Source organism: Micromonospora hortensis, assembly GCF_022230935.1.
In the GTDB taxonomy this organism is placed as follows: Bacteria; Actinomycetota; Actinomycetes; order Mycobacteriales; family Micromonosporaceae; genus Micromonospora; species Micromonospora hortensis.
On sequence record NZ_JAKKFE010000040.1, the window covers coordinates 57672 to 115342 of the forward strand.

Consider the following 57671-nt stretch of genomic DNA (forward strand, 5'->3'; position numbering starts at 1 on the left):
GCGCACCCGGCACCTCGTCCTTGGTGGCGTCCGGGACCGGCCCGAGGCCGGCCTCGGCGCGGGCCCTGGCGATCTGCCGGGCGGTGTGGGTGGCCGTGCCGCTCGGGGCGTCCAGCTTGCGCGGGTGGTGCTGCTCGATGATCTCGACGGACTCGAAGTGTCGGGCGGCCCGCGCGGCGAACTGCATCATCAGCACCGCGCCGATACCGAAGTTCGGGGCGATGACCACACCCACCTCGGGCTTGTCGGCCAGCCAGCCGCGCACCTGCTCCAGCCGCTGCTCGGTGAAGCCGGTAGTGCCGACCACCGCGCTGATGCCCTGCTCGACGCACCACTGGAGGTTGTCCATGACGACGTCCGGCGTGGTGAAGTCGACGACCACGTCGGCAGCGGAGACGGAGGATCGGCTGTCGCCCTGGTCGATCGCCCCGGTCAGGGCGAGATCGTCGGCGGCGTCGACCGCCTTGCAGACCTCGATGCCCATTCGCCCACGCGCACCAAAGACGCCGACCCGCAGCTGCTGGGCCGGAGTCCTTCCCCGCTCGTCAGTCACGGGGCACAACCTATCCCAATCGGGACGGGCCCTTCCGGCCGGATCGCTGTGCTCCACCGGCCGGGACACCCGACCGGGCCGCCTCGACCGGGCCGGGCGGCAGACCTCAGACCGCGAAGTCGCCGGCGCCGAACGGGCCCACCACGGCCAGCGACATCGGCCGGCTGAGCAGTTCGGCGGCGAGGACGTTCACGTCCTCCACTGTGACCTCGTCGACCCGGCGGAGCAGCTCGTCGACCGGCATCAGGTCGCCGTAGAGCAGCTCACCCTTGGCCAGCCGGCTCATCCGGGAACCGGTGTCCTCCAGGCCGAGCACGAACGAGCCCTTGCTCATCCCCTTGCCCCGGGCCACCTCGGCCTCGGTCAGCCCGTCGGCGGCCACCCGGGCCAGCTCGGCGCGGGTCAGGGCCAGCACCTCGTCCACCTTGCCCGGCGCGCAGCCGGCGTAGACGGCGAACAGGCCGGTGTCGGCGTACTGGCTCGCGTAGGAGTAGACCGAGTACGCGAGGCCGCGCTGCTCGCGGATCTCCTGGAACAGGCGGCTGGACATGCCGCCACCGAGCACGTTGTTGAGCACCCCGAGGGCGAACCGCCGATCGTCGAGCCGGTCGATGCCGGGGCAGCCGAGGATGACGTGTGCCTGCTCGGTCTCCTTCGGCTCCACCAGTGTGGTCGCCGGCTTGGTGCGTACCGCCGGGGTCGCCGCGCGGTGCGGCGCCGGGCCGGCCGGGTCGCTGTCCAGCGGGGTGCCCCGCACTGCCTGACGGACCAGCTTGACCACCGCGGAGTGGTCGAGGTTGCCGGCGGCGGCGATGACGATCTGCGGCGCGGTGTAGCGACCCCGGTAGAAGCTCTGGATCTGCCGCCGGGTCATCGGGGTGACGGTCTCCGCGGTGCCGGAGATCAGCCGGCCCAGCGGGTGATCGCCGTAGACCGCCTCGACGAAGAGGTCGTGCACCTCGTCACCGGGCTCGTCGTCGTGCATGGCGATCTCCTCCAGGATCACGCCACGCTCGGTCTCGACGTCGGCCGGCTCCAACAGCGAGTCCGCGACCAGGTCGCACATCACGTCGATCGCCAGCGGCAGGTCCTCGTCCAGCACGCGGGCGTAGTAGCAGGTGTATTCCTTCGTGGTGAAGGCGTTCGTCTCGCCACCCACCGCCTCGATCTGCGAGGAGATCTCCAGTGCGGTGCGCTTGTGGGTGCCCTTGAAGAGCAGGTGCTCGAGGAAGTGCGCGGCACCGGCCTGCGGGCCGGTCTCGTCACGCGAGCCGACCGCCACCCAGATGCCGAACGAGACGCTGCGCATCGCCGGAATCGCCTCGGTGAGGACGCGCAGACCGCTGGGCAGCACGGTACGACGTACCGTGCCGCCCAGCGGGTCGTCGCTGAGCGTCCGGGTCACCGCCCGGGCGGTGCCGCCGGAGCGGCCCGCCCCGGTGTCCCGAGACGGGGCCACCCCCCGTCGATCCGGTGGAAACGGCGCGCTGATGGCCCGACTCACGACGTGCTCCCGGTTCGACGAGGGGTGGGTGATGCGTTGTACGACGATCAGCTGTGCCGGGTCCGACGGCGCGGACGCTCGCCGCCCTCGCCACCCTCGCCGCCGCCGCCGTTGCCGCCCTCGCCGCCGCGCTCCGGGCCACGACCGCCACGGTCGCCGCCACGCTCACGGTCGCCGCGGTCACGCGGAGCCCGGTCGCCCCGGTCCCGACCAGCCGGCCGGTCGCCAGCGGCGGCCTCACCGGCGGCCGGAGCCTCGGTGCCCTCCGGGCGGACCTTGTCGAGGTAGATCTTGCCGCGGGCGTCGATGTCCGCGATCTCGACCTCGACCCGGTCACCGACGTTGAGGAAGTCCTCGACGCGCTCGACCCGCTTGCCGTCGCCCACCTTGGAGATGTGCAGCAGGCCGTCACGGCCCGGCAGGAGCGAGACGAACGCGCCGAACGCGGCGGTCTTGACCACCGTGCCGAGGAACCGCTCGCCCTGCTTCGGCAGCGTCGGGTTGGCGATGCCGTTGATCCGGTCGACGGCCGCCTGGGCCGACGGCCCGTTGGTGGCGCCGACGTAGATCGTGCCGTCGTCCTCGATGGAGATCTCGGCGCCGGTCTCGTCCTGGATCGCGTTGATGGTCTGCCCCTTCGGGCCGATCACCATGCCGATCTTGTCCACCGGGATCTTGACGGTGGTGACCCGCGGCGCGTAGTCGGACATCTCGGCCGGAGCCTCGATCGCCGCCTTCATGACCCCGAGGATGACCTGCCGGGCCTCGTTCGCCTGCTGCAACGCGGCGGCCAGCACGTCCGACGGGATGCCGTTGAGCTTGGTGTCGAGCTGGAGCGCGGTGACGAACTCCGGCGTGCCGGCGACCTTGAAGTCCATGTCACCGAACGCGTCCTCGGCACCGAGGATGTCGGTCAGCGTCACGTACTGGGTCTTGCCGTCCACCTCGTCGGAGATGAGCCCCATCGCGATGCCGGCGACCGGCGCCTTCAGCGGGACACCCGCGGAGAGCAGGCCCAGCGTCGACGCGCAGACCGAACCCATCGAGGTGGAGCCGTTGGAGCCGAGCGCCTCCGACACCTGCCGGATGGCGTACGGGAACTCCTCGCGCGACGGCAGCACCGGGATCAGCGCGCGCTCGGCGAGGGCGCCGTGGCCGATCTCGCGACGCTTCGGCGAGCCGACCCGACCGGTCTCACCGGTCGAGTACGGCGGGAAGTTGTAGTTGTGCATGTAGCGCTTGCGGTTCTCGGGGGACAGCGTGTCCACCATCTGCTCCATGCGGAGCATGTTCAGCGTGGTGACGCCCAGGATCTGGGTCTCGCCCCGCTCGAACAGCGCCGAACCGTGCACCCGGGGCAGCACGCCGACCTCGGCGGTCAGCGCCCGGATGTCGCGCGGGCCACGCCCGTCCATCCGGACCTGCTCGCGCAGCACGCGGTTGCGCACCTCGGACTTGGTCAGCGACCGGAAGGCAGCGCTGAGCTCCTTCTCGCGACCCTCGAACCGGGCGCCCAGCTCCTCGGCGACCCGGGCCTTGACCCGGTCCAGGGCCTCCTCGCGGTCGGCCTTGCCGGCGATGGTGATCGCCTCGGCCACCTCGCCACGGGCCAGCTCGGAGACGGCGTCGTACACGTCGTCCTGGTAGTCCAGGAAGACCGGGAACTCGGTGACCGGCTTGGCGGCGACCTCGGCCAGCTCGCTCTGCGCGCGGCACAGCTCACGGATCGCCGGCTTGGCGGCCTCCAGGCCGCTGGCGACGACCTCCTCGGTCGGGGCGGTGGCACCGGCCGAGATGAGGGCGACGGCGTTCGGGGTGGCCTCGGCCTCGACCATCATGATCGCGACGTCGCCGTCTTCGAGCGTGCGGCCGGCCACGACCATGTCGAAGGTGGCGCGAGCCAGCTCCTCCAGGGTCGGGAAGGCCACCCACTGGCCGTCGATGTGGGCGACGCGGGTCGCACCGATCGGGCCGGAGAACGGCAGGCCGGAGAGCTTGGTCGACATCGAGGCGGCGTTGATCGCCACGACGTCGTACGGGTGCTGCGGGTCGAGCGCGAGGATGGTCTCGACGACCTGGACCTCGTTGCGCAGGCCCTTGACGAACGACGGGCGCAGCGGCCGGTCGATCAGCCGGCAGGTGAGGATCGCGTCCTCACTGGGCCGACCCTCACGGCGGAAGAACGAGCCGGGGATGCGGCCCGCGGCGTACATCCGCTCCTCGACGTCGACGGTCAGCGGGAAGAAGTCGAACTGCTCCTTCGGGTGCTTACCGGCGGTCGTGGCGGAGAGAACCACCGTCTCGCCCAGCTGGGCGATGACGGAACCGGCGGCCTGGCGAGCCAGCCGACCGGTGGAGAAGGTGATCTCGCGGGTGCCGAAGGACCCGTTGTCGATCACGGCGGTGCGGGATTCGGTGCCGAGTTTGGTCTCGGTCATGTGCTGTCGTGCTCCTTCGCGTCGTGGGCCCACGACATCGGGGAGCTGCTCAGCCGGCCGGTCTTCGATCGAAGCGCCCGGGTGGCCGGCATGATGCCGGGGTTCCCGGGGGCCACTACCGGAGACCGGTACGCTGACCGGCTCCCTCTCGGGTGGTCGCGCGGCCCGTGTTTCCTCAGGTGGGACGCGGTACGGGGGAGCGGCCGTCCGGCCACTCCCCCGTCACGTCACCGGCGCAGACCGAGCCGCTCGATGAGCGACCGGTAGCGGGCAATGTCCTTCTTCTGGACGTAGTTGAGCAACCGACGGCGCCGGCCGACCAGCAGCAGCAGCCCACGGCGGCTGTGGTGGTCGTGCTTGTGCACCTTCAGGTGCTCGGTCAGCTCGGCGATCCGCTTGGTGAGGACCGCTACCTGGACCTCCGGCGAACCGGTGTCGCCCTCGGCGGTCGCGTACTCCGCGCGGATGCTGGCCTTGGCTTCCTGATCGAGCGCCATGTTCTCCCTGTTTCGATGGGTTGATCAAGTGGGTGTCCGTCGTCCCGGTGGACCGGGAACGGACCGGTTCCTCGCACCCGCGGCGTCGAGCAGGCACGCGAGGCCCCACGCCGGTCACCCGACGTCCCGGCAAGACTACCAGCACTCGCCGGTAACACCCGGCGAAGGGCCTCGGTGGCGGCCCGTCACCCCGCCACGATCAGGCCAGTACGCGCCGGGTGCGCTCGACGTCCTGATTCATCTGGGCGATCAACGGCTCGATCGAGTCGTACCGGATCTGACCACGCAGGTGCGCCACGAAGTCCAGGGCCAGCCGCTCGCCGTACAGGTCTCCGGAGAAGTCCAGCGCGTACGCCTCGACCCGCCGCTCCCGGCCGGAGAAGGTCGGGTTGGTGCCCACTGACACCGCCGCCAGCAACGGCTCGTGCTGGCCGCGGCGGATCAGCCGGGCCGCGTACACACCGTCGGCGGGCACCGCCGCGTAGCGGTGGCAGAGCAGGTTGGCGGTGGGGAAGCCCAACTCCCGGCCCCGCTGGTCGCCGCGGACCACGACGCCCTCCACCCGGTGCGGGCGGCCCAGCGCGGCGGCCGCCGCGCCCACGTCACCCGCGTCGACGCAGGACCGGATGTACGTGGAGGAGAAGACGGTGCCGGCCTCGGCGACCAGCGGGGCGCCCTCCACACCGAAGCCGAACGTCTGGCCCAGCCGTTCCAACAACGCCACGTCGCCGGCGGCCCGGTGCCCGAAGCGGAAGTTGCCGCCGACCACCACCAACGCCGCGTGCAGGTGCTCGACCAGGACGTCGTGCACGAACTGCTCGGCCGGCACCCGGGAGAACTCCGGGGTGAACGGCACCACGCAGAGCACGTCCACGCCGAGCGCCTCGATCAGCTCGGCCTTACGGGCCGGCTCGGTGAGCACCGCCGGGTGCGAACCGGGGCGGACCACCTCGGCCGGGTGCGGGTCGAAGGTGACCACCACCGACTGCACGCCCAACTCGCGGGCCCGGGCCACGGCGTGCCCGATCGTCGCCTGGTGCCCCTTGTGTACGCCGTCGAAGACGCCGATGGTGACCACCGAGCGTCCCCACCCGCCGGGCGCCGCGTCGTAGCCCCGCCACCGCTGCATGCCGTTCCTCTCTGCTGTCCCGCCGGCACGGCGGGTCGACACCGCCGGCTGCGGGCCGACGGACCTGCGCTGCACTGTCAGGCCGGTGCGAGCACGATCTCCGCGCGGGCGCGCCCGTCCCGCTCGCTGACGATAGCGATCAGGCCGCCGGCCGGCCCGAAGACGGCGTACGGTCCGGTGAGGCCGGCCGGGTCCAGTGGCCCACCGTGGGCGAGCACCCGGGCCTCGTCCGGCGTGGCCTCCCGGCGCGCGAAGAACCGGTCGGCCGCCGCGTCCAGTGGCAGGTTCACCACGTCCGGGGCGCGCTGCTCCAGCTCGTCGAGCGTCGCCGCCTCGGCGAGGGTGAAGCCACCCACCGCGGTACGCCGCAGCGCCGTGAGGTGCCCGCCGACGCCGAGCGCCAGGCCGGCGTCCCGGGCGATGGCCCGGATGTACGTGCCGGAGGAGCAGGTCACGTCCACGTCCACGTCCACCACGTCCGGCTCGGTGCGACGGATCGCCAGCACCTCCAACCGGGAGATGGTGACCCGCCGCGCCGGCAGCTCGACGCTCTCCCCGTCGCGAACCCGCTTGTACGCCCGCTGCCCGTCGATCTTGATAGCGCTGACCGCGCTCGGCACCTGGTCGACCTCGCCGCTGAGCCCGGCCAGCGCCGACCGGATCGCGTCGTCGGTGACCTGCGCGGCAGGCACGGTGGCGGTCACGTCGCCCTCGGCGTCGTCGGTGACTGTGGTCTGGCCGAGCCGGATGGTGCCGGTGTAGCTCTTGCCGGCGCCGATCACGTAGGTCAGCAGCCGGGTGGCCCGGCCGACACCGATCACCAGCACGCCGGTCGCCATCGGGTCGAGGGTGCCGCCGTGCCCGACCCGTCGGGTCTTCGCCAGTCGGCGGATGCGCGCCACCACGTCGTGCGACGTCATGCCGCCGGGTTTGTCGACAACGATCAGACCATCGGTGCTCACGTCGGCCAAGCCTGCCAGACGACCGGTACCGGAGAGTGCGTGGGCAGGCCCCTGCGTGACCCGGACGACCGGCAGCGCCAGCAAGGGCTCTCAGCGGACCGCGCCGGTCACCGCCCACCTGCCGTCGCGCAGTCGCAGCAGCAGGGCGACCAGCCGGATCACCACGAACACCGTGAGCCCGGCCCAGATGCCGCCCAGCCCGAGGTTGAGCGCGTACGCCAGCCAGATGGCCGGCAGGAAGCCGCCGAGCGCCGCCACGATGGTGAGGTTGCGCAGGTAACGCACGTCGCCGGCGCCGATCAGCACGCCGTCGAGGGCGAACACCACCCCGGCCAGCGGCAGCATGACGACGAACCACGGCCAGGCCACCATCGCCTGCTCGCGTACCCCCGCATCGGAGCTGAACCACGACGGCACCACGCCCGCGCCGGCGGCGACGAGTAGCGCGAAGCCCACGCCGCAGACGCCGCCGAGCAGCCCGACCCGGCGGGCGAGCGCCCGCGCACCCGCGTCGTCGCCGGCGCCGAGCGCGGCACCGACCAGGGACTGCGCGGCGATCGCGAGGGCGTCGAGCACCAGCGCGGTGAAGAACCAGAGTTGCAGGGCGATCTGGTGGGCGCCGACGGCGGCGGCGCCGAAGCGGGCGGCGACGGCGGTCGCGGACAGGAAGCTGGCCTGGAACGCCAGCCCACGGATCAGCAGGTCCCGGCTGAGCACCAGTTGTTGGCGGATCACGCGAGGCTGGGGGCGCAGCGACACCCGCTCGCCGACCAGGGCTGCGGCGAAGAGCACCCCGCAGAGCGTCTGCGCGACGACGTTCGCCACCGCCGAGCCGACCAGACCCAGCCCGCCGGGGTAGACCAGCAGGGGGCAGAGCAGCGCGGAGAGCAGGTTGGGGCCGAGCACGAAGTACAGGGGGCGGCGAGTGTCCTGCACGCCGCGCAGCCAGCCGTTGCCGGCGGCGGCGAGGAGCAGGCCGGGAGCGCCGAGGGCCGCGATCCGCAACCACTGGGCGGCGGCGTCGGCGACCTCGCCACCACCACCGGCGAGGGTACGCGCGAGCGCGCCGCCGCCGACCTGCATGCCGATCGCGATCAGCAGGCCGACACCGAACGCCAGCCAGGACGACTGGACGCCCTCGGCGACCGCGGCGGCCCGGTCACCCGCGCCGAAGCGGCGGGCCGCGCGGCCGGTGGTGCCGTAGGCGACCACTGTGCCCACCCAGGCGGTGAGCGTCATGACCGTGCCGCCGACGGCGAGCGCGGCGAGTGGCACCCGGCCGAGGTGACCGACCACTGCGGTGTCGACCAGCACGTAGAGCGGCTCGGCGGCGAGCACCACGAGGGCCGGCAGGGCGAGCGCGGCGATCCGCCGGGGTGAGGCGGGTCGGTGAGCGGTGGTGGCGTGGTTCATCGCCGCCGATCCTGGCACGGCTGCGGTAAGGAGCACAAGGCCAGCGGTGACTTACGGACCCACCTCTCGACCAGCTCGGCGGACTCACCGAGGATCGAGGCCCTGATACGCCCCCCTGTCGCCGGCATCCCGGTTTGCGGCGCTCACTACCCTGTCCGAGGCTCCCACGCGGGGGGCACCACGACAGCGATAGGCCTTATGACAGTGAGCGACAGTTACCCTCCGCCCGACCCGAACGTCACCCCCTGGAGCGGCCCGCCGGCCCCGCAGCAGGGCGGCTACCCGCCATACGGACAGCCACCACCCCAGCCGTACTACGGCGCACCACTGCCGGCGCCGGACAAGTCGAACAAGGGCCTGATCATCGGGCTGGTCGCCGGCGCGGTGGTCGTCATACTCGCCATCTGCGGCGCGGGAATCGGCATCCTGCTCGCCTACGACGACGACGAGCCCGCACGGGGGACGTCCTCCACCCCCACGCTGGGCACCGGCAGCACGCCGGGCACCGGGACCGTCCCCACGCCGGGGCCGGCGGATCCACCGAACAACAACGCGATGACCGCCCGCTACTCCAGCGACATGGCGAACGTCTGCGAGGGCAGCCCGATCCTGAACGCGGCACCCTACGGCGGCCCGGCCGGCGCCAAGGCGTACACGTTCTCGAACAACCCCGACCGGCCGACGTCCTGGTCGTCGACGTACGTCCCGTCGGACAAGTCCTACTACGCCAAGGGCGCGGACTACCAGAAGGTGTCGGTGGTCGGCTGCCTGAAGTTCGACCAGGGCAGCCAGGGCGCCCCGAAGAAGTGTCAGTACAAGGACAAGGCGGAGAAGGCGGTCACCATCGACTACGTCTCGTCGCGCTACACCCTGACCTTCTACGCGGCCAGGACCGCCGAGAAGATCGGCGACGGCGGCACCGTGACCGCCCCGACGAACAGGTGCCCGAGTTTCATCTCGTACGACAAGACCACCATGAGGGCGTACGCGACGCCGGACTCCGGCACCATCGAGGCGGCCCTGGACACGTTCCTGTCCTGAACGACTCGACCCCCACTGGTGACCGGACGGTGATGCCGTCGGCGCGGCGCGGCGGCGGCGTCACCACCGGTCGAGACGAGTCACTGACGGGTGTCCATCGACGTCTGCAGCGCGCGGCGGGCCTGCTCGCGGGCGTCGTCGGTGGTGGTCTCGGTCTTGGGCTTGTTCGGCATGGTGGCGCTCCTCTTCCCAGGGCGTGAGCCGCCGACACGCGGCGGCCCTCACGGGCGGTCCTGCTGAGCGCCCCACGGCGGTCCGGGGTTACCGGAGCAGCCGACTGGGCAGCGTGAGCCCGGGTCGATCCGACCCTGGAGGGAGGCGGCACGGGGTGTGGCACCACCGCCCATGACCTGCACCGCCAGGCGGCACCGGCCTTCTCCCAAGTTATCGTTCAGGTCCACATACTGCTTACGGTTCCCGCCATTTGGACGGTCGGCAACCCGGCTCAGCGAGCCAGGAAGTGCCAGCCCAGCCACCACCAGAACCCGAACAGACCGATCCGGCCCACCGGCACCGGACCGACCTCGTAGCGCATCACGTAGGCACAGACCTCGCCGAGGGTGGGGATCCGCGACCCCTCCCGCCGGGCCATCCACTCGACCACCGCGAAGAGGACCAACGCGGCGAGGAAGCCGCCGATCGCGAGCGCGCGCATCATCGCCGCACCAGCCCCCAGAAGGCGGCCAACCAGGCGAACCAGGCTGCCGACCGGGTCAGTTGATCCTCCAGGAGAGGATCGGCCAGCCGGGAGAAGGTGGGGAAGTCATCGCCGGCGGCCAGCACGAACGTCACGCCCTCGAAGACCCCGAAGACCACCACCGGCACCGCCCACCAGGCCGCTCCCGTGCCCAGCCGGCGCGGCGCCGGCCGGCGAGGGACCCGGTTGCTCAGACCGAGCCAGATCAGCACCCCACCCGTCCCGAGGGTGAACAGATTCGCCTCGGTGGAGAAGGACGCGAACCGGCCACCGACGAGCGACAGGCAGACGAGGACGGGAACGGAGACGGCGGGCCGGTCCCAGGCGCGGGGGGCCTCAACGGTGAGGTCGTGCGGCTGCTCCATCCCGCAATTCTTCCCGGTATCACGGAACGCGGGAAGACCAACACTCCCCGGAGCTGACCCTGATCTTCCGGACCGACGGATCGATGGCGGCCGAAGCGCGTCAGTCGATCAGCGCCGCGTCCAACTGACCGCGGATCGACTCGACCACCTGCTCGACCGTGCCCCGACCGGTGAACCCGGCCGCGAACGTGTGCCCACCACCGCCCAGCGCCACCGCGACCCGACTGACGTCCACAGCGCCCTTGCTGCGCATCGACACCGCCCACTCGGCGGGCCTGGTCTGCTTCACCACACAGCTCACGTCAGCCTCAGCGGTGCAGCGCACGGAGTCGATCAGCGCCTCCAGCACGTACGGCCGCTGCTCGTGCCGGGCCAGGTCGTCGAGGGTGGCGAAGGTCCAGACCAGGCCCCGACCTCCGGCGGCGGCCGGCTCCAGTCGAGCGCGGCCGAGCACCTCACCGAAGAGGCGGACCGCGCCGAAGGGCCGGGTGTCGAAGACCCGCCGGGAGATGTCACCCGGTGAGATGCCGGTCGCCAACAACCGGGCGGCCATCTGATGCACCGCCGGAGTGGTCGCCTCGAACCGGAACGAGCCGGTGTCAGTGGTCAGCGCCACGTAGAGGCACTCGGCGATGGCCGGATCCACCACCACCCCGAGCCGGGCCAGCAGTTGCTCGGCCACTACCGACGTGGCCGCCGCACCCGGGTCGACCAGGTTGACGGTGCCGAACCCGGGGTTGGAGGCATGGTGGTCGAGCACCAGCGCCGCACCCGCCGACGACAACCGCCCGGCCAACTCGCCGAGACGCGACTCGCTCGCCGCGTCGAAGCAGATCACCAGATCGGGCGCCGGGTCGGCGGCGTCCGCCGGGACCAGCAGGTCCAGCCCGGGCAGTCCCCGGAACGGCTCCGGCAGCTCCGGCGGCCCGGGAAAGGTCGCCTGCACATCGCGTACGCCGAACTGCCGCAGACCCAGACCGAAGCCGAGCATGCTGCCCAGCGCGTCGCCGTCCGGGTTGATGTGGCAGATCAGCAGCACCCGGGCGGTCGGCGGGAGAGCCCGCACCAACGCCTCGGCCGCGGCCCAGTCCGCCTCGGCGGGGCCGAGCCCGGCTGCCCCGGCGAACGGGGCGCTGGCGGTGCTGGTCACCGCGTTTCCCCACCCCGCGGGGTTTCCTTGACGTCGGTGGCCTCGTCGGCCTCGTCCGTCTCGTCGGCCTCATCGGTCTCGTCGTCCACCCGGTACGGCTGGGCCTCGCCCGCGTACTTCGCCTGGGCGGCGAGCCGCTGCACCTCGGCATCGGCGTTGCGAGCGGCGGCGAGCAGGTCGTCGATGTGCTTGACCTGGTCCTGCACGTCGTCGAGGACGAACGTGAGCGTCGGCGAGTGGCGCAGCCCGAGGGCCTTGCCGACAGTGCTGCGCAGCAGCCCCTTGGCGCTCTCCAGCGCCGCCGCGGTGTCCGCCTGGGCCACCGAGTCACCGAGCACTGTGTAGAAGACCGTCGCGTCACGCAGGTCAGCGGTAATCCGGGCGTCGGTGATGGTGATCATCCCGAGCCGCGGGTCCTTGATCTGGCTCCGCACCACCGACGCGACCAGCTCACGCACCCGTTCCGCGTGCCGGCGTACCTTGGCCGGATCAGACATCTCGCCACCTCCACGGCGTCCTGCTTCCGGTCGACCCGGCGGCCCGGAGGCCGCCGGCCGACCGGCCAACATCTCGAACATTACCTTCGGGGCCGCTCCGGTCGCCCGGCACAGCCGGGCACCGTGGTCAGTCGTCGTCCACGCCGTAGAGCCGGCGTCGAACCGACAGCAACTCGACCTCGGGGCGATTGGCCACCAGGCGCTCACAGGAGTCGAGCACCTCGCGGACGTGCGCCGTCTCGGCGGCCACCACGGCCACCGCCAGTTGCGCTCGACCATGCAGGTCGAGCGCACCCACCTCGGCGGCCGACACCTCGAAGCGGCGCAGCGCCGCCACGATCGGCCGTACATATGATCTCTTGGCTTTGAGCGACCTGGAGTCGCCCGGCAGCAGCAGGTCGAAGACCGCGGTTCCGGTGAACATCGCCCCGGACGATACCGCCAACCCGCCCCGCATGATCAAGGGGTTTACGCCGGGTGGCGTAAACCCCTTGATCAGCGTGTCACTGCCGGATCAGGCGCGAACCTTCTCCCGCATCTCGAAGGTCTCGATGACGTCGCCGACCTGGACGTTGTTGTAACCACCCAGGGTCAGACCACACTCGAAGCCCTCGCGGACCTCGGTGGCGTCGTCCTTGAACCGCTTGAGCGAGGTGATCGTGAGGTTGTCCGCCACGACCGCCCCGTCCCGAAGCAGGCGAGCCTTCGCGTTGCGTCGGATGATGCCCGACCGGACGATGCAACCGGAGATGTTGCCGATCTTGGACGAGCGGAAGACGTCGCGGATCTCCGCGCTGCCCAGCTCGGCCTCCTCGTACTCCGGCTTGAGCAGGCCCTTGAGCGCTGCCTCGATCTCCTCGATGGCCTGGTAGATGACGGTGTAGTACCGGATCTCCACGCCCTCGCGGTCGGCCATCTCGCGGACCTTGTTGGAGGCCCGCACGTTGAAGCCGATGATCGTGACCGGCTCGGACGAGGCACTCGCGAGCATGACGTTGCTCTCGGTGATCGCGCCCACGCCTCGGTCGAGGACCTTGAGCTGAACCTCCTCGGGGATGTCGAGGTTGAACAGCGCGTCCTCCAGGGCCTCCACCGAACCGGAGACATCGCCCTTGAGGATGAGGTTGAGCGAGGTCTTCTCGCCCTCCTTGAGCTGCTCCATGAGCGTCTCGAGGGTGGCCCGACCACGGGAGTTGGCGAAGGACGCCGCCCGTCGCCGTGCCTGTCGCTGCTCGGCGATCTGCCGCACCGTGCGGTCGTCCGCCGCGGCGAGGAACGTGTCGCCCGCACCGGGAGGCGCGGTCAGACCCAGCACCATGACCGGACGCGCCGGCCCAGCCTCGGTGAGCTGGTTGCCGTTCTCGTCGAGCATGGCCCGGACCCGGCCGTGCGCCCCACCGGCGACGATCGAGTCGCCTGCCCGCAGGGTGCCCTTCTGCACCAGCACCGTCGCCACCGCACCGCGGCCCTTGTCCAGGTGCGCCTCGATGGCCACACCCTGCGCCGGCCCGTCGATCGGAGCGGTCAGCTCCAGCGACGCGTCGGCGGTCAGCAGGACAGCCTCGAGCAGTTCCTCGATGCCGATGCCCGGCTTGGCTGCCACGTTGACGAACATGGTCTCGCCGCCGTACTCCTCGGCGACCAGGCCGTACTCGGTCAGCTGCTGGCGGACCTTGTCCGGGTTGGCGTCCGGCTTGTCGACCTTGTTGACCGCGACCACGATCGGCACGTCGGCCGCCTTGGCGTGGTTCAACGCCTCGATCGTCTGCGGCATCACACCGTCGTCGGCCGCGACGACCAGGATCACGATGTCCGTGACCTGGGCACCACGAGCACGCATGGCGGTGAACGCCTCGTGACCCGGGGTGTCGATGAAGGTGACCGCCCGGTCCTCGCCCTCGTGCGGGACGTGGACCTGGTAGGCACCGATGTGCTGGGTGATGCCACCCGCCTCACCGGCCACCACGTTCGCCTTACGGATGGCGTCGAGCAGCTTGGTCTTACCGTGGTCGACGTGACCCATGACGGTCACCACCGGCGCACGGCTGACCAGACGCTCCTCGGCCACCTCCGCGTCGAGGTCGATGTTGAACTGCGCGAGCAGCTCGCGGTCCTCGTCCTCCGGGCTGACGATCTGGATGTCGAAGCCCAGGTGCTCACCCAGCAGGTGCAGGGTGTCGTCAGAACAGGACTGGGTCGCGGTCACCATCTCGCCCAGGTTGAACATCTCCTGGACCAGCGAACCCGGGTTGGCGTTGATCTTGTCGGCGAAGTCCGACAGCGAGGCGCCACGGGAGAGCCTGACGATCTGACCCTGACCCCGGGGAGCACCCGAGCTCATGGTCGGAGCCGACAGGTTGTCGAACTCCTGTCTGCGCTGCTTCTTGGACTTGCGACCGCGCGTCGGCCGACCACCCGGACGCCCGAAGGCACCCGCGGCGCCGCCGCCACGGCCACGACCGCCCGCACCCGGACGACCGCCGCCACCGGCCGGACCACCCGGACGGAAACCGCCACCGGGAGCACCCGCACCGCCGCCGGGACCGCCACGGTAGCCACCGCCACCGCCGGCACCCGCGCCGCCACCGGGGCCGCCGCGGTAACCGCCACCGCCACCGGCGCCACCGCCGGGACCGCCACGGAAACCGCCGCCACCGCCACCGGGACGACCTGCGCCGCCACCGGGACGACCGGCGCCACCGGGACCGGGGCGACCGGCAGCCGGCCGCTGGCTCGGCATGGACGCCGGGCTGGGCCGCGGCGGCATGGAGTTCGGGCTCGGCCGCGGCGGCATGCCCGCCGGGGTGTTGGGCCGAGGACCACCCGCACCGGCGGCCGGGGGCCGCTGCTGCTGGCCACCCTGGATGCCGAACGGGTTGTTACCGGCACCGCGCGCCGGCGGACGACCGCCCGGCCGGGCACCCGGACCGGGAGCCGGCGTGCTCGGTCGAGCTGCCGGCGAACCGGGACGGGGCGGCATCGCCGCCGGACCCGGCCGAGGGCCGGGGCGGTTACCGCCGTCTGCCGGAGGCTCCCGGCGAACGGGGTTGTCCCGCTGCTGCTGGCGGGCGGCCTGCGCGGCCTTGACCGCGGCCTCCTGCTCAGCCTTCAGCGCGGCGGCACGCGCCTCCGCGGCCGCCACCTCGATGTCGTGGGCACTCGCCGGCTTGGCGACCGGGGTCGCCGTCTGCGGCGCGCCGGGAACCGGACCCTTGGGCTTCGGACCGGGTGCCGGCGCGGCCGGCCGCCGAGGCGGCATCGGCTTGGCCGAGACCCGGGGCGCGCCCGGGGCCGGGGTTGGCGTCGGGGTCGGGTTTGAAGCCGGCGTCGACGCGGGCGCCGACGGGGCGGCCGGAGCCGGGGCTCCGGCGGACGCGACGAATGCGTTACGCAGCCGCCGGGCGACGGGCGCCTCGACGGTGCTGGACGCGGACTTCACGAACTCGCCCATTTCCTTCAGCTTGGCGAGAACGGTCTTACTCTCGACCCCGAGCTCTTTTGCAAGCTCGTGTACGCGGGCCTTGCCTGCCACTGCACTCCTCACTCCGAGGTCGTGCGGGCAGCACCCGCAGCGACCTCACTCGTGCACTTGAAGCCTGGTCATTTCAGGGACTTCATCGTGTGCTCATGTCGGTCGTCCTACCCTGCTAGCGACCCTCGCCCGGTCGGGCTGACCGGACGTAGTGGTTGGCGCATCGACGTGCTCCGCCAGCGCACCGTGGTCGAGGACCTCGGTGCTGCGCAGCGCACGCCCGAAGGCGCGGCGCCGCACCGCCAGCGCGAAGCAGGCCGGATCCGGGTGCATGTTCGCTCCCCGACCCGGCAGCCTGCGGCGCGGATCAGGCCGGAGGCTGTGACCAGCCTCGTCCCTGACCGCGACGATTCGCAGCAATTCGCTGGCCGGCGCACGTTGCCGGCAACCCACACAGGTGCGCTCCGGCTGCGCGCGTCGTACCACTGGAGGAAGTCTACCCCTAGCTCCCCGAGATCGCGCCGCCCGGCTCCCGCACGTGATCAGTTACCCCACGCGCCGCCGGCGCGGTCTGCTCCGCATCGGAACGAATGTCGATCCGCCAACCGGTCAAACGGGCCGCGAGTCGGGCATTCTGCCCCTCCCGACCGATGGCGAGCGAGAGCTGGAAGTCGGGAACTGTTACCCGGGCGGCCCGGTTGGCCAGGTCGACCACCTCGACCCGCAGCGCCTTGGCCGGCGACAACGCGTTGCCGACGAAGGTGCCCGGGTCGTCCGACCAGTCGATGATGTCGATCTTCTCACCGTGCAGCTCGCTCATCACGGCACGCACCCGCTGACCCATCGGGCCGATGCAGGCGCCCTTGGCGTTCACCCCGGGGGTGGTGGAGCGGACGGCGATCTTCGTGCGATGGCCCGCCTCACGGGCGATCGCGCCGATCTCGACGGTGCCGTCGGCGATCTCCGGCACCTCCAGCGCGAAGAGCTTCTTGACCAGAGCCGGATGCGACCGGGACAGGGTGATCTGCGGCCCGCGCATGCCCTTGGCCACATGCACCACGACGCAGCGGACCCGCTCGCCGTGCGCGTACCGCTCGCCGGGCACCTGCTCGGACTGCGGCAGAACGCCCTCCAGCTTGCCCAGGTCGACGCTGACGATGCCCTTCTCGGTACGCGTCTCGTGCGCCTGCACCACGCCGGTGACCAGGTCACCCTCGCGGCCGACGTACTCACCGAAGTGCACCTCGTCGGTGGCCTCCCGCAACCGCTGGAGGATCACCTGCTTGGCGGTCATGGCGGCGATCCGGCCGAAGTCGTGCGGGGTGTCGTCCCACTCCCGCACCAGGCTGCCGTCGGCATCCATCTCCTGCGCGTACACCAGGGCGGCGCCCGACCTACGGTCGATCTCCACCCGGGCGTGCGGCTCGGCCCCGTCGGTGTGCCGGTAGGCGGTCAGCAACGCGGTCTCGATCGCCGCGAGAATCGTGTCGAACGGGATCTCCCGCTCGCGCTCGAGTGCGCGCAGCGCCGCGAGGTCGATGTTCACCTCTCCTCGTCCTCCACATCATCTTCGTCGTCGATGTCGTCTGAATCGTCGATCTCGTCGGAATCATCCGCGTCGTCGAACTCGTCGTCCGGCTCACCGAGCTCGGCGAGCCGGGTGAACTCGATCTGCACACGGCCCGGGCCCAACTGGGCGTACGCCCAGGTGGCGCGGCCGTCGTCGGTCTCCAGGTGCACGCCCTCGTCGTCGGCCGCGACCACCCGGCCGGTCAGCTGACGGTCACCGGCGGGCTGCTCGCCCCGCTGGCCGGGCAGCGCGGCCGCGCCCCGGGCGGTGACCTTGACCAGTCGACCCACGTTGCGCCGCCAGTGGCGGGGCAGGGTGAGCGGCCGGTCGACGCCGGGTGAGCTGACTTCCAGCTGGTACTCGCCGGCGACGATGTCGCCACCGGTCTCCTCCGCGGCGTCCAGCGCGGCCGAGACCGCGCGGGAGACGACCGCGACGGCGTCCAGGTCGATCCCGCCGTCGGTGTCCACCATCACCCGCACCACGTGCCGGCGGCCGGCCCGGGAAACCGACAGGTCCTCCAGGTCGTAGCCGGCGTCGTTGACCACCGGCTCGATCACGGCCCGCAGTCGGTCCCGCCGTGCGGCGAGGTCACCGCCGCGGGGGCCCGCAGCACCGCGGGGTCGACCCGTCGGCCTGGTGGCACGGCCACGCTGCGTCATCTCCGCACCCTCTCCCTGGTCGACGGGGACCGGTAGTCCCGCCATGCCGGCACGCCACCGGAGTGGACACGCCGGTGGTTGCGCAGAGCGTAACGCGCCTGCCCGGCGGCGGACCGGGCGGCGCACCGACGCCGGTGACCCCCGGAGCGGCACGGATGGTGTTGACTTGGCCGGTGGGGAACGGCAGAACGACACAGCGCGACCAAGCATCCGGACATTCCCGGCGAAAGCTCCTGAGTGCCGGCGCGCTGCTGGTGCTCGGCGGCGCCGTGACGCCGCTGACCGGCTGTGATCTTTTCGACCGCGACGACCAACCAGCCCCGCCACCCGACCCGCTGCGGCCGATGGTGGACGAGTCACTCGCGCTGGCCGCCGCGTACCGGGCGAGCGCGACCGCCCATCCCGACCTCGCCGACCGGCTCAACCCGATCGCCGAGACGCACACCGCGCACGCCACCGAGCTGGCCCGGGTGATCGGCGTGACGGTCCCGTCGGCGGCCTCCGCCGCCCCGACCACGGCCCCGGCCGCCGATCCGAACGGCGCGCGCGCCGCCCTGCGGGCGCTGGAGAAGACCGCCCAGCAGTCCGCCACCGCCGCCTGCACCGCGGCGCCCGCGGAGCGGGCGGCACTGCTCGGGTCGATCGTCGCCGCTCGGGCGACTCACCAGGAGGCACTGAAGTGAGGCAGCCGTCCGCCGAGGAGGCACTCGCCTCCGCCCTGTCCGCCGAGTACGCGGCCATCTACGCCTACGGACGGATCGGTGTCCGGCTCAGCGGAGCGGCGCGGGACGCGGCACGTCAGGCTGAGGCCGCGCATCGACGTCGACGCGACGCGCTGGTGGTGCAGCTCACCACGGCCGGCGGCGTGGTCCCGCCGGACCGCGCCGGGTACGCCCTGCCGTTCCCGGTCACCGACCGGGCCAGCGCCCTGCGGCTCGCCGCCGAGGTGGAGGAGCGCACTGCCGCCCACTGGCGGGCGGCCCTGGCGTCCACCACGGGCGCCGACCGGGACCAGGCGCTGGCCGCCCTTGTCGAGTACGCCGTGCGGGCCACCCGGTGGCGGAAGACTGCCGGGTCGACCCCGCTGACTGTCCCGTTTCCCGGTCGACCGGCCTGAGCCGGTCCACTCCGGTTGCGGTACGCATACCAGGTATGCATACTCCGTTGCCATGTCCATCCGTCACGGGTTGCTCGCCCTGCTCGAACGCGGCCAGATGTACGGCTACCAGCTGCGCGCCGCGTTCGAGGAGTCGACCGGCTCGACCTGGCCACTGAACATCGGTCAGGTCTACACCACGTTGTCCCGGCTGGAACGGGACGGTTTGGTGCGCCCGCTGCCGGAGAGCGAGGCCGGGCAGCGCCCGTACGAGATCACCGACGCCGGCCGGGCGGACCTGGCGCTGTGGTTCGCCACCCCGATCAGCCGTACCGACCGCCCCCGCGACGAACTGGCGATCAAGCTGGCACTGGCGCTCACCACCCCCGGGGTCGACGTCCGGTCGGTGGTGCAGGCCCAACGCAGCGCGACGATGCGGGCCCTTCAGGAGTTGACCCGGTTGAAGTACGGCAGCAACCGGCCGGAGGACCTTCCCTGGCGACTCGTGCTGGACTCGATGGTGTTCCAGGCCGAGGCAGAGGTCCGCTGGCTGGACCACTGCGAGACCAGTCTGGTCCGGCACCAACCCAGCGGCCCGGCGCCTCCCCCGTCCCGACCCGATGACGCCGACGCGCGGGACGCGGCTCGCTGGGCCGGCGAGGAGGCAAGACGGTGAGCGGATCGGACGACGCGGTGCTGGAGCTACGCGCCGTCCACCGCACCCACGGCGCCGGGCCGGCGGCGGTGCACGCGCTGCGCGGCGTCAGCCTGGTCGTCCGGCCCGGCGAGCTGGTCGCCGTGATGGGGCCGTCCGGCTCCGGAAAATCGACCCTGCTGGCTCTCGCCGGTGGGTTGGACCGTCCGACCGGCGGCGAGGTCCGGGTCGAGGGGCAGCCGCTGGGGGCCCTGGACCGCCGCGGGCTGGCCCAGCTGCGCCGCCGTCGGATCGGCTACATCTTCCAGCAGCTCAACCTGCTGGGCAGTCTGAGCGCACTGGAGAACGTGGCGCTCCCGTTGGAACTCGACGGGACCAGCGGGCGTCGGGCCCGCGCACTGGCCATGGCCGCGCTCACCGAGGTGGGGCTACCCGCGTTGGGCGACCGTTTCCCGGACCAGCTCTCCGGAGGGCAGCAGCAGCGGGTGGCCATCGCCCGCGCGCTGGTGGGCGACCGCCGGCTGGTCCTCGCCGACGAACCCACCGGGGCATTGGACTCCCAGACCGGTGAGGCGGTGCTGCACCTGCTGCGCCGCCGGATCGACGCGGGAGCCGCCGGCGTGCTGGTCACCCACGAGGCACGGCACGCCGGCTGGGCCGACCGGGTGGTGTTCCTCCGCGACGGCGTCCTGGTCGACACGACTGCACCGCTGGGCAGTGTCGAGCAACTGCTGTCCGGCAGCGACCGGTGACCGTTCGCCGTCCGACGCGGGCCCCCGGTCGGGCCGATCCCGCGACGCAGCGGCCGGTCGCGCCACCTGCCCCGGTCGGCCGACGGCGGTTCGCCGAGCTGACCGGCTCCTGGCGGGCGGCGCTGCGGATCGCCCGGCGGGAGTCACGCCGGTCACGGCGTCGGACCGCCCTGGTGCTCGCGATGATCGCCATGCCGGTGGCGGCGCTGGCCTTCCTGGCGGCGAGCTACGACATGGCCGAGCTGACCCCACAGGAACGCGTCGACCGCCGGCTCGGCGTGGCCGACGCGCAGCTGCAGTGGATCGCCAACGGCCCGGTGGGGCAGGACGAGTGGGGCGAGGGTTGGTACACCCGCGACGGCGCTCCCCCCGGGAAGGTCACAGCGGACCGGCTGACGGCGCTGCTCGGGCCGGGCAGCAGGGTCACCGAGGTGCGTCAGAACGTCCCGCTGACCCTGCGCGGCCCGCACCGCGACGAGGTCGTGAACGGTCGGGTGCTGGACCTCACCGACCCGCTGGCCCGCGGGCTGGTGCGGTTCCGGGCCGGCCGGGCGCCGCAGCAACCCGGTGAGGTCGCTGTCAGTCCGAGGGCGTTGCGTCGCCTGGACCTTCGCCTCGGCCACGCCGTGGCCGCCGCCGACGGCAGCAGGGCGTACACAGTGGTGGGCGTGGTCGAGTTCCCGGACGACCTCGGACCGGTGGTCGCGCTGCACCCGGGGGCCGTGCCGTCGACCGGCCCGGAGCCGGACGGAGTCTGGCTGGCGGACGTGCCGGGCACCGTCGACGAGGCGCTGGTGTCCCGGCTCAACGCCAGTGGGGTGGTGGTCACGGCGCGGTACCAGATCGGCTCGGCGACCGGGGCGGACCGGACCTGGCTCGGGTCGGTCTTGGGGGACAACCCGAACGACCTGAGCACCGGCGTCCTGATCGCCGGCCTCGGGCTGCTGGAGGTCGTCCTGCTGGTCGGGCCGGCCTTCGCCGTCGGAGTCCGTCGCCGTCGACGGGATCTGGCGCTGGTGGCGGTGGCGGGCGGGGACGCCGCCCAGCTTCGCCGGGTCGTGCTGGCCGACGGTGTGGTGCTGGGTGTGCTGGGGGCCGCCGCCGGCCTGTTGGTCGGCGTCGGAGCGGCGTTCGCGGGTCGCCCGCTGATGGAGCAGTACGTCTTCAGCGCCCGTTTTGGCGGCTACCGCTGCTGGCCGAGCGCGCTGGTCCTGCTCGGTGGCGTCGCGGTGCTGGCCGGGGTGCTCGCCGCGCTGGCACCGGCCTGGACAGCCGCCCGGCAGGACGTCAGCGCCGGGCTCGCCGGACGACGTACCCCGGCGAAGTCTCCGGGCCGGTGGTTGGCTCTCGGACTGGCGCTGGTGGTCGGCGGGGCGGGGCTGGCGGCGTTCGGGGCCACCCGGACTTCCCCGGCGGTGGTTCTCACCGGGCTGATCCTCGGCGAGTTGGGCCTGGTCTGCTGCACGCCCACGCTGCTCGGGGTGCTCGCCCGCCTCGGCCGGGTGTTGCCGCTGGCACCACGGATCGCTCTGCGCGATGCCAGCCGCAACCGGGCCGCCGCGGCACCGGCCATCTGCGCCGTGATGGCCGCCGTGGCCAGCAGCGTCGCCCTCGGCGGATACCTGGCCAGCGAGGGCGCCCGCGAGGCGCGCGCATACCGGCCGGCGCTGCCGACCGGCCATGTCATGGTCAACCCGGTCGGATCGGCCGGGCAGCCCACGCTGGCCCAGATCACCGACGCGGCCCGCAGTCAGTTCGGGGTCGGCGCTGTTGCCCCGGTGCAGACACCGAGCTGCGGGGCGGGGCGCACCGGCTACTGCGACATCGCACCGGTGCTCCCGCTGACCCGGGCCTGCCCCTGGCAGCCCGGCGTTCACCTTCCCGCGGAGCAGCGCCAGCAGGCCCGCGCCGATCCCCGCTGCCAGATCAGCGAGGCGGACTACTTCGGCGGCTACGTGGAACCCGGAGTCGACGACGGGACCGCACTCCCCCTGCTCACCGGCGTGGACCCGGCGACGACAGCCGCCGCCACGGCCGTGCTGCGCGCCGGAGGCGTGCTGGTGACCGACCCGCGCTACCTGCACGACGGCCTCGTCACCGTCCGGGTCAGCGAGGTGGAGGCCGGGCCGGACCGGCCGGTCACCGTCCACGACCTTCCGGGGTACGCGCTGCCCCGGGCGACCGGCCAGTCCCGTCTGCTGCTGTCCGCCGCCGCCGCGCGGCAACTCGACCTGAGCTGGTCTCAGACCGGTTGGGTGATCGGCACCACGACCCCGCCCGACGAGGAGCAACAGGCACGGTTCGCCGCCGTCCTGCGGCCGTTCGGGACGCTCGCGCTGAGCGTGGAGAACGGTGGTGCCCCACGCGACGTCTCACCGTTGCTCCTGCTGCTCGCGGCGGCGGCCGGGCTGATCACCGTGGGGGCGGCCGGGATCGCCACCGCGCTCGCCGCCGCCGAGGGACGCGCCGAGCTGACCACCCTCGCGGCCGTCGGCGCGGCCCCAGCGGTACGCCGGCTGCTGGCGATCTGCCAGGCCGGGGTCATCGCCGGCCTCGGGTCGGTGCTCGGCATCGTGGCCGGCCTCGGCACCGCCGCGATCGTGCTGGTCTCGGTCAACCGGCAGTACGCCAGTGACTGGCCGGTATCCGATCCGTACCCCTTTCTGGTGCCGTGGCCCGCGCTCGGGGTCCTGGTGCTGGTGCCGGTGGTGGCGATGCTCGGGGCGGGCCTGTTCACCAGGGCCCGACTGCCTATCGAACGGCGGCTGGACTGACCGATGCGCCGGGCCACCGAAAGGGACCGCGCGGGGGTGCCGCCGGGGCCGGGCAGCCGGCAGACTGACCGGCGTGTCAGTGCTCAGGAATGTCGTCCGTCGCGCCGGTCATCATCGCTGGTTCGGCGCCACCGCGCGCCTGCTGGTTCCGGCCGATCGGATGGTTGGTCGACTCACCCGGGGCCGGGTGGTCGCGCTCGGCCTGCTCCCCTCCCTGCTGATCACCACGACGGGCCGCCGCTCCGGCAGGCCCCGCAGTAATCCGCTGCTGTACGTGCCGGACGGCGACGCGTACGTGGTGATCGGCTCCAACTGGGGGCAGACCCACCACCCCGGCTGGGCGATGAATCTGCTCGCCGATCCCGCCGCCGAGGTGGACGTGAAGGGCCGGCGGGTCGCGGTGCGGGCCGAACGGGCCTCCGGCGCCGAACGGGACCGGTTGTGGCGGCTGCTGGTCACCGCGTGGCCGGCGTACCACACGTACGTGCAGCGTGCCGGCGGCCGGGAAATCCACATCTTCCGGCTGGCCCCGACCGGGCGCGGCGCGCCCGACGCTCCACCGTCGGCTGGCTAGGCTGACGCTCGGTAGCCAAGGCGAGGTGGTCCCGTGAGCGCGAGGAGTGAGCCGGGGTTGCGAGCCCCGCAGCCGCGAACAAAGGCGGTCCCGTGAGCGCGAGGAGTGAGCCGGGGTTGCGAGCCCCGCAGCCGCGAACAAAGGCAGTCCCGTGAGCGCGAGGAGTGAGCAGACCGGTGTCGACCGGGGCCTCGAGGATCGACGGTGGACGGTCGCGGAGCGGGTCGCCGAGGCGGTTCGACGTCGGTTCCCGGCCGATGCGCTCGCGATCGCTGTGCATGGGCCTCTGGCGCATGGGGACGACGACGGCGGTGGGGACCGGGAGGCGGGAATGCTGGTGGTCACCTATCGACCCGGGACCGGCCCACCGCCGGCGACCCGCCGGGTGGACGGGGTGCTCGTCGATCTGACAGTGGCCGCCGCCGAGGACTACCTGGCCCAGGCCCGGGTACTCTCCCCGCTCTGGCCGCTGACCGCCGACCGGTACGTCACCACGCAGGCGTTGCACGATCCGACGGGCTGGTTGCGGACGCTGCGCGACGAGCACCTCGGCCGGCTGGCTCGGGCCCGGCCGGCGGAGTTCAGCACCGCGGCCCGCCAGGCCTGGTACAGGGGCAGCGCGGCGCACTCCCGGGCGGCCCGGCTGGCCGAGTGGTACGAGACCGATCAGGCTCTGCTGATGCTCGGTGAGGCCCGGCTGGCGGCGGCCACGGTGACCGGTCTGCTGAGTCGCACCTACTTCCGTGACCCGGGGGACGCGGTGCGGCGCACCGGGTTGGCCGGCGCGGACATGACCGAGGTGGGTGTGGTGCTGGCCCGGCAGGCCGAGGAGTTGGCGGCCCGTGGTCGCGCTGTCGACGGCACGATCGACGAGCTGCTCAGCACCTGAGGCGCGTCACAGCCCGCCCGGTACGCCGATCAGCGAGCCGATCAGGTAGGTGGCGCCGGCCGCAGCGGCGCCCAGCAGCAGCTGGCGTAGCCCACTGGTCCACCAGGGACGGCGGGTGAACCTGGCCACCACGGCACCGGCGGCGAACAGCCCGAGCCCACCGACGGCGAGCGCCAGCCACAGTTCGGTGGCGCCGAGCAGGTACGGCAGCAGCGGGACCAGCGCGCCGACCGAGAAGAACAGGAACGACGAGATCGCCGCCGCCCACGGGCTGGGCTGATCGTCGGGGTCGACGCCCAGCTCCTCGCGGACGTGCACCCGCAGCGCCTCCTCCGGGTCGCGCCGCACCGCCTCGGCGACCTGGGTGGCGAGGTCCCGGGGCAGGCCCCGGGCCACCCACGCGTCGGCCAGCTCCCGGGCCTCCGCCTCGGGGTGCCGTTCCAGTTCCCGTCGCTCCTTTGCCACCTCGGCGGCGACCTGCTCGTTGGCGGAACGCACGCTGGTGTACTCGCCGAGGCCCATGGAGATGGCACCGGCGACGAGGCCGGCGCTGCCGGTGAGCACGATGCTGCGGGGCGACACCCCGCCGCCGCCGACACCGGCGATCAGGGCGATGTTGGTGACCAGGCCGTCCATCGCGCCGAAGACGGCCGGGCGCAGCCAGCCGCCGGAGACGTCCGCGTGGTGCGCCTCGCGTAGCGCCGCCGGGGTGTCGGTCACGGCGCCTGCCCTTCGTTCGCGACTGCGGGACTCCGCTTCGCTGCGTTCCTCGCGCTCACGGCAGGGTCAGGATCTCGTGGCCGTCGTCGGTCACCACGATCGTGTGCTCGAACTGCGCCGTCCACTTCCGGTCCTTGGTGACCACTGTCCACCCGTCGTCCCACATGTCGTACTGGTAGGTGCCGAGGGTGATCATCGGCTCGATGGTGAACGTCATGCCGGGCTCCATGATGTCCGTGGGGCGCGGGCTGTCGTAGTGCGGCACGTAGAGGCCGCTGTGGAAGGCCTCGCCGATGCCGTGGCCGGTGAAGTCGCGGACCACGCCGTAGCCGAACCGCTTGGCGTACGACTCGATGACGCGGCCCACCACGTTGATCTGGCGTCCCGGGGCGACGGCGCGGATGCCGCGCATCATCGCCTCGTGGGTCCGCTCGACCAGCAGCCGGGCCTCTTCGCTGACCTCGCCGACGCAGAAGGTGGCGTCGGTGTCACCGTGCACCCCACCGATGTACGCGGTCACGTCGACGTTGATGATGTCGCCGTCGGTCAGGACCGTGGTGTCCGGGATGCCATGGCAGATGACCTCGTTGAGGCTGGTGCAGCAGGACTTCGGGAAGCCCTTGTAGCCCAGCGTCGACGGGTACGCGCCGTGGTCGCACAGGAACTCGTGCACCACCTTGTCGATCTCGTCGGTGGTCACGCCGGGCTTGCAGTGCTCGCCGGCGAGCTGGGTCGCCTGGGCGGCGAGCCGGCTGGCGAGCCGCATCTTCTCGATGGTCTCCGGCGTCTGCACGTGCGAGCCACGCCACTCCCGCGGACGCGCCTTGCCCACGTACTCCGGTCGGGCGATCTGGGGTGGCACCGGTCGCATCGGGGAGAGCGTGCCTGGTGTCAGCGGCGGACGGACGGTCATGCCGCAAGCCTATCGCCGGGGCCGCCGGTGACCCGCGCCACGGCCACCCGGTGGAGGTTGTTGCCCTGCCAGGGTGGCTGTGCCATGGTGTCAGCGTGGATCAAGGGGGAGCACCGCCCGTCTTCTCCGCCAGCGCCGAGATCGACGGTGACCACCTCCACGTCGTGGTGGCCGGCGAGGTCGACATGGCGACAGCGGACACGATGCTCCAGACGGCGCTGCGCGAGCCCGCCGGGAAGATCACTCTCGACCTGAGCGCTGTCACCTTCTTCGACTCGGCCGCCATCCACGCCCTGGTCCGGCTCGCCCAGGAGTTTCCGGGGCGACTCACCGTCCGCCCGTCCCGGCAGGTCCGTCGGGTGCTGGAGATCTCCGGCCTCGGCGAGCAGGGCTGGCTCGACCCGGCCTAGGCGCCGGCCGCCGCCGGGCGCGCGGTCAGTCCTGCAACTGCCGGCGCAGCGTCACCTCGGTGCCCTCAGCGGTACGCCGCACCGACAGTTCGCCCAGCGCCCTGATCAGGTCCAGGCCGCGACCCCGGAAGCCGGAGCCGGTCGACTCCCGCCACTGCCCGCTGTCGCGCACTGTGGCCGTCACCGTCCGATCCTCGATGGCCACCTCCACACTGATCATGGCCTCGGCCGGGTGGACCGGGTGTTCGATGGCGTTGGCGGCGGCCTCGGAGACGGCGACCGTCAGGTCGAACAGGTCGGTCTCGCCGACGGAGTGCGCGACCAGGAAGTCCTCCAGCCGCTTCCGGAGCACGCTGAGCCGGGTCGGGTCCGCCGGTAGCCGCAGCGCGAAGCGGTTCAGTTCTGCCGCCTCCAGGGCGAGCACCGCCACGTCGTCGCGGCGCGGCCGTCCGGTGACCCGCTCCACGACGGCGTCGATCAGGTCCACCACGTGCTCACTCGGGGTGGCCGCGTCGATGCGCAGCTGGGCCAGTGAGGCATCGATGCCGATCTGACGGTCCTCGATCAGCCCGTCGGTGTAGAGCAGCAGTCGAGTGCCGGCCGGCAACTCGCCCACGACCGACTCGTACGTCGCGTTGGGGAGGGCGCCGACCGGTGGACCGAGCGCCCGGTCGTGCAGGAACGCCACGTCGCCTCCCGTGATCAACAGTGGGGACGGGTGACCGGCGCTCGCGTACCGCAGCCGACCGGTGCGGGGGTTGAACAGCAGACAGACCACTGTCGCGAAGGAGCGGCCCTCGGTGGAGCCGACCAGCCGGTTGAGCCGGGTCAGCGATTCACCCGGATCGAAGCCCTCCAGCACGTACGCCCGCAGCGCGTTGCGCAGCTGCCCCATCGCCGCGGCGGCCCGGACGCCCTTACCGACCACGTCGCCGATGACCAGCACCAGCTCATCGCCGTTCAACGCGATGGCGTCGTACCAGTCGCCGCCGACCTCGACGTCGGCGCTGCCGGGCAGGTAACGGCTGGCCACCACCGCGCCGGGCAGTTGGGGCAGCGACCGGGGCAGCAGGCTGTGCTGCAGCGTGGTGGCGATGCGGTGTTCGGCTTCGTAGAGCTGGGCGTTCTCCAGTCGCACCCCGACGAGCCGGGCCAACTGGGTCAACGCGGCGTCGTCGGCCTGCGCCTCGTCGCCGGCCGCCCGCCAGACCTGCAGCTCACCGAGCTGCTTCCCGGTCGTGCCGGTCAGCTCGGCCACGAAGGACGGGTCGGCGGCGGTGGTGCCGCCGCCATCCGCCTCGAAGCGCGTCTCGGCCGCGGTGACCACCACCCGAGCGGCCTCGGCGAGAGTCAACGCGTGCCGGGCGGCGACCTGGAGCACGTCGGCGGTGGATCGGGCGGTGTTCACCGCCACCGCCGCGTCGGCCAGCGCCCGGAGCCGGCGGATGATCTGCCCGCGCAGCTGGCCCAGCTCGACGTTGGCCCGGACCCGGGCGATCAACTCCTGCGCGGAGAACGGCTTGGTGAGGTAGTCGTCGGCGCCGACGGCGAGCCCGGCAACGGCCTCCGCGGAGCCGGCGCGGGCGGAGAGCAGCACGATCGGCACATGCCGGGTACGCGAGTCCGCGCGCAGCGCGCTCACCAGCCCGAACCCGTCCAGCCGCGGCATCATCACGTCGGTGAGCACCAGGTCGAATCCGCCCTCGCGGGCCAGCGGCAGGGCATCGAGCCCGTCGTTCGCGGTGACCACGTCCCAGGTCGGGGAGAGCAGCCGACTGACGTGCTCCTGCAGGTCGGCGTTGTCGTCGACGACCAGGATCCGGCCAGCCGAGGTGCCCTTCACCGGCTGCCGGTCCAGCTCGGGTGTCGACGCGACGCCGGCCCACAGCGCGGTCTCCGCAACGAAGAGCCGGGCCTGCTCGGGCTCACCCACGGGCAGCGGGTCGAACGCCGCCACCCGGTCCGCCGGCAGGTGCGCCGAGCCGAACGGGACGGTCACAGTGAAGGTGCTGCCCACGTCGACAGTGCTGGTCACCCCGACCCCACCGCCGTGCATCTCGACAAGTTCCCGGACCAGCGCGAGGCCGATGCCGGTGCCCTCGTGGGTGCGTGCCCGCACCCCGGGCACCCGGTGGAACCGTTCGAAGACGTGCGGCAGCTCGTCCGGCACGATGCCGACGCCGGTGTCCGTTACCTCCAGCCGGGCCGCGCCCTCGACGGCCCGGATCCGCACCCGGATCTCGCCGTCGAAGGTGAACTTGACCGCGTTCGACACCAGGTTGAGGACGATCTTCTCCCACATGTCCCGGTCGACGAAGACCGGCGTCGGCAGCGGTGGGCAGTCCACCACCAGTCGCAAGCCGGCCCGGTCGGTGGCCGAGCGGAAGGTGCTGGCCAGGCGGGCGGTGTAACCGGCGAGGTCGGTGGGCTGGTATCGGGCGGCGAGCCGACCGGACTCCAGTCGGGAGAAGTCCAGGACGGTGTTGACCAGCTTGAGCAGGCGCAGCGCGTTGCGGTGCATCATGGTGAGCCGGTCGGTTTCGGTGGCGGGCAGCTCCGGGTCGGCCAGCATGTCCTCCAGCGGGCCGAGCACCAGGGTCAGCGGGGTACGGAACTCGTGGCTGACGTTGGCGAAGAAGTTGGTCTTCGCCCGGTCCAGCGCGGCCAACTCGGCGGCGCGGGCCCGTTCCTGCTCGTACGCCCGCTGGGTGCCGACCGCCCGGGAGATCTGGGCGGCGACCAGGCCGAGGAAGTCGCGGTAGTCGTCGCTGAGCGGCAGCTGACGGGCCACGCCGACGACCAGCGCGCCGACCGTCTGGTTGCTCGCCGTGAGCGGCAGCACGAGGGCGTGGTCGGCGGCGTCGACAGGCGACGCGTCGAGCAGAGCGGCCACCTCGATCGTGGCGGGCGCGTCATCGTCGGTCAGCCGGGCCACCAGCCGTGCTGTGACATCGGCGGCGGGCGGGGTGGTACCGGTGCAGCCGGCCAGGGTGAGCTGGTCGTTGTCGTCAGCCAGATAGATCAGGGCGAACGGCACGTCGGGCCGGTGCCGGCCGAGCACCCCGGCGGCGGTCCGACCCAGTTCCGTGGCGCTGCCGATGTCGCTCAGCTCGGCACCCAGCTCGGACAACGCTCGCAGCCGACGCTCGCCGAGCACCCGCCCGGTGGTCTCGCTGACGATGCAGTAGACGCCACTGACCGCGCCGTCGTCCCCCCGGATCGGGTCGTACGAGACGTTGAAGTACGTCTGCTCGACGAAGCCGTAACGGTCCAGCAGAAAGGGATGGTCCTCGCCCCGATAGGAGCGGCCGGTGCTCCGGACGCTGTCGAGCAGCGGGCCGAGCACCGCCCAGGTCTCGGCCCAGTTCGTGGGGGCCGGTTGGCCGATCACGTCCGGGTGTTTGCCGCCGATGGTCGGCCGGTAGGCGTCGTTGTAGAAGGCCAACTGCTCGTCGCCCCAGAACATGACGATCGGCGCGCTGGAAGCGAGCATCATGCCGACCGCGTTGGAGAGCGCCGGGGGCCATTGATGGGGCTCACCCAGCGGGCCGGAGGACCAGTCGAAGGAGGCCAGTCGCTCGCCCATCTCACCGCCGGCCGCGAACGCGGCCGCCAGCATCGGCGGGGTCTCGCGACCGGACAGGGCGGGATGCCCGATGTCCGCGCCCCCCTGGGCCGAGCTCATGCAGCCTCCCGCTCCGGCCGTACCCCTCGACCGTTGATCTTCACCCGCCGTGCTCCGACTTGTACCCCAGCGGACCAGCAACGTAACGCATCACGACAGATGGACGCTGGTTACGTACGCGTGAGCGGTCGGGCACCGGACAGTGCGGGTGGACGGAGGCGTCGAACGGCGGTGGCCGGAACGCTCTGACGAGTCAGAAGACCGGCAGCCCGTCAATGCTTGCCGCGTTCTTGGTGGCCCGGTAGGTGACCAGATCATCGGCGCTGCGGCGGGAGTGTGAGGTGAGTAACAGATCACGTTCGGCCCGGAAGTCCATCAGTGGCACCGCGTATCCGCAGGAGTCACTGACCCGCTCCACCTCGACAGTGATGACCGCCCGCACGGCGTGCACGTCCGGAGGCGCGGGAAACTCGGCGAGCCGATCGGCGAAGGCGTCCTCGGTGACCGCGACGCTGCTGCCCCGACCGTGCAACCGGACGATCTTCGGCGGGCCGTCGAAGGCGCAGAACATCAGCGTGATCCGGCCGTTGTCCCGCAGGTGGGCGATGGTCTCCGCCCCACTGCCGTGATAGTCGAGGTAGGCCACCCGGTGCGGGCCAAGGATCACGAAGGTGCCCCGCATGCCCTTCGGTGACACGTTGACGTGCCCCTCGACCCCGGACGGGGCGGTCGCCACGAAGAAGAGTGGCTGGGCCACTATGAAGTCACGCAGTCGAGCATCGACCTCCGGATAAACCTTGCCCATGCGCCGATCCTCCCACCGGTGCCGTCGACGGGCGGGGGCGATCCCCGTCACACCCGCCGGCCGGCGGCCTGCACCAACGCCGTGATCGGGGCGGGATCCGACTCGTTCTCCGGATGCCACTGCACCCCGAGCACGAACGGCAGGGCCGGATCCTCCACCGCCTCGACCACGCCGTCCCCCGCCCAACCGGTCACCGTGAGCCGGCCCGGATCGGCGACCGCCTGGTGGTGGTACGAGTTGACCTGGTCGACCCCGGCCAGCACCGTGGCGGCCAGGCTGCCCGGTGTGAACCGCACAGCGTGCGCCCCGTACACCCCGGGCGCGGGGCGGTGCGCCTCGTGACCCACCACGTCGGGCAGGTGCTGGTGCAACGTGCCGCCGTACGCGACAGCCAGCAACTGCATGCCCCGACACACGCCCAGCACCGGCACCTCGGCGGCGAGCGCGGCGGCCAACAACGTCAACTCGCCGGCGTCCCGGTCCGGCCGGTCCTCGGTACGGGGGTCGGGTGGCTGGCCGTACCGCTCCGGGCCGACGTCCGCGCCACCTGCCAACAGCAACCCGTCGAGGACGGCCACCACGTCCGCGTCCACGTCGTCCGGAGGCAGGACCACCGCCCGGCCACCCGCTGCCGTCACCGCCCGCGAGTACGCCTCCGGCACCAGCACCGCCCGCACACCCCGCCAGACCGCCCAGTCGGCGGGTTCGACGTACGCGCTGACCCCGATCAGCGGCCTCCTCCTCATAGAGGAGTGACGTAGGCGCCAGTGATGCCGCCGTCGACCACGAACTGCGCGGCGGTCATGAACGAGGCGTCGTCGCTGGCCAGGAACGCCACCGCGGCGGCGATCTCCTCCGGTTGCCCGAAGCGACCCATCGGCACGTGCACCAGCCGACGGGCGGCCCGCTCCGGGTCGGCGGCGAAGAGCTCCAGCAGCAACGGGGTGGCCACCGGGCCGGGGCAGAGGGCGTTGACCCGGATGCCCTCACGGGCGAACTGCACACCCAACTCCCTTGTCATCGCCAGCACCCCGCCCTTGCTCGCGGTGTACGCGATCTGCGACGTGGCCGCACCCATCAACGCCACGAACGAGGCGGTGTTGATGATCGAGCCCTTGCCCTGCCGACGCATGTGCGGAATCGCGTACTTGCAGCACAGGTAGACGCTCGTGGTGTTGACCCGCAACACCCGCTCCCACGCGTCCAGGCCGGTGTCGAGGATGGAGTCGTCGTCCGGTGGTGAGATGCCGGCGTTGTTGAACGCGACGTCCACCCGGCCGTGCCGGTCGGCAACCCCGTCGAACAGGTCGCGTACCGCCGACTCGTCGGCCACGTCGGTGGCCACGAACTCGCCGCCGCACTCCTCGGCGGCCTTCGTGCCGGCCGCCGCGTCGATGTCCACGCAGACCACCCGGGCCCCCTCGGCGGCGAACCGCCGCACGGTGGCCAACCCGATGCCACTGCCCGCTCCGGTGACCACTGCCACCCGGTCCTGCAACCGACCCTGCACTGGCGTCACTCCTCCGTCGCGATGAACACGTTCTTGACGTCCGTGAAGGAGTGCAACGCGTCCGGGCCCAGCTCGCGGCCGAGCCCGGAGCGCTTCATCCCGCCGAACGGGGTCCAGTAGCGCACCGAGGAGTGCGAGTTGACGCTGAGGTTGCCCGAGTCGACGGCGCGGGCCAGGCGCAGGGCCCGACCCACGTCCCGGGTCCAGATCGAGCCGGAGAGGCCGTACTCGGTGTCGTTGGCGAGCCGGACCGCGTCCGCCTCGTCGTCGAACGGCAGCACCGAGACCACCGGGCCGAAGATCTCCTCCCGCCAGTGCCGGTCGGCCGGCGATTCGGCCAGCAGCACGGTGGGCGCGTGCCAGAACCCGGGGCCGTCGGGGCAGGAGCCGGTGAAGGCGACGGTCGCCCCGGCGAGGTAGCCGGCTACCCGCTCCCGTTGGGCGGCGGAGATCAGCGGGCCCATCTCGGCGGTGTCGCGGGACGGGTCCTCGACGCGCACCGCGCGTACCGCCGGTTCGAGCAGTTCCAGGAACCGGTCGTACACCGGACGCTGGACCAGGATCCGCGACCGTGCGCAGCAGTCCTGGCCGGCGTTGTCGAAGACCGCGCCCGGCGCGGTCGCGGCGGCGCGCTCCAGGTCGGCGTCGGCGAACACGATGTTCGCGCTCTTGCCACCCAACTCCAGGGTGAGTCGCTTCACCTGCACGGCGCAGCCGGCCATGATCCGGGTGCCGACCTCGGTGGAGCCGGTGAAGCAGATCTTGCGGACCGCCGGGTGGGTGACGAACCGCTCCCCCACCACCGAGCCCTCGCCCGGGATGACGGTGAAGACGCCGTCCGGCAGGCCGGCCTCGCGGGCCAACTCGGCAAGGCGCAGGGCGGTGAGTGGGGTCAGTTCGGCGGGCTTGAGCACCACCGTGTTGCCGGCGGCGAGCGCCGGGACGAAGCCCCAGGCGGCGATCGGCATCGGGAAGTTCCAGGGCACGATCACGCCAACCACACCGAGTGGCTCGTGGAAGGTGACGTCCAGGCCGCCGGGCACCGGGATCTGCCGCCCGGTCAACCGCTCGGGCGCGCCGGCGTAGTAGTCCAGGACGTCGCGGACGTTGCCCGCCTCCCACCGGGCGTTGCCGACGGTGTGCCCCGAGTTGCGCACCTCCAGCGCTGCCAACTCGTCCAGATGCGCGTCGACCACCGCGGCGAACCGCCGCAGCAACCGAGCCCGGTCCCCCGCCCCCACGAGACGCCAGGTCTCGAATGTGGCAGCCGCCCGCGAGATGGCCGCGTCAACCTCGTCCACCGAGGCCGCGGCAACCTCCCGAAACCCGACCCCGCGAGCCGGGTCCACCAATACCGTCACACCGCCACCCCCATCCTCACCTGGTCAGAGGCGTTCGAAGCCACGGGTCAGCTCCCAGTCCGTCACCGCGGCGTCGAAAGCGGCCAGCTCGACCCTCGCCTGGTTGGCGTAGTGGGCCACCACCTCAGGGCCGAACGCCTCCCGGGCCACAGTGGAGTCCTCCCAGAGGGCCAGGGCGTCGCGCAGGGTGCCGGGGACCCGCTCGGCCTCCGGGTCGTCGTACGCGTTACCGGTGCACTCCGCGCCCAACTCCAGCTCGCCGTCGATGCCGTGCAGCGCCCCGGCGACCAGCCCGGCGATCGCCAGGTACGGGTTGACGTCAGCGCCGGGGACCCGGTTCTCCACGCGCATGCCCTGCCCGTGCCCGACCACCCGCAGCGCGCAGGTGCGGTTGTCGACACCCCAGCGCAGCGCCGTCGGGGCGAACGACCCCGGCTGGTAGCGCTTGTAGGAGTTGATGTTCGGGGCGAAGAGCAGGCTGAACTCCCGCATGGTGGCCAGCAGCCCGGCGAGCACCCGCTGCCCGGTCTGCGACAGGTGCGCCGGTCCGTCACCGAGCATCGCCGACGAGCCGGAGGAGTCCCGAAGCGAAAAGTGGATGTGGCAGGAGTTGCCCTCCCGCTCGTTCGGCTTGGCCATGAAGGTGATCGCCATCCCCTCCTGGGCGGCGATCTCCTTGGCGCCGTTCTTGTAGATCACGTGGTGGTCGGCGCAGGCCACCGCCTCGTCGTACCGGAACGCGATCTCGTGCTGCCCGAGGTTGCACTCGCCCTTGGCGCTCTCCGGGGTGAGCCCCGCGGCGGCCATCTCGACGCGGATGCGGCGCAGCAGCGGCTCCACCCGGGCGGTGCCGAGCAGCGAGTAGTCGACGTTGTACTGGTTGGCCGGGGTGAGGTCGCGGTAGCCACGCTGCCAGGCGTCCTCGTACGAGTCGCGGAACAGCACGAACTCCAACTCGGTGCCGGCGTACGCGGTCAGCCCGTGCTCGGCCAGCCGGTCCAGCTGCCGGCGCAGGATCTGCCGGGGCGAGGCGACCACGTCACCGGACCCGTCGAGCCAGGTCAGGTCGGCCAGCAGCAGGGCTGACCCGGGCTGCCAGGGCACCCGGCGCAACGTGGCGAAGTCCGGCACCATCGCGAAGTCGCCGTAGCCGCGTTCCCAACTCGACATCGCGTATCCGTCGACGGTGTTCATGTCGACGTCCACGGCGAGCAGGTAGTTGCAGCCCTCGCTGCCGTTTGTCACCACCTGGTCGAGGAAGAAGGGCGCGTGGAACCGCTTGCCCTGCAACCGGCCCTGCATGTCGACGAGGGCCAGCACCACGGTGTCGATCTCGCCCTCGGTCACGGCGACCCGCAGTTGTTCCAGCGTGAGCGGAGCTTTCCTCATTCGCGGGCCTCCATCACCAAGGTCTACTGGCAAACCGGATCACCGTCAATGCCCCCGGCGGCACGTGCGGCAAACCCGACCGTCGGCCGGCGGGACGGCAGCACCGCCCGTCCCGCCGGGTGCCGATCAGGTCGGGCCGTCGGCCGGCGCCGGGTCGGCCGCCACAGCGGGTTCCTCGACGGTACGAACCGGGCCGGTGAACCACGTGCGGGCCGAGGCGTACCACCAGACGGCGACCACCAGGAGCACCCCGCCGACGGCGAGCGGCGCGTAGTTCACCGCCGACCAGGTGAACCCTTCGTTGCCGGGCACCCCGGCGGGCACGATGGGCAGCACGAAGTAGACGGCGATGATCGCGATCTCGATCACCGCGATCCAGCCGAGCAGCTTGTACTTGCGGCCCAGCGTCCATGGCCCGGGGACGAACCGGTCGCCCATCCGCAGCCGGAGCGCGATCGGGATGAGGAACGACAGGTAGAGCCCGAGCACCGCGACGGAGACGACAGCGTAGAACGCGATCGGGATGCCGGCGGAGCTCTCGTACAGCGCCGGCAGGGTCAGCACCAGGCCAGCCAGTGTGGCGCCGATGATCGCGTTGACCGGGGTGCCGTTGCGGTCGACAGTCGACCACAGGCGCCATCCCGGTACGGCACGGTCCCGGCTGAACGCGTACGCCATCCGGCTCATCGAGGTCACGCAGCTCATGCCGCAGAAGAACTGGCCGATGGTCGAGATGATGATGACGATCTTGAAGAAGACCGGGGTCAGCGCCGACTCGAAGATGGCACCGGAGAAGCCGCCCGCGGCGTTGACCGCCTCGACGTCGGTGGCCGCGAAGAGGAACGCCAGCAGCAGGATCCAGCCACCGACCGCCGAGTAGAAGATCGACTGCCAGAGTCCGCGGGCGGCGGCCTGCGAGGCGCCCCGGGTCTCCTCGGAGACGTGCGCGCAGGCGTCGAAGCCGGTGATCGTGTACTGCGTCAGCAGGAAGCCCAGCGGCAGCACGTAGAACCAGAACGTGAGCCCGCCGACGTCCCCGTCGCCGAAGCCGGAGTTGTTGAACCGCTCGGTGAACACGAACTGGAAGCTCTGGTGGTTGTCGGGCACGAAGACCAGGATGGCCACCACGACGGCCGCGCCGGCCACGTGCCACCAGACCGAGACGTTCTGGAGTACATCGATGATCCGGTGCCCGAAGATGTTGATCAGCCCGTGCAGCACCAGGATGATCACGAAGAGGACGAACGCCTGACGCAGCGTCCCGGCCCAGCCGTCGAAGAGCGCCGACAGGGTGAGGTTGAGGAACGTCGCACAGCCGTAGTCCACCGAGGCGGTGACCGCCACCAGGCCGATCAGGTTCAGCCAGCCGGTGAACCAGCCGTGCACCGGGCGGCCCATGGTGGCCGCCCACCAGTAGATCCCACCCGCTGTCGGGTACGCCGACACCAACTCCGCCATGCAGAAGCCGATGATCAGGATGAACAGCGAGATCAGCGGCCAGCCCCAGGAGATGGCGACCGGCCCGCCGTTGTTCCACGCCTGACCGAACGTGGTGAAACAGCCGGCCAGGATCGAGATGATCGAGAAGGAGATGGCGAAGTTGGAGAAGCCGCTCCACTTACGGCGCAACTCCTGTTTGTAGCCGAGTTCGGCGAGCCGCCGGGCGTCGTCGTCCATCGGTTGCTCGGCGGTCGGCACGGGCGTCGTGGCCACTGCACACCTCCCTGAGGTGGTTCCGCGTGCGAGTGGGCAAAGTGTCGACCCGGCCGATCAAGGCGGTCAATACGTAGTCGGTGGGAACCTCACCGCCGTCGGGCTAATTGCGTTGCCGACCGGCTGCCCCGGCCGGCATCCTGGACCAGTGACCAGGCCCGACAAGGGCCCACCCCGGGCGCTCGGACCGCCCGACCCGGTGGCGCGGGGCACGCCTCTCTCTCACGTACGGCCACTCCGCCGTACCCGAAAAGTGCCCCGCGCCCCACAAACCCACCCCACCCCACCCCGCCCCACCCCGCCCCGCCCCGCCCCGCCGATCTTGCACTTTCGGTTGTCGAGATCGGCGTTGATGCCCCTTATGTCGGGACAGCAAGTGCAAGATCGCGGAGCAAGGACGGACCGGGACGGGCCGGGCCGGTCAGGTCAGGAGGAGCCCGGCTACCCAGAGGGCGGCGACGAGCAGACCGGCCAGGAACTCCACAAGCATCGACAGGCCGGCGGCCTTCAGGGCCTGCACCGTGGACGGCCAGGCGAGCTGGTTACTGCCCAGCCGCAGCCGTTCGGCCGCCCACACCCCGGCGACGAAGCCGAGCACCAGGCCGACGACCGGCACCACGAAGAACCCGATGATGCCCAGCACCCCACCGGCGAGCAGCGTGGACGTCGGCACACCGGTGCGCTTCAGGTTCCGGCCCGGCCACGCGTACTTGATTACGGCGCCACCCCCGGCGACCAGCGTGGCGGCGGCGAACACCGCCCAACCACCCAGGCCGGCGCCACCGAAGACCGCCCACAGCAGCACGCCACCCCAGCACAGCGGCAGCGCCGGCAGACCGGGCACCACCACACCGGCCAACCCGGCCAGGATGGCCAGCCCGGCCACCACTGTCACCGCCGTCTGCGAGTCCGTCAGATCCACGCCGCCATCCTCCGTCGCCACCCTCCGGACCGGACCGGCCCCCGCTCACGCCGGCACTCCGCTTCGCCGCGTGCCGTAGCCTCGCGCCACGCCGCCGTGCCTGGTGATTCGCTCGCTGCGCTCGCTCACGCCAGCACTCCGCCGCGCAGCCGGGCGGTGATCACGTCGGCCGGGGCGGGCGCACCGAAGTATCGGCCCTGCCCGGTGTCGCAGCGCAGCGCCCGCAGCCGTTCCGCCTGCACGCCGGTCTCCACCGCCTCGGCCGTTACCCACAACTCCAGGGCGTGCGCCAACCGGACCAACGCGTCGACGATCCGTTCGTCGCGGTGGTCGGCCGCCACGTCGGTCCCGTCCGCGCGGATGCCCTCGACGAACGGACCGGCGAGCTTCAGGCAGTGGATCGGCAGCCGGCGCAGGTACGCCAGGTTGGAGTACCCGGTGCCGAAATCGTCCACAGCCAGCCGGACGCCGAGCGCGGCGAGCCGGTGCAGGCTGCGCAGGGGTTCACCGGCACTGCCCATCACGGCGCTCTCGGTCAGCTCCAGTTGAAGCAACTCCGCCGGCAGCCCGCTGGTCTGCAACGCGTCAGCGACGGTGTCCACGATGGCCGGTTCGTCGGCCTGCCGGGCGGCCAGGTTGACGCTGACCACCAGCCTGGCGTCCGGGAACTCCCGCCACCACCGCTCGGCGTCCTCGCAGGCCTGCCGCAGCACCCACTCGCCGAGCCGGACGATCAGACCGGTCTCCTCGGCCAGGCCGATGAACCGGTCGGGCCCGATCAACCCCAGCTCCGGATGCTCCCAACGGACCAGCGCCTCCACCGCGAGCATGGTGCCCTCCAGCAGCGACACGATCGGTTGGTAGTGCAGCACGAACTCGCCCCGCTCCAGTGCTGCGGGCAGCCCGGCGACCAGCGCCGAGCGGGCGATGTCCCGGGCGCCGCGTTCCGGGTCGTAGACCGCCCACCGGCCCCGGCCCGCCGCCTTGGCCCAGTAGAGCGTGGTGTCCGCGGCCTTCATCAGCTCCGACGCGGTGGTCTCCGAGGCCGGACACTGCACGATGCCCACACTGGCCGAGACGGCCAACTGGTGCTCACCGACGTGGACCGGAGCCGCGACGGCGGCCAGCGCGGCCTGCGCGACAGCGACCGGGTCGTCGGTGTCGTCCCCTCCGTCGACGAGGATCACGAACTCGTCGCCCCCCATCCGGGCGACCAGGTGGCCGTGGTCGGCCACGCACGCGGCCAGCCGCCGGCCGATCATCACGAGCAGCCGGTCACCGAGGTCGTGGCCGAGACTGTCGTTGATCGCCTTGAAGCCGTCCAGGTCGAGGAAGCACACCCCGACGCGTTGCCCGGCGTCAGCGGTGTCGAGCACCCGTCCCAACGTCTCGAAGAACAGCGTCCGGTTGGGTAGCCCGGTCAGCGGGTCGTGCAGCGCCTGGAAGCGCAGCCGCTGCTGGAGTTCGTACCGCTCGGTGATGTCCTCGATCATCGCGACGGTGAATCGCGGCCGGCCATCGTGTCGGATCAGCGAGACGGCGAGATCCGTCCAGACCACTGTGCCGTCCTTGCGGTGGTAGCGCTTCTCCACCCGGGCGGCGTCGTGCTTTCCCTCGATCAGCTCCTGGTAGAGCTCCCACATCCCGGCGGCGTCGTCGGCGTGGAACAGCGCCGACACGTTGATCTCGCGCAACTCCTCGATCGAGTAGCCGAGCATGTCGGCGAACGCCTGGTTGACGTCGATGATCCGGCCGTCCACGCCGGCGATCCCGATCCCGATCGCGGCGCCGGTGAACACCGCCCGGAACCGTGCCTCGCTCTCGCGCAGCGCCTGCTCGACCTCGTCGCGCGCCTGCCAGGCCGACCGGGCGATCCGCTCCTGCTGGCTGAAGGTGCGGTCGCGCAGCGCCCGGGCGAACCCGGCGGCCAGCCCGCCCTGCACCGCCGCGATCCGGTCGGCGAGGTCGGCCGGCCGGTCACCGTCGCACAGCACCCGACGCCCGAAGGTCGCGCCGAGCGCGTGCAGCGTCCACTCCAGGGCCTGCGGCTCGGTGAGGTGCGCCTCCACCAGAGCCCGCCCGACCTCCTCGGCCGGGTGGGCGCTGAACGGCTCCGCCCGTACCGCCTGGGCCAGCCGGATCGTCTGCGCCAGCAGCAGCCGCTCGGTCTCGGCCACGCTGAGCGGCACGAAACCGAGCCGACGCACCGCGCGGGCCCAGTCGGCGGCGTACCCCTGGGCGTCCGCCCGACCGTTGACGACCCCGGTGGGGTCCCGGCCGGCGACGACCGCGGCGGGGCCCCGACCGGAATCGACCCCGGCGGGGTCCGGGACGGCGGCCACGGGATCAGCCGGCGGGCTGGTCGTACCGGGCGACGCCCCCGAAGGCGCCGAACCGCTCCGGGTGCTCGTCCACGTCGGACGGTGAGTCCGGGCGCCAGAGCGGCATGTGCACCACGCCCGGTTCCAGTACGGTCCAGTCGCCGAAGAAGCCGGTGACCTGAGCGCGGGAGCGCAGGGTGATCTCGGTGGCGGTGCGGGCGGAGAGGCGCTGGGCGTCCAGCATCTCCTGCGGCTGGTCCTCGAAGGTGGAGTGGGAGACGACCAGGAAGCTGGCCGGCGCGGCAGCGGCCCGCAGCGTGGCCAGGATCGCCTCGGGCCGGTCGGCGTCCGGGATGAAGTGCACCACCCCGGCCAGCAGGATCCCCATCGGACGACCGAAGTCGATCAGCCCGAGCTGTCGGGTCTCGGCGAGGATCCGCTCCGGCTCACGCAGGTCGGCGTGGATGACACCGGTCAGCTCGTTGCCAGCCAGCAACTCCCGGCTGTGCGCGACAGCCACCGGGTCGATGTCGACGTACACCACGCGGGCCTTGGGGTTCACCGCCTGCGCCACCTCGTGCACGTTGCCCACCGTGGGAATTCCGGAGCCGATGTCGAGGAACTGGTCGATGCCGGCGTCGAGCAGCACCCGGACGGCCCGGCGCAGGAACTCCCGACCGGAGCGCATGGTGGCGGCGAGATTCGGGGTCATGCTGGCGATCTGCTCCGCCAACTGCCTGTCGATCTCGAAGTTGTGTGCCCCACCCAGAAAGTAGTCGTACACCCGGGCCGCGCTCGGCCTGGTCAGATCGATCTCGGTCGGCAGTCCGTCCGGCATCAGCGTGCTCCCCAGTTCATCGCCGCGGCGCGGGACGGCACCGGCGTCGGGGCGCGCAGCGGGCACGCGTGGGCACCGGTCGACCCGCGGGTCGTGTGGTGTGGACCACTCTAGGCGGCTGACTCCAGCAACAGCGAGATGCCTTGACCAACGCCGATGCACATGGTGGCCAGAGCCCGACGGCCGCCGCGACGGCGTAGCTCCAGGGCGGCGGTCAACGCCAGCCGCGCGCCGCTGGCACCGAGCGGGTGCCCCAGCGCGATGGCCCCACCGTTCGGGTTGACGTGGTCGGCGTCCACCGGCAGCCCCAGCTCACGCAACACCGCCACGGACTGCGCGGCGAACGCCTCGTTCAACTCCACCACGTCCACAGCGCCCATCTCGACGCCGACGCGGTCGAGCAGCTTGCGGGTGGCCGGCACCGGGCCGATCCCCATGATCCGGGGTGGCACACCGGCCGCCGCCGCGCCGACGATCCGGGCCAGCGGGGTCAGGCCGTACCGGGCGACCGCCGCCTCGCTGGCCACCAGCAACGCGACAGCGCCGTCGTTGACACCCGAGGAGTTGCCGGCGGTCACAGTGCCGCCGTCGCGGAACGGGGTGGGCAGCGCGGCCAACTTCGCGAGCGTGGTCTCCCGGGGGTGCTCGTCGACCTCGACCAGCCGGGTCTCCCGACGACCGGCCGGCACCGACACCGCCACGATCTCCTCGGCGAACCGGCCGTCGGCCTGCGCCTTGGCCGCACGCTGCTGCGACCGGTACGCGAAGGCGTCCTGCTCGGCGCGGCTCACGCCGTACTCGGCGGCCACGTTCTCCGCCGTCTCCGGCATCGAGTCGACCCCCCACCCGTCACGCATCAACGGGTTCACCAGCCGCCAGCCCAGTGTGGTGTCGTACACCTCGGCCGAGCGGGAGTACGCCGACGTGGCCTTCGGCATGACGAACGGCGCCCGGCTCATGCTCTCCACCCCGCCGGCGATCACCAGTTCCGCGTCCCCGGCGACGATGGACCGGGCGGCGGTGGCGAGCGCGTCCAGGCCGGAACCGCAGAGCCGGTTGACGGTGCTGCCCGGCACCTCCTCGGGCAGGCCGGCCAGCAGCGCCGCCATCCGGGCCACGTTGCGGTTGTCCTCGCCGGCCTGGTTGGCGCAGCCAAGCACGACGTCGTCGACTCGTGCCCAGTCCACCGAGGGGTGGCGGGCGACCAGTTCCCGGATCACGTGCGCGGCCAGGTCGTCGGGGCGGACGCCGGCCAGCGCGCCCGCGTACCGGCCGATCGGGGTGCGGACACCGGCCACCAGGTATGCCACGGTCATCGCGAGTCCTTAGGGGGTGCAGACGGCGGGGGTGGGGCACGCCCACCGGGTCACGAGGGCTGCCGGCCGCCAGGATATCCGCGCGGGCAGCGGATAGGTTGACGGCATGGCCCGGGCCCAGTTCAGCGCAGAGACCAGCGGCGGTGGCGCGTTCGTCCGCCAGCCGAACCGGTTCACCGGTCGGGTCACCGCCGACTCCACCTCGCCGCCCGGCGGCGGCCCGGACGAGCAGGACCGCTGGCCGCTGGAGGCCGGCCGGTACCGGCTGGTCTGGTGCCGGGCCTGCCCCTGGGCGCACCGGGCGAGGATCGTGCGTGGCCTGCTCGGGCTGGACGACGCGATCTCGCTGGGCACCGTCGACCCGATCCGGGACGAGCGGGGCTGGGCGTTCGCCCTCGACCCGGACGGCTTCGACCCGGTGCTCGGCGTGAGCTTCCTCTCCGAGGCGTATCTGGCCACCGACCCGGACTACACCGGCCGGGTGACAGTGCCGGCGCTCGTCGACACAGTGACCGGCCGGGTGGTCACCAACGACTATCCGCAGCTCACCCTCGACTTCTCCACGCAGTGGCGGTCGCTACACCGTGCGGGCGCGCCGGACCTCTACCCGGAGGCGCTGCGCCCGGAGATGGACGCGCTGATGGCCGAGATCCACATCGACGTGAACAACGGCGTCTACCGGTGCGGGTTCGCCACCTCCCAGCAGGCGTACGACGAGGCGTTCCGGGCGCTCTTCGCCCGGCTGGACGCGCTCTCCGAGCGGCTGTCCGGGCAGCGCTACCTGATGGGCGACGCGATCACCGAGGCGGACGTGCGGCTGTTCACCACGCTGGTCCGCTTCGACGCCGCGTACCACGGGCACTTCAGGTGCAACCGCGACAAGCTGACCGAGATGCCCGTGCTCTGGGCGTACGCGCGGGACCTGTTCCAGACGCCGGGCTTCGGCGAGACGGTGGACTTCGACCACATCAAGCGGCACTACTACGGCACGCACCGGGAGATCAATCCCAGCGGCATCGTGCCACTCGGGCCGGACGAGTCCGGCTGGAGCACGCCGCACGGGCGTGGCTGAACCGGGTCGGCCGGCCGCCCCGACGGTGCCGAGGGCCCGCGGCGAGGTCGCCCGCCGGGTCGCCGGGTCCGCGGCGGCCGGCTGCACGCTGGCCGGTGCGGTGGCGGTGACGCTCGCCGTGGTCGCCGGTCCCGGTTCAGGGCTCACCGGGTACGTCAGCGAGGCGGGCATCGCCGGCAGCGCCCACGCCGCGACGTACCGGATCGGGATCCTGGCCCTTGCCGGCGCGTTGCTGCTGATCGGCGCGGCGCTGCCCCCCGGGGTGTGGGCGGCGGCCCCGGCGCTGCTCGCCACCGGGGCCGTGTTCACCGCCGTGTCCGGGGCGGTGACCTGTTCCGGTGGCTGCCCGTTGCCGCCGTTCGAGCGCGCGACGACGGCGGACCTGGTGCACGGCGGCGCCAGCATCGCGGCGACCGCCGCTGTGGTCTTCGCCATGATCACGCTGGCCGTTTCCGGGTCGGCCGGCCGGACGGTGCGTCGGCTGGCCGGCGTCGCGGCCGTGCTGGCCCTGCCGCTCTGTGCCACGGTGGGGCTGGCGATGTTGGTGATCGGTCGAGGCCCGGTGGTGGGGGTGCTGGAGCGGCTGATCCTCGCCCTCGCGGTGCTGTGGGGTCTGGGCACCGCCTCCGCGCTGGCCCTCTGTAAGGAGCCTCACGCTGTCCGGTCCTTCCAATGAGCGGGAATCGGCGTATCGTCGGCCAGCGATGACCAACGTCTGGGGCCTCACTGTCCGCCTGTATGTCGATCTCCGACTGCAGGCCAGTGGCATCTGTCCGGGCTAGCCGCGTTCCTACGCCTGCCCCGATCGGACCAGACAATTGGATACATCCTCATGCCCTTCAGCCTGCGCAAAATCCCCTTCTCCGTGCAGATCCTGCTCGGCCTCGTGCTCGGCGTCGCGCTGGGCTTCGTTGCCCGCAGCAACGACCTGAGCTGGCTGACCAGCACCCTGCACACAGTCGGTAGCCTCTTCGTCCAACTACTCAAACTGGCCGTGCCGCCGCTGGTCTTCACCGCCATCGTGGTCAGCGTGGTCAGCCTGCGCGGCGTCGCCAACGCCGCCCGGCTCGCCGTCAAGACCCTGCTGTGGTTCGGCATCACCGCGCTGATCGCGGTGAGCATCGGCATCGGCCTCGGCCTGCTCACCAACCCGGGCAAGGGCGTGACCCTCGACCTGGGCGGCGCGGCGCCGCCGAAGAACACCGGCTCGTGGACCGACTTCCTCACCGGCATCGTGCCCACCAACCCGGTCGGCGCGTTCGTCGAGGGCAACGTCCTCCAGATCGTCTTCCTCGCCGTCGTCATCGGTGCCGCTGCCCTGCTGGTCGGCGACGCCGCCGAACCGTTCGTGGCGCTGAACCGCTCCCTGCTGGAGATCGTCCAGAAGGCGCTCTGGTGGGTCATCCGGCTCGCCCCGATCGGCACCCTCGGCCTGATCGGCAACGCCGTCGCCTCGTACGGCTGGGACCTGCTGGCCCCCCTCGCGAAGTTCACCACAGCCGTCTACGTCGGCTGCGCCATCGTGCTCTTCGTGGTCTACCCGCTGGTGCTGATCCTGGCCGGCCGCCTCAACCCGCTGCGCTTCTTCGCCGGCGCCTGGCCGGCGATCGAGCTGGCCTTCGTGTCCCGCTCCTCGGTCGGCACCATGCCGGTGACGCAGCGCTCCGTCGAGCGGCTCGGCGTGCCCCGCGAGTACGCCTCGTTCGCGGTGCCCTTCGGCGCCACCACGAAGATGGACGGTTGCGCCGCCATCTACCCGGCCCTCGCCGCGATCTTCGTGGCCCAGGTGTTCGGTGTGCAGCTCGGCATCGGCGACTACCTGCTGATCGCCTTCGTCTCGGTGGTCGGCTCGGCGGCCACCGCCGGTCTGACGGGCGCGATCGTGATGCTCACCCTGACCCTCAGCACGCTGGGCCTGCCGCTGGCCGGCGCCGGCCTGCTGCTGGCCATCGACCCGATCCTGGACATGATCCGCACCGCCACCAACGTCGCGGGGCAGGCGCTGGTGCCGACGGTGGTCGCCGCCCGCGAGGGCACTCTCGACCGCGCCGCGTACGAGTCCGCCGGCCGGCGTGACCTGACCGACCCGGAGCCGGTCGCCGACACCCGGCCCGAGCTCAGCCCTGTTCCTGCCTGACCGATTCACCAGCACGGCGACGGGCCCCTCTCCCCGGGGGCCCGTCGCCGTGTCGGAGAGGATGACCCCATGAGTTCCCTGTTCACTCCCCTGGCCCTGCGCGGGGTCACGGTGCCCAACCGGATCGCCATGGCACCGATGTGCCAGTACTCCGCCGGCCCCGACGGCCTGCCCACCGACTGGCACCTGATCCACCTCGGCAGCCGCGCGGTCGGCGGTGCCGGCCTGGTGCTGACCGAGGCGACCGCCGTACTCCCCGAGGGCCGGATCAGCCCACAGGACACCGGCCTCTGGTCCGGTGCGCACGTCGACGCCTGGCGACCGGTGACCGCGTTCGTCGCCGCCCACGGCGCGGTGCCGGCCGTGCAGCTCGCGCACGCCGGCTTCAAGGCCTCCACCTACCGGCCGTGGGCACCCGAGCGCGGTGGCGTGCCGGACGCCGAGGGCGGTTGGACGCCCGTCGCACCCGGCTCGGAGCCCTTCACCGCCGGCTACCGGACGCCGACCAGCCTCGACGAGGCCGGCATCGCCGGTGTGGTCGAGGCGTTCGCGGCCGGAGCCGTTCGCGCCCTGGACGCCGGCTTCGCCGCCGTGGAGATCCACGCCGCCCACGGTTACCTGCTCAACGAGTTCCTCTCGCCGCTGACCAACCACCGCGCCGACTCCTACGGCGGCGACCGCGCGGCCCGGATGCGGCTGACCCTGGAGGTGGCCCGCGCGGTGCGCGCCGCTGTCGGCGAGGACGTGCCGGTGCTGACCCGGATCTCCGCCACCGACTGGGTCGAGGGCGGCTGGACGATCGAGGACAGCGTGGTGCTCGCCGGTGAGCTGGCCGGCGTCGGCGTCGACCTCGTCGACGCGTCCTCCGGTGGGGTGAGCACTGACCAGCGCATCCCGCTCGGCCCGGGTTACCAGGTGCCGCTGGCCGCCCAGATCCGCCGCGAGGCCGGCGTGCCGACCGGCGCGGTGGGCCTCATCGTGGAGCCCGAGCACGCCGAGCAGATCGTCGCCAGCGGCGAGGCCGACCTGGTGCTGCTGGGTCGGGAGTTGCTGCGCGACCCGTACTGGCCGCGCCGGGCGGCCGCGAAGCTCGGCGTCGCGTACTCCGGCCCCGCCCAGTACGCCCGCGCCTCCTGATCTCGGCCGGCCGGGCGGCCGCCGCGTGAGCGGCCGCCCGACCGCCGGTCAGCCAGCCAGGTGCGACCAGTCGCCCTCCAGGTCCTGCCAGGTGCCCTGGGCGGCCACCGTGCCGCCGATCAGCACCACGACGTGGTCGGCCCGGACCAACGCCGCGCGTTTCGCTGTCGAGCCGACAACTGTCACCCCGTGGCCGCGCAACGCCTGCCACAGCGCCAGCTCGGTGGTGACGTCCAGCGCCGACGACACGTCGTCGGCGACCAGCAGTTCGGTACGCGGGGCCAACGCCCGCGCCAACGCCAACCGCTGCAACTGCCCGCCGGAGAGCCGGGTGCCCTTGTGCCCGATGAGCAGGCCCAGCCCACCACCGGCGGCGGCCAGGTCATGGTCGAGCTGGGCGGTGCTGACCGCCCCCGCCGCGTCCACCTGGTGCCCGAGGGCGATGTTGTCGGCCACCGTGCCGGAGAGCACCCGGGGCAGCTGACCGACGTAGCCGACCTGGTTGGGACGCAGGAACAACTCCGGCTCGGTGACCGGGTCACCGTTCCAGGCCAGCTCACCGGTGTGGTGCACGATCCCGGCCAGCCCGCGCAGCAACGAGGACTTACCCGACCCCACCGGCCCGACGACCAGCACCAACTGCCCCCGCTGCACGGTGAGGTCCACGTCCCGCACGGCCACCGTGCCGTCGGAGTGCACCACCCCGAAACCGCGCAGCTCCAGCCGTCGCAGCGGATGCCGGGGCGGCATGGTCGGCGCCGGCGCCGTCCCGGCGGTCAGGTCGACCTCCGGCACCCCCGCTGAGTACGCGCTCACCCCGGTCATCGCCGCAGTGCGTTGGGTCCAGACCCGCGCCGAAGGCAGCTGGGAGATCAACGAGGCAGTCGTCCAGGCGAACCAGCGGGCCGCGCCCAGGGTGGAGACGGCCACCAGCACCGCCCCGGCGGAGAGCGAGCCGTTCAGGTAGAGCGCCCAAGCGCCGATCGGCAACAGCCCACTGGCCATCGACGGTGTGGAGCGCGCCCACACCTGCACCGAGATCTCCCGTCGCTGCCGGTCGCTGCGCAGCACGTCCAGGCTCGCCAGGTGGCGCAGCACCGCAGTGGTCGCGCCGGCGAGCTTCACCGTCCGCGCCGCGGAGAGCGCGGAGACCAGCGCCGTGGCGAAGGAGGCCCGCGCCGCCACCGTCGCCCGGGCCGCACGCTCCAGCTTCGGCCCGAACAACGTCGCGGCCAGCCCGGAGACGACCATCGTGCCGAGGAAGAACAGCCCAGGTACGACGCTGCCGGTGACCGCCGTCATGGCGACGACGAGCACCAGCGCGACGGTCTGGTCCAGCACGTTGTCGGCGAGCTGGACCACCCGCTCGGTGTCCCCGCCCTGCGCCACCACCTCGGCGGGGGTGTGTGAGCTGACCCGCCGCGGCCCGGTCTGGCCGTGCACCAGGCGAAGGCCGATCCGCAGCATCTGCCGCACCCACCACTGCGGGAACCAGACGTGGGTGTAGAACGGCAGGGGCAGGGTGACCAGCAATCCGGCGACGATCCCCATGGCCGGCAGGTACGGGTTGCCCGTCCCGTCGACCAGGTCCGCCCAGAGCCAGGGCAGCACCGGGCCGTCCAGCCCGAGCAGGCTGAGCCCGAGGAACAGCACGATCGCGGCCGCACCGTACCGGGGATCGTTGGTGCAGAGTCGGAAGATCTCCCGCAGTGTCCGGGCCGGCGGCACCGGCGGCAGCGGCGGCGGGTCGGCCCGGGTCGGCCCGACCGCGTCCCGCGTGCTGTCGGGCGGTGTCTCCCGCGTGGCCTTCGCGTTCGGCTCAGCCCGCGTCGATGCCGGCTCGGTCGGCCAGGCGGCGTGCTCGTTCGCCACGATCGGCTCGGTCGGCCAGGCGGCGTGCTCGTTCGCCACGATCGGCTCGGTCGGCCAGGCGGCGTGCTCGTTCGCCACGATCGGCTCACCCGGCGCGGGTGCCGGCCCGCTCGGCCACGCGTCCGGGCCGGGGCCGACCAGAAGGTCGGTGCCGACGCCGGTGCGACCGGCCGGCGCCACAGCGGCGTACGCGGCGGCGTGGCTGGTCGCCAGGAGTTCGGCGAAGCGGGTCGACGTCTCCAGCGGACCGGCCTCGACCACCGCGCCGTCGGCCAGGACGACCACCTCGTCACAGCGGCGCACCGAGGAGAGCCGGTGCGCGATGACGATGCCGATCCGCTCCCGCAGTAGTCGTTCGGTGGCCCGCTGCACCCGCGCCTCGGTGACCGGGTCCAGCCGTGCGGTGGCCTCGTCGAGGATCACCACGTGCGGCTCCCGGACCAGGATGCGGGCGAACGCCACCAACTGCTCCTGACCGGCGGAGAGCACGTGCCCGCCCTCCCCCAGCCGGGTCGTCAACCCGTCCGGCAGCTCGGCGATCCAGCTGGCCAGGCCCAGCTCGTCGAGCGCCCGAGCCGCCGCGTCGAGCAACTCCGGGTCGAAGAGCGTCACGTTCTCAGCGAGCGTGCCGGCAAGGATCTCGGTGCGCTGCGGCACCAACGCCACCCAGCGGCGCAGCTGCTCGACGTCGAGGTCGCACAGATCGGTGCCGCCGAGGAAGACAGTGCCCGGCGGCACGTCGACCGCCCGGGTGAGCACCTTCGCCAGCGTCGACTTGCCCGAACCGGTCCGCCCGATCAGCGCGTACGAGCGACCGCGCGCGAAGGTGAGGCTGAGCCCGCGCAGCGCGGCCCCCCGGTCACTCTCCCCGTACCCGAATGTCAGGTCCCGAATGCGCAGGTCACCCTCGCTCGGGCTGGCCCCGCCGACCGGCTCCTGCCGGGCCTTGTAGAGCAACTGCACCCGCGCCCACGCGCCGAGCGCCTCCTGGATCTCCGGCACCATCCGGCTGACGTGCTCCGCTGTCGCCCCGAAGGCCAGGGCGAGCAACCAGATGGCGGTGAGCCGGGCGGCGTCGATCCGGCCGGTAGCCAACGCCCAGGCACCGCCGAGCACCACCGCGCCGATGCCCGCCCGGATCGTCGCGGTGGCCACCGTCGCCACCCGGGCGGACAGCACCCAGACCACCAGGCCACGGGACAGCACGGCAGAGGCCCGCCGGGCGTACAACCGCAGCACGTACGGCCGCGCCAGACTGGTGCGTACGTCGTCCTGGCCGTGCACCGCCTCCTCCATCACGGCGGCCAGGTCGGACCACGCCTCCTCCTCGGCCATCCGGGCCGGGCCGATCCGCGCCGTGGGCCGGCGCAGGCCGACCGCGAGCACCACAGTGAGCAGCAGCATCGCGATCCCCGCCGGCCACCACACGAACACCGCCACGACCATCGACAACAGACCGACGCAAAGACCCTGGGCGAGCCGGGTGCCCTGGTTACGAATTGCCGACGCCACCTGATAGACGTCCCCGTCGATCCGGTCCAGCAACTCGCCCACCGGAGTGGTCTCCAGGGTGGGCAGGTCCTGCCCGAGAGCGACACGGCAGAGGCGGCGACGCACGTCGGCGGACCAGTCGGCGGTCAGGCCGGCCATCAGCAGACTCACCGCGAGGTCGCTGAGGACCACGGCGACAAGGGCTGCGGCCAGTACGACGAAGAAGCCAGCCGAACGATGCACCAGCACCGCGCCGGCCAGGGCCGACGCGCCCGCCTGCCCCGCGGCGCCCAGCACGATCAGGACGGCCACGATCGTCACACGACGGGTTGAAGTCCCCCACAGATCACGGAGCAGGCGCATGAAAAGTCCTCCGGGACGTGGGTGGCGGAGACCTCAGCCTGCCGGCACCACCCCGTCAACTCAACCGATTTTCCCGTCTCTGAGCTGGGCTTCCGTCCGTTCCGCCAGCGGGACAGCCGACCTGCTCGATGCTGCGGCCACGGCCGCACCGCCCGATACCTGAACCAGACAGGGGGCGCCGAACCGGCGGTTTCGGGGTCAGCCCCGCAGACGGCGGTGGCAAAGCCGGCAAGCACGGCACAGTAGGCGGGCCCGGGGGTTGGCGGGCCCGCGGGTGGGCGGGCCCGCGGGTGGGCGGGCCCGCGGGTGGGCGGGCCCGGGGGTTGGCGGGCCCGGGGGTTGGCAGGCCCGGGGGTTGGCGGATCAGGGGGTCAGAGACGGCGCGGCCGGCCGGTCAGAACCGGCAGGCCCGCGGCGAAGCCGGCGCGGTGGGCAGGTCAGGGCCGGCGGGCCCGGGGGACGGTGCCGGCAGCCCTGCCGGCAATTTAGGCGTTTCACACGGTCTGGCCTGATGTAGCCGATCGCGATGCGATCGGACGCTTCTTGTCGACTCGGGTTCCTTCAAGTCGCGCCGTCCGGGGCGTCCAGGATGCCCGACTTCCGTGAACCCGAGTGGATCACGCAGGTGAGGGCCGGTTCGGCGCTGTCGGCCCGGTGGGTGTGGGTGGTTCGTCCGTTGGTGGGTGTTTGTGGGTGGTGACTGGGCGCACCCTCAGGCCGGAATCGTGGCCGGGCCGGGGTCGTTACATACCCTGACGATCGCAGTACCTACCGGCCCGCCGCCCGACCCCTGAGGGCTGGTCGCGCAGGTTGGAATGCCAGCCTCCACCCGGTCGTTACAGTCCCCACGAACGACCGACGGACACCGCCTCGATAAGGGTGCCGGCAGGTGGGCCAACCCCGGAATGACCCCGGCCCCCCGGTCGTTACAACCCCCACGAACGACCGCAGGCACCGCCTCGACGAGGGTGCCGGCAGGTGGGCCACCCCCCGAAATGACCCCGGCCCCCGGGTCGTTACACAGGGTCCCGGCGCCACGAGCCCCCGCGCTCGGCAGGTCGCCGACCCGACGCCCCACACGGTGTCACCCCCCAAGACTTTTTCCCCGTTTGATGCAGCGCCGGACGAGGTGCTCACACCCATCAACCGCCGTTCCCCCGATCGGTGTGTGTGGGTGTTCAACCCCCGAAGGAGCTACCCCCATGAACACGATCTTCCGTAAGAGCATGCTGTCTGTTGCTGGTCTCGCGTTCGCCGGTGGTGTGTTCGCCGGCCCGATCGCCGCCCACGCCAACCCGGTGGATGCCAAGCCGGTCGCGGTCACCGTGCAGTCGGCGGCGCCGAAGCCGCAGGGCGACCAGTCCCACATCACCCTCAACGACGAGCAGACCGCGAACGTGAAGGCGATCATCGCCGCCACGAAGAAGGCCGGCCTCCCGGAGCGGGCCGCGGTCATCTCGATCGCGACCAGCCTGCAGGAGTCCAAGCTAGAGAACCTGGGTCACCTGGGCGACCTGAACGACCACGACTCGCTGGGCCTGTTCCAACAGCGCCCGAGCTCGGGTTGGGGTACGCCGGAGCAGATCACCGACCCTGAGTACTCCACGACCGCGTTCCTCAAGGGTTTGAAGCAGGTCGACGGGTGGCAGGACATGGCCTTGACCGACGCCGCGCAGACGGTGCAGGTGTCGGCGTACCCGGACGCCTACGCCCAGTGGGAGCAGCAGGCCACCGATCTCGTTGGCCAGCACTGGAACAGCTGACCCGCACCACCGCACCACACCACAAGCACCCAAGCAGACGGCACGACAACACCACAGCAGGACACCGACCGCTGGCCGGCACCCGCAACCCGGGGTGCCGGCCAGCGGTGTTTCTCTGCTCCGAGTCCGCAGACCTGAATCCGCAGATCTTGGACACTTTCCGTCCAGCGCGAACGGAAAGTGTCCAAGATCTGCGGGACATCACCGCCGCCGCGCGTGGCAACCGGCAGCGGTCAGAAGAGGACTGTGGCCAGGGTGCCGATCGGCTGGAAGCCGCAGCGCTCATAGACGCGGCGGGCCGGGAGGTTGAAGTCGTTGACGTACAGGCTGACGGTGGGGGCGACCCGCAGCAGCGCGTCGCGGACCACGGCTGCCATGGCGGCGGTCGCTATCCCCCTGCCTCGCCACTCCGGTGCCACCCAGACGCCCTGGATCTGCGCCGTCCGCTTGGTCACCACTGCCAGTTCGGCCTTGAACACGACCTTGCCGTCGATGATGCGGGCGTACGCGCGGCCGGTCCGGACCAGGTCGTTGACCCGCCGGCGGTAGCTGCGTCCGCCGTCCTCGGCAAGCGGGGAGACGCCGACCTCCTCGGTGTACATGGACACCGCTGCCGGGAAGAGCCGGTCGACCTCGCCGGAGCGAACCTGGCGTACCTCCGGATCAGCCGGTACGGGCGGCAGCGTGTCGGTGACCAGCAGTGGCTGATTGGGGCGAACGTCTCGCGCTGGCCCCCACGTGTCGGAGAGGCAGTCCCACAGCCCGAGGACGGCATCGGCGCGGCCGACGATCGAGGAGCAGAGCCGTTCCTCGCCCGCGAGCAGGTCGGCGAAGGCAGCCACCGCGGCGTCACTGGCCAGCACCGGGGTCAGGTTGCCGCCGAGCCAGCAGAGTGACTCAAGGTTGCGGCGAGCCCCGTACCCCAGGATTCTGCCCTCGGCTCGCCACCAGGAGAGTCCGCGCGCGGCGATCCGCTCGGCGACCTGCGCGCCCGCGAACGGGTCATGGTCGAGCAGTCGCTCGACCGCGCGGCGCTCCGATTCCCCCAGTTGGCGTACCGGCACCGTCAGCACGACTATCAGCCTGCCAGATCGACCCCCCACTCCGCCGGTCGAGTGGCGAGGCCGGCACCGGTTCTGCTGGCCCACTGATCGGCCGGGTCCGTCCGGCCCAGCGGACGACCGGGGGCACCAAGGCTCCGAGCAGGAGGAACAGCGCACCGAGCACGAGCCAGCCAGGTACGCCCCAGCCGAGCGCGAGGGTGGTCACCACGACCGGTGCGAGCATCTTGCCCAGTTCGTAGCCCATGCCGTACGCCCCCTGGTACTGCCCCTGGGCGTCCGCCGGCGCGAGCCCGAAGGAGATCCCCCAGCCGGCGGCGGAGTGCCACAGCTCCCCGGTGACGTGCGCGAGCGCGCCGAGGCCGAGCAGGCACACCGCGCCGGTGGTGGGCAGCGCGCCGCTGGCGGCGAAGAGTACGCAGGCCAGGGCGATGGCCACGCCCGCTCGGCGGGCGGCGCGGGCGGCTCCGGGCAGTGTGGCGGCGGTATTCGCGGCGCGTACCTGAAGGAGCACCACCAGCACGGTGTTGACCAGCGTCAACGCGGAGACCATCCAGGCGGGGGCCCGGGTGTGGCCGGCGATCCACAGCGGCAGGGCGATGGTGAGCAGGCTGAAGTGCATCGACATCAGCCCGTCGACCACTGTAAAGGCGAGGAACGGGCGGTCCCGTAGGGCGACCAGCCGAGGGCCGTGCGTCGGGGCGGCGACCGGGGCGACGGCTGGCAGTCGAAGGAAGACCACTGCTGCGGCCAGTGATGTCGCCGCCGAGGCCAGGATGAGCGCGACGTATCCGGTTCGGGTGTCGGCGGCGATGGCGAAGCCGCCGAGGACGGCGCCGACGGAGATCCCGACATTGGTGGTGGCCCGCAGGTAGGCGCGGGTGCGGACCCGCTGGTCGGCGGGGATCGCTCCGGCGATCAGCGCGCCGCGGGCACCTCGCTCGACCGCGTCGGCCAGCGCGGTGGCCGCTCCCACCAGCAGGAACGTGGGGAACGACCGGACGGCGACCAGGCCGACCGTCAGGGTGCCGGCGACGAACAGCGCGCCGACCTGCACACCGCGGGGGCCTACGCGGTCGGCCAGGTAGCCGCTTGGGGCGCTGGCCACCACACCGACCAGGGCCGAGATGGTCAACCCGACGCCGACCTGGGTGGCCGACAGGCCGACCGACCGGGTGAGGAAGAGCGCGCTGGCGACGAGCCAGAGGCCCCGCCCGACGGTCTTGACCAGAGTGCCGAGGGTGAGGACCCGGGCCGGACCCGGCGGGGGAAGCAGGCGCATGACCGAGACTTTAACAAGACGTACGTACGGTTTGGTAAATGAGGGTTGTCGGCGATGCATTGCCGATATATCGTTGATGCATCAGCGATAGTCCTAGGGAAGGAAGAACCCGATGAGGTTCCACCGACAGCACCACCCGATGCACGAGGCCCGGATGCGGGGGTTCGGCTTCCCGCCGGTCCCGCCCGGTCCGCACGGTCATGGCCACGAGCACGGACACGGCGGCCCCTGGGGCGGCCGGGGCCGTGGACGGGGTCGGGGCCGACGCCCCAACGTCCGAGCGTCCGTGCTGGCCCTGCTCACCGAGCGGCCGATGCACGGCTACGAGATGATCCAGGAGATCGACTCCCGCACCGGCGGTGCGTGGCGGCCGAGCCCGGGCTCGATCTACCCCACCCTTCAGCTCCTGGAGGACGAGGGCGTGATCGTCGCCAGCACCGAGGAGCCCAGCGGTGGACGGAAGCGGTTCACTGTCACCGAGGCCGGTCAGGCGGAGGCCACCGAGGCCGCGCAGACCCCGCCGTGGGCGGACGTCGCCCAGGGCGCGGTGAGCAGCTGGCACGACATCCGTGACTCCGGCGCGCAGGCGATGAACGCTCTGCGCCAGGTGATGATGAACGGCACGGACGATCAGCGTGAGCGGGCCGCCCAGGTGCTCGACGAGACCCGGCGCAAGCTGTACGCGATCCTCGCCGAATCCGAGTGACGCCAGGCCGCACCACACCGCCAGGCCGCACCACAGCTACGAGCACCACAGCGCACAACCGCACGATCAGCTCAAACGAAAAGCGGCCGTTCCCCGTGCGGGGAACGGCCGCTTTTCCACATGGAGAATCAGTGAACGGTGACGGTTGGGCCGGTGACCAGCCCGCGCAGCTCCTCGGGGAGCTCGGCGCCCATCTCGTCGGCGATTCGCAGCGCCTCTTCGATCAGGGTCTCGACGATCTGGGCCTCGGGCACCGTCTTGACGACCTGCCCCTTGACGAAGATCTGGCCCTTGCCGTTGCCGGAGGCGACGCCGAGGTCGGCTTCCCGAGCCTCGCCCGGACCGTTCACCACGCAGCCCATGACGGCGACCCGCAGCGGCACCGGCAGCCCTTCCAGGCCGGCGGTGACCTCCTCGGCGAGCTTGTAGACGTCCACCTGGGCCCGCCCGCAGGACGGGCACGAGACGATCTCCAGGCCCCGCTCGCGCAGACCGAGGGATTCCAGGATCTGGTTGCCGACCTTGATCTCCTCGACCGGCGGGGCGGACAGCGACACCCGGATCGTGTCGCCGATCCCCTCGGCCAGCAGCGCACCGAAGGCGACCGCCGACTTGATGGTGCCCTGGAACGCCGGCCCGGCCTCGGTGACGCCGAGGTGCAGCGGGTAGTCGCACTGCTCGGCGAGCTGCCGGTAAGCCCGGATCATCACGACCGGGTCGTTGTGCTTGACCGAGATCTTGATGTCGCGGAAGCCGTGCTCCTCGAACAGCGAGCACTCCCACAGCGCCGACTCGACAAGCGCTTCGGCGGTGGCCTTGCCGTACTTGCTCAGCAGGCGCTTGTCCAGTGAGCCGGCGTTGACGCCGATCCGGATCGGCGTCCCCGCCGCCCCCGCGGCACGGGCGATCTCCTTGACCTTGTCGTCGAACTGCCGGATGTTGCCCGGGTTGACCCGGACCGCCGCGCAGCCGGCGTCGATCGCGGCGAAGACGTACTTGGGCTGGAAGTGGATGTCGGCGATCACCGGGATCTGGGACTTCTTGGCGATCGCGGGCAGCGCCTCGACGTCGTCCTGGGACGGCACCGCCACCCTGACGATCTGGCAGCCGGACGCGGTCAGCTCGGCGATCTGCTGAAGGGTCGCGTTGATGTCGGAGGTGAGGGTCGTGGTCATCGACTGCACGGACACCGGCGCACCACCACCGACCGGAACCGAACCGACCATGATCTGGCGGCTGGCCCGACGGGGAGCGAGTGGCGGGGGCGGCACGGCGGGCATACCGAGACTGATAGCTGTCACTTCAGGCACTCACCTTGAGAAGAGCGTGATGGGGTTGACGACGTCCGCGGCGATGGTCAGCAGCGTGAACGCGCCACCGATCAGGATTACCACGTACGTGAAGGGCATCAGTTTGAGGTAGTCCACCCGGCCGGGGTCGGCCCGGCCGATCCGCCCGTAGACCCAGGAGCGGGCCCGTTCGAACCAGGCGATGGCGATGTGGCCGCCGTCCACCGGGAGAAGCGGCAGCAGGTTGAACACGCCGATGAAGAAGTTCAGCGACACGAAGAGCATGAAGAAGACCAGCCAGGCGTTGTTCTCCACCGCTTCCCCGCCGAGTCGGCTGGCGCCGACCACGCTGATCGGGGTGTCGACGTCCCGCTCGCCGCCGGTGAGGGCGGTCCACAGGGCGGGGACCTTCTGCGGGAGGCGCTGGAGCGCCTGGGCGGTGCCGACGGCGAGTTGACCGGTGAAGTCGGCGGTGGCGCCGAAGGCGCCGACCGGGCCGTACGTCACGCGGGTCGGGGTGCTGGGGACGAGCCCGACGCCGAGCGCGGCCACCGGCGCGGCGGCACCTGTCGGGTTGTCCAGCGGCGGACGCTGGGTCTGCGCGAGCACCGTGCTGGTGGTGCTCGTCTGCCCGTCGCGGACGTACGCGATCTGCGCGGTGTCGCCCGGCTTGAGCCCGCGCAGCGCGGTGAGCAGGTCGCCGTAAGAGTTGATCGAGGTGCCGTTGATCGAGGTGATCCGGTCGCCGTTGCGCAGTTGCGCCTGGGCGGCCGGGCTGGCCGCGTCGGTGCTCGTGCACGCCCGCACCGCGTTCTCCGGAACCACGCACTCGCTGAGCTGGATGACGGCGGGCTCCTGGCGGGCCTGCGCGTCGGTGGTCGGGAAGTCGGGGTTGGGCAGGCCGGCGGAGACGGCGAGGATCCAGATGGTGACCAGGGCGAGCGCGAAGTGCGTGATCGACCCGG

The 57671-nt window shown here is 72.0% G+C and carries 49 protein-coding genes (2 of these 49 cut by a window edge); 15 read left to right on the top strand and 34 right to left on the bottom strand.

Annotated elements, in window-relative coordinates; genetic code table 11:
• The 7 genes from dapB to NIE111_RS25300 form a co-directional block, all read right to left on the bottom strand.
• On the bottom strand, positions 1-562 hold the 5' portion of the coding sequence (gene dapB, locus NIE111_RS25270) for a 4-hydroxy-tetrahydrodipicolinate reductase (protein WP_274531649.1). It extends 215 nt beyond the left edge of the window; 562 of the gene's 777 nt are visible here — the first part of the coding sequence; it begins with the start codon at positions 560-562; its stop codon lies off the left edge, out of view.
• Positions 563-659: 97 nt separating this feature from the next.
• The gene (locus NIE111_RS25275; RefSeq protein WP_238686824.1) at positions 660-2057 is read right to left on the bottom strand and encodes a M16 family metallopeptidase; all 1398 of its coding nucleotides are present in this window, start codon (positions 2055-2057) and stop codon (positions 660-662) included.
• Between the two features lie 47 nt (positions 2058-2104).
• Positions 2105-4495 carry a polyribonucleotide nucleotidyltransferase gene (locus NIE111_RS25280; protein WP_238686825.1) on the bottom strand — a complete coding sequence of 797 codons (2391 nt, stop codon included), beginning with the start codon at positions 4493-4495 and terminating at the stop codon, positions 2105-2107.
• Positions 4496-4722: 227 nt separating this feature from the next.
• On the bottom strand, positions 4723-4992 hold the full coding sequence (rpsO, locus tag NIE111_RS25285) for a 30S ribosomal protein S15 (protein ID WP_030337594.1): 270 nt from the start codon (positions 4990-4992) through the stop codon (positions 4723-4725).
• Between the two features lie 199 nt (positions 4993-5191).
• Positions 5192-6121 (bottom strand): bifunctional riboflavin kinase/FAD synthetase, encoded by a 930-nt coding sequence (locus NIE111_RS25290; protein WP_196921595.1) that lies wholly within the window; start codon positions 6119-6121, stop codon positions 5192-5194.
• A gap of 77 nt (positions 6122-6198) precedes the next feature.
• Positions 6199-7083 (bottom strand): tRNA pseudouridine(55) synthase TruB, encoded by an 885-nt coding sequence (gene truB, locus NIE111_RS25295; protein WP_238686826.1) that lies wholly within the window; start codon positions 7081-7083, stop codon positions 6199-6201.
• Between the two features lie 90 nt (positions 7084-7173).
• Positions 7174-8496 (bottom strand): MATE family efflux transporter, encoded by a 1323-nt coding sequence (locus NIE111_RS25300; RefSeq protein ID WP_238686827.1) that lies wholly within the window; start codon positions 8494-8496, stop codon positions 7174-7176.
• Between the two features lie 198 nt (positions 8497-8694).
• Between NIE111_RS25300 and NIE111_RS25305 the strand changes: the two genes are divergently transcribed.
• Positions 8695-9537, top strand: coding sequence for a hypothetical protein (locus tag NIE111_RS25305; RefSeq protein ID WP_238686828.1), 843 nt, complete (start codon positions 8695-8697; stop codon positions 9535-9537).
• Between the two features lie 445 nt (positions 9538-9982).
• Here NIE111_RS25305 and NIE111_RS25310 read toward each other — a convergent pair whose 3' ends face one another.
• From NIE111_RS25310 to rimP, 9 genes are all read right to left on the bottom strand, one after another.
• Positions 9983-10192: a DUF6186 family protein gene (locus NIE111_RS25310; RefSeq protein ID WP_238686867.1), complete on the bottom strand. Its 210-nt coding sequence runs from the start codon at positions 10190-10192 to the stop codon at positions 9983-9985.
• Positions 10192-10599, bottom strand: coding sequence for a hypothetical protein (locus NIE111_RS25315; RefSeq protein WP_238686829.1), 408 nt, complete (start codon positions 10597-10599; stop codon positions 10192-10194). The genes NIE111_RS25310 and NIE111_RS25315 overlap by 1 nt, the downstream gene beginning before the upstream one ends.
• Positions 10600-10699: 100 nt before the next feature.
• A complete protein-coding gene (locus tag NIE111_RS25320; RefSeq protein ID WP_238686830.1) occupies positions 10700-11749 on the bottom strand; it encodes a DHH family phosphoesterase in 1050 nt (349 codons plus the stop codon).
• A complete protein-coding gene (rbfA, locus tag NIE111_RS25325; RefSeq protein ID WP_112624086.1) occupies positions 11746-12246 on the bottom strand; it encodes a 30S ribosome-binding factor RbfA in 501 nt (166 codons plus the stop codon). Before rbfA ends, NIE111_RS25320 begins: the two co-directional genes overlap by 4 nt.
• A gap of 127 nt (positions 12247-12373) precedes the next feature.
• The gene (locus NIE111_RS25330; RefSeq protein WP_091400377.1) at positions 12374-12670 is read right to left on the bottom strand and encodes a DUF503 domain-containing protein; all 297 of its coding nucleotides are present in this window, start codon (positions 12668-12670) and stop codon (positions 12374-12376) included.
• A gap of 90 nt (positions 12671-12760) precedes the next feature.
• Positions 12761-15778: a translation initiation factor IF-2 gene (gene infB / locus NIE111_RS25335; RefSeq protein ID WP_238686831.1), complete on the bottom strand. Its 3018-nt coding sequence runs from the start codon at positions 15776-15778 to the stop codon at positions 12761-12763.
• A 93-nt stretch (positions 15779-15871) separates the two neighbouring features.
• Entirely contained in the window at positions 15872-16204 is a 333-nt protein-coding gene (locus NIE111_RS25340; protein WP_112624296.1) for a YlxR family protein, read from the bottom strand.
• Between the two features lie 16 nt (positions 16205-16220).
• Positions 16221-17264 carry a transcription termination factor NusA gene (nusA, locus tag NIE111_RS25345; protein WP_238671748.1) on the bottom strand — a complete coding sequence of 348 codons (1044 nt, stop codon included), beginning with the start codon at positions 17262-17264 and terminating at the stop codon, positions 16221-16223.
• On the bottom strand, positions 17261-17950 hold the full coding sequence (gene rimP, locus NIE111_RS25350) for a ribosome maturation factor RimP (RefSeq protein ID WP_238686832.1): 690 nt from the start codon (positions 17948-17950) through the stop codon (positions 17261-17263). Before rimP ends, nusA begins: the two co-directional genes overlap by 4 nt.
• Before the next feature lie 155 nt (positions 17951-18105).
• Between rimP and NIE111_RS25355 the strand changes: the two genes are divergently transcribed.
• From NIE111_RS25355 to NIE111_RS25385, 7 genes are all read left to right on the top strand, one after another.
• Positions 18106-18633 carry a hypothetical protein gene (locus tag NIE111_RS25355; protein WP_238686833.1) on the top strand — a complete coding sequence of 176 codons (528 nt, stop codon included), beginning with the start codon at positions 18106-18108 and terminating at the stop codon, positions 18631-18633.
• Complete coding sequence (locus tag NIE111_RS25360) at positions 18630-19067, top strand: ferritin-like domain-containing protein (protein ID WP_238686834.1); 438 nt, start codon at positions 18630-18632, stop codon at positions 19065-19067. Before NIE111_RS25355 ends, NIE111_RS25360 begins: the two co-directional genes overlap by 4 nt.
• Before the next feature lie 52 nt (positions 19068-19119).
• On the top strand, positions 19120-19722 hold the full coding sequence (locus NIE111_RS25365; protein ID WP_238686835.1) for a PadR family transcriptional regulator: 603 nt from the start codon (positions 19120-19122) through the stop codon (positions 19720-19722).
• Complete coding sequence (locus NIE111_RS25370) at positions 19719-20453, top strand: ABC transporter ATP-binding protein (RefSeq protein WP_238686836.1); 735 nt, start codon at positions 19719-19721, stop codon at positions 20451-20453. The genes NIE111_RS25365 and NIE111_RS25370 overlap by 4 nt, the downstream gene beginning before the upstream one ends.
• Positions 20450-23227 (top strand): FtsX-like permease family protein, encoded by a 2778-nt coding sequence (locus tag NIE111_RS25375; protein WP_238686837.1) that lies wholly within the window; start codon positions 20450-20452, stop codon positions 23225-23227. Before NIE111_RS25370 ends, NIE111_RS25375 begins: the two co-directional genes overlap by 4 nt.
• Positions 23228-23300: 73 nt before the next feature.
• Positions 23301-23801 carry a nitroreductase/quinone reductase family protein gene (locus NIE111_RS25380; protein ID WP_238686838.1) on the top strand — a complete coding sequence of 167 codons (501 nt, stop codon included), beginning with the start codon at positions 23301-23303 and terminating at the stop codon, positions 23799-23801.
• Between the two features lie 151 nt (positions 23802-23952).
• Positions 23953-24690: a nucleotidyltransferase domain-containing protein gene (locus tag NIE111_RS25385; protein WP_238686839.1), complete on the top strand. Its 738-nt coding sequence runs from the start codon at positions 23953-23955 to the stop codon at positions 24688-24690.
• A 6-nt stretch (positions 24691-24696) separates the two neighbouring features.
• Here NIE111_RS25385 and NIE111_RS25390 read toward each other — a convergent pair whose 3' ends face one another.
• Together NIE111_RS25390 and map are read right to left on the bottom strand one after the other, a co-directional pair.
• On the bottom strand, positions 24697-25410 hold the full coding sequence (locus NIE111_RS25390) for a VIT1/CCC1 transporter family protein (protein WP_210784715.1): 714 nt from the start codon (positions 25408-25410) through the stop codon (positions 24697-24699).
• Between the two features lie 55 nt (positions 25411-25465).
• Positions 25466-26323 carry a type I methionyl aminopeptidase gene (gene map, locus NIE111_RS25395; protein WP_112586528.1) on the bottom strand — a complete coding sequence of 286 codons (858 nt, stop codon included), beginning with the start codon at positions 26321-26323 and terminating at the stop codon, positions 25466-25468.
• A gap of 95 nt (positions 26324-26418) precedes the next feature.
• On the opposite strand from map, the gene NIE111_RS25400 reads away from it, so the two are divergent.
• Complete coding sequence (locus NIE111_RS25400; protein WP_238686840.1) at positions 26419-26733, top strand: STAS domain-containing protein; 315 nt, start codon at positions 26419-26421, stop codon at positions 26731-26733.
• A gap of 25 nt (positions 26734-26758) precedes the next feature.
• Here the strand turns inward: NIE111_RS25400 and NIE111_RS25405 are convergent, their stop codons facing one another.
• The 11 genes from NIE111_RS25405 to pcaF form a co-directional block, all read right to left on the bottom strand.
• A complete protein-coding gene (locus NIE111_RS25405; protein ID WP_238686841.1) occupies positions 26759-30418 on the bottom strand; it encodes a SpoIIE family protein phosphatase in 3660 nt (1219 codons plus the stop codon).
• Between the two features lie 193 nt (positions 30419-30611).
• Complete coding sequence (locus tag NIE111_RS25410) at positions 30612-31163, bottom strand: pyridoxamine 5'-phosphate oxidase family protein (protein WP_238686842.1); 552 nt, start codon at positions 31161-31163, stop codon at positions 30612-30614.
• Positions 31164-31210: 47 nt separating this feature from the next.
• Complete coding sequence (locus NIE111_RS25415) at positions 31211-31909, bottom strand: gamma-glutamyl-gamma-aminobutyrate hydrolase family protein (protein ID WP_238686843.1); 699 nt, start codon at positions 31907-31909, stop codon at positions 31211-31213.
• The gene (locus NIE111_RS25420; protein ID WP_238686844.1) at positions 31906-32673 is read right to left on the bottom strand and encodes a 3-oxoacyl-ACP reductase; all 768 of its coding nucleotides are present in this window, start codon (positions 32671-32673) and stop codon (positions 31906-31908) included. Before NIE111_RS25420 ends, NIE111_RS25415 begins: the two co-directional genes overlap by 4 nt.
• Positions 32674-32678: 5 nt before the next feature.
• Positions 32679-34025 (bottom strand): aldehyde dehydrogenase family protein, encoded by a 1347-nt coding sequence (locus NIE111_RS25425; RefSeq protein ID WP_274531668.1) that lies wholly within the window; start codon positions 34023-34025, stop codon positions 32679-32681.
• A gap of 33 nt (positions 34026-34058) precedes the next feature.
• A complete protein-coding gene (locus NIE111_RS25430; protein WP_238686846.1) occupies positions 34059-35423 on the bottom strand; it encodes a glutamine synthetase family protein in 1365 nt (454 codons plus the stop codon).
• 126 nt (positions 35424-35549) lie between these two features.
• Positions 35550-37136 carry an amino acid permease gene (locus NIE111_RS25435; protein ID WP_238686847.1) on the bottom strand — a complete coding sequence of 529 codons (1587 nt, stop codon included), beginning with the start codon at positions 37134-37136 and terminating at the stop codon, positions 35550-35552.
• Between the two features lie 421 nt (positions 37137-37557).
• The gene (locus NIE111_RS25440; RefSeq protein WP_112638544.1) at positions 37558-38058 is read right to left on the bottom strand and encodes a DUF456 domain-containing protein; all 501 of its coding nucleotides are present in this window, start codon (positions 38056-38058) and stop codon (positions 37558-37560) included.
• Positions 38059-38183: 125 nt separating this feature from the next.
• On the bottom strand, positions 38184-40400 hold the full coding sequence (locus NIE111_RS25445; protein ID WP_238686848.1) for a putative bifunctional diguanylate cyclase/phosphodiesterase: 2217 nt from the start codon (positions 40398-40400) through the stop codon (positions 38184-38186).
• A 4-nt stretch (positions 40401-40404) separates the two neighbouring features.
• A complete protein-coding gene (locus NIE111_RS25450) occupies positions 40405-41217 on the bottom strand; it encodes an SAM-dependent methyltransferase (protein ID WP_238686849.1) in 813 nt (270 codons plus the stop codon).
• A 110-nt stretch (positions 41218-41327) separates the two neighbouring features.
• Positions 41328-42533, bottom strand: a complete 1206-nt coding sequence (gene pcaF, locus NIE111_RS25455; protein WP_238686850.1) for a 3-oxoadipyl-CoA thiolase — start codon at positions 42531-42533, stop codon at positions 41328-41330.
• A gap of 106 nt (positions 42534-42639) precedes the next feature.
• Here pcaF and NIE111_RS25460 point away from each other — a divergent pair, with 106 nt between their 5' ends.
• From NIE111_RS25460 to NIE111_RS25475, 4 genes are all read left to right on the top strand, one after another.
• The gene (locus NIE111_RS25460; protein WP_238686851.1) at positions 42640-43605 is read left to right on the top strand and encodes a glutathione S-transferase family protein; all 966 of its coding nucleotides are present in this window, start codon (positions 42640-42642) and stop codon (positions 43603-43605) included.
• Positions 43598-44281 carry a DUF998 domain-containing protein gene (locus NIE111_RS25465; protein ID WP_238686852.1) on the top strand — a complete coding sequence of 228 codons (684 nt, stop codon included), beginning with the start codon at positions 43598-43600 and terminating at the stop codon, positions 44279-44281. The genes NIE111_RS25460 and NIE111_RS25465 overlap by 8 nt, the downstream gene beginning before the upstream one ends.
• Positions 44282-44449: 168 nt before the next feature.
• Positions 44450-45742 (top strand): dicarboxylate/amino acid:cation symporter, encoded by a 1293-nt coding sequence (locus NIE111_RS25470; protein WP_238686868.1) that lies wholly within the window; start codon positions 44450-44452, stop codon positions 45740-45742.
• Between the two features lie 69 nt (positions 45743-45811).
• A complete protein-coding gene (locus tag NIE111_RS25475) occupies positions 45812-46879 on the top strand; it encodes an NADH:flavin oxidoreductase/NADH oxidase (protein WP_238686853.1) in 1068 nt (355 codons plus the stop codon).
• A 48-nt stretch (positions 46880-46927) separates the two neighbouring features.
• Here NIE111_RS25475 and NIE111_RS25480 read toward each other — a convergent pair whose 3' ends face one another.
• Entirely contained in the window at positions 46928-50605 is a 3678-nt protein-coding gene (locus NIE111_RS25480) for an ATP-binding cassette domain-containing protein (RefSeq protein ID WP_238686854.1), read from the bottom strand.
• A gap of 1202 nt (positions 50606-51807) precedes the next feature.
• Here NIE111_RS25480 and NIE111_RS25485 point away from each other — a divergent pair.
• Positions 51808-52368 carry a hypothetical protein gene (locus NIE111_RS25485; protein ID WP_238686855.1) on the top strand — a complete coding sequence of 187 codons (561 nt, stop codon included), beginning with the start codon at positions 51808-51810 and terminating at the stop codon, positions 52366-52368.
• Between the two features lie 233 nt (positions 52369-52601).
• Here NIE111_RS25485 and NIE111_RS25490 read toward each other — a convergent pair whose 3' ends face one another.
• Together NIE111_RS25490 and NIE111_RS25495 are read right to left on the bottom strand one after the other, a co-directional pair.
• On the bottom strand, positions 52602-53441 hold the full coding sequence (locus tag NIE111_RS25490) for a GNAT family N-acetyltransferase (RefSeq protein WP_238686856.1): 840 nt from the start codon (positions 53439-53441) through the stop codon (positions 52602-52604).
• Positions 53371-54711: an MFS transporter gene (locus tag NIE111_RS25495; RefSeq protein WP_238686857.1), complete on the bottom strand. Its 1341-nt coding sequence runs from the start codon at positions 54709-54711 to the stop codon at positions 53371-53373. The genes NIE111_RS25490 and NIE111_RS25495 overlap by 71 nt, the downstream gene beginning before the upstream one ends.
• A 112-nt stretch (positions 54712-54823) precedes the next feature.
• On the opposite strand from NIE111_RS25495, the gene NIE111_RS25500 reads away from it, so the two are divergent.
• Positions 54824-55417 carry a PadR family transcriptional regulator gene (locus tag NIE111_RS25500; protein WP_238686858.1) on the top strand — a complete coding sequence of 198 codons (594 nt, stop codon included), beginning with the start codon at positions 54824-54826 and terminating at the stop codon, positions 55415-55417.
• 128 nt (positions 55418-55545) lie between these two features.
• Here the strand turns inward: NIE111_RS25500 and ispG are convergent, their stop codons facing one another.
• Both ispG and NIE111_RS25510 read right to left on the bottom strand, forming a co-directional pair.
• Positions 55546-56718, bottom strand: a complete 1173-nt coding sequence (gene ispG / locus NIE111_RS25505) for a flavodoxin-dependent (E)-4-hydroxy-3-methylbut-2-enyl-diphosphate synthase (protein WP_210787026.1) — start codon at positions 56716-56718, stop codon at positions 55546-55548.
• A 9-nt stretch (positions 56719-56727) separates the two neighbouring features.
• Positions 56728-57671 carry the 3' portion of a M50 family metallopeptidase gene (locus NIE111_RS25510; protein ID WP_238686859.1) on the bottom strand. 307 nt of this gene lie beyond the right edge of the window, so 944 of the gene's 1251 nt are visible here — the last part of the coding sequence; its start codon lies off the right edge, out of view; it ends in the stop codon at positions 56728-56730.

What these genes read in the sequence shown, in the direction of transcription:
- NIE111_RS25280 (WP_238686825.1), bottom strand. Translation starts at nt 4,495, where the DNA reads ATGACCGAGACCAAACTCGGCACCGAATCCCGCACCGCCGTGATCGAC.
- rpsO (WP_030337594.1), bottom strand. Translation starts at nt 4,992, where the DNA reads ATGGCGCTCGATCAGGAAGCCAAGGCCAGCATCCGCGCGGAGTACGCG.
- NIE111_RS25290 (WP_196921595.1), bottom strand. Translation starts at nt 6,121, where the DNA reads ATGCAGCGGTGGCGGGGCTACGACGCGGCGCCCGGCGGGTGGGGACGC.
- NIE111_RS25300 (WP_238686827.1), bottom strand. Translation starts at nt 8,496, where the DNA reads ATGAACCACGCCACCACCGCTCACCGACCCGCCTCACCCCGGCGGATC.
- NIE111_RS25305 (WP_238686828.1), top strand. Translation starts at nt 8,695, where the DNA reads ATGACAGTGAGCGACAGTTACCCTCCGCCCGACCCGAACGTCACCCCC.
- NIE111_RS25310 (WP_238686867.1), bottom strand. Translation starts at nt 10,192, where the DNA reads ATGCGCGCGCTCGCGATCGGCGGCTTCCTCGCCGCGTTGGTCCTCTTC.
- NIE111_RS25315 (WP_238686829.1), bottom strand. Translation starts at nt 10,599, where the DNA reads ATGGAGCAGCCGCACGACCTCACCGTTGAGGCCCCCCGCGCCTGGGAC.
- rbfA (WP_112624086.1), bottom strand. Translation starts at nt 12,246, where the DNA reads ATGTCTGATCCGGCCAAGGTACGCCGGCACGCGGAACGGGTGCGTGAG.
- NIE111_RS25330 (WP_091400377.1), bottom strand. Translation starts at nt 12,670, where the DNA reads ATGTTCACCGGAACCGCGGTCTTCGACCTGCTGCTGCCGGGCGACTCC.
- rimP (WP_238686832.1), bottom strand. Translation starts at nt 17,950, where the DNA reads ATGACGCAGCGTGGCCGTGCCACCAGGCCGACGGGTCGACCCCGCGGT.
- NIE111_RS25355 (WP_238686833.1), top strand. Translation starts at nt 18,106, where the DNA reads ATGGTGTTGACTTGGCCGGTGGGGAACGGCAGAACGACACAGCGCGAC.
- NIE111_RS25365 (WP_238686835.1), top strand. Translation starts at nt 19,120, where the DNA reads ATGTCCATCCGTCACGGGTTGCTCGCCCTGCTCGAACGCGGCCAGATG.
- map (WP_112586528.1), bottom strand. Translation starts at nt 26,323, where the DNA reads ATGACCGTCCGTCCGCCGCTGACACCAGGCACGCTCTCCCCGATGCGA.
- NIE111_RS25405 (WP_238686841.1), bottom strand. Translation starts at nt 30,418, where the DNA reads ATGAGCTCGGCCCAGGGGGGCGCGGACATCGGGCATCCCGCCCTGTCC.
- NIE111_RS25410 (WP_238686842.1), bottom strand. Translation starts at nt 31,163, where the DNA reads ATGGGCAAGGTTTATCCGGAGGTCGATGCTCGACTGCGTGACTTCATA.
- NIE111_RS25415 (WP_238686843.1), bottom strand. Translation starts at nt 31,909, where the DNA reads ATGAGGAGGAGGCCGCTGATCGGGGTCAGCGCGTACGTCGAACCCGCC.
- NIE111_RS25430 (WP_238686846.1), bottom strand. Translation starts at nt 35,423, where the DNA reads ATGAGGAAAGCTCCGCTCACGCTGGAACAACTGCGGGTCGCCGTGACC.
- NIE111_RS25450 (WP_238686849.1), bottom strand. Translation starts at nt 41,217, where the DNA reads ATGCCGGACGGACTGCCGACCGAGATCGATCTGACCAGGCCGAGCGCG.
- pcaF (WP_238686850.1), bottom strand. Translation starts at nt 42,533, where the DNA reads ATGACCGTGGCATACCTGGTGGCCGGTGTCCGCACCCCGATCGGCCGG.
- NIE111_RS25460 (WP_238686851.1), top strand. Translation starts at nt 42,640, where the DNA reads ATGGCCCGGGCCCAGTTCAGCGCAGAGACCAGCGGCGGTGGCGCGTTC.
- NIE111_RS25475 (WP_238686853.1), top strand. Translation starts at nt 45,812, where the DNA reads ATGAGTTCCCTGTTCACTCCCCTGGCCCTGCGCGGGGTCACGGTGCCC.
- NIE111_RS25480 (WP_238686854.1), bottom strand. Translation starts at nt 50,605, where the DNA reads ATGCGCCTGCTCCGTGATCTGTGGGGGACTTCAACCCGTCGTGTGACG.
- NIE111_RS25485 (WP_238686855.1), top strand. Translation starts at nt 51,808, where the DNA reads ATGAACACGATCTTCCGTAAGAGCATGCTGTCTGTTGCTGGTCTCGCG.
- NIE111_RS25495 (WP_238686857.1), bottom strand. Translation starts at nt 54,711, where the DNA reads ATGCGCCTGCTTCCCCCGCCGGGTCCGGCCCGGGTCCTCACCCTCGGC.
- NIE111_RS25500 (WP_238686858.1), top strand. Translation starts at nt 54,824, where the DNA reads ATGAGGTTCCACCGACAGCACCACCCGATGCACGAGGCCCGGATGCGG.